General features: G+C 45.3%; 51 protein-coding genes and 5 tRNA genes (1 of these 56 running past the window's edge). 41 read left to right on the forward strand and 15 right to left on the reverse strand.

The features are described from left to right. Positions 1–234: 234 nt before the first annotated feature. The 8 genes from ACMN7X_RS03835 to ACMN7X_RS03870 form a co-directional block, all read right to left on the reverse strand. Positions 235–420, reverse strand: coding sequence for a hypothetical protein (locus tag ACMN7X_RS03835; protein ID WP_418746174.1), 186 nt, complete (start codon positions 418–420; stop codon positions 235–237). Positions 421–510: 90 nt separating this feature from the next. Further along, positions 511–948 (reverse strand): hypothetical protein, encoded by a 438-nt coding sequence (locus ACMN7X_RS03840; RefSeq protein ID WP_418746175.1) that lies wholly within the window; start codon positions 946–948, stop codon positions 511–513. Beyond that, the gene (locus ACMN7X_RS03845) at positions 945–1208 is read right to left on the reverse strand and encodes a phage holin (RefSeq protein WP_418746176.1); all 264 of its coding nucleotides are present in this window, start codon (positions 1206–1208) and stop codon (positions 945–947) included. Before ACMN7X_RS03845 ends, ACMN7X_RS03840 begins: the two co-directional genes overlap by 4 nt. 60 nt (positions 1209–1268) lie before the next feature. Next, complete coding sequence (locus ACMN7X_RS03850) at positions 1269–1994, reverse strand: hypothetical protein (RefSeq protein ID WP_418746177.1); 726 nt, start codon at positions 1992–1994, stop codon at positions 1269–1271. Between the two features lies 1 nt (position 1995). Beyond that, the gene (locus ACMN7X_RS03855) at positions 1996–2649 is read right to left on the reverse strand and encodes a hypothetical protein (protein WP_418746178.1); all 654 of its coding nucleotides are present in this window, start codon (positions 2647–2649) and stop codon (positions 1996–1998) included. Then, positions 2646–3149, reverse strand: coding sequence for a hypothetical protein (locus ACMN7X_RS03860; protein WP_418746179.1), 504 nt, complete (start codon positions 3147–3149; stop codon positions 2646–2648). Before ACMN7X_RS03860 ends, ACMN7X_RS03855 begins: the two co-directional genes overlap by 4 nt. A gap of 58 nt (positions 3150–3207) precedes the next feature. After that, positions 3208–3993 carry a hypothetical protein gene (locus ACMN7X_RS03865; RefSeq protein WP_418746180.1) on the reverse strand — a complete coding sequence of 262 codons (786 nt, stop codon included), beginning with the start codon at positions 3991–3993 and terminating at the stop codon, positions 3208–3210. After that, complete coding sequence (locus tag ACMN7X_RS03870) at positions 3947–6721, reverse strand: hypothetical protein (RefSeq protein WP_418746181.1); 2775 nt, start codon at positions 6719–6721, stop codon at positions 3947–3949. The genes ACMN7X_RS03865 and ACMN7X_RS03870 overlap by 47 nt, the downstream gene beginning before the upstream one ends. 209 nt (positions 6722–6930) lie before the next feature. On the opposite strand from ACMN7X_RS03870, the gene ACMN7X_RS03875 reads away from it, so the two are divergent. The 8 genes from ACMN7X_RS03875 (at position 6931) to ACMN7X_RS03910 (ending at position 14132) form a co-directional block, all read left to right on the forward strand. Continuing rightward, positions 6931–7015 (forward strand) — tRNA-Leu (locus ACMN7X_RS03875). A 155-nt stretch (positions 7016–7170) separates the two neighbouring features. Continuing rightward, positions 7171–7890 carry a hypothetical protein gene (locus ACMN7X_RS03880; protein WP_418746182.1) on the forward strand — a complete coding sequence of 240 codons (720 nt, stop codon included), beginning with the start codon at positions 7171–7173 and terminating at the stop codon, positions 7888–7890. A gap of 22 nt (positions 7891–7912) precedes the next feature. Beyond that, entirely contained in the window at positions 7913–9529 is a 1617-nt protein-coding gene (locus ACMN7X_RS03885; RefSeq protein WP_418746183.1) for a CvpA family protein, read from the forward strand. Positions 9530–9537: 8 nt separating this feature from the next. After that, complete coding sequence (locus tag ACMN7X_RS03890) at positions 9538–9897, forward strand: NusG domain II-containing protein (protein WP_418746184.1); 360 nt, start codon at positions 9538–9540, stop codon at positions 9895–9897. Positions 9898–9907: 10 nt separating this feature from the next. After that, the gene (locus ACMN7X_RS03895; RefSeq protein WP_418746185.1) at positions 9908–10399 is read left to right on the forward strand and encodes a Gx transporter family protein; all 492 of its coding nucleotides are present in this window, start codon (positions 9908–9910) and stop codon (positions 10397–10399) included. An 82-nt stretch (positions 10400–10481) separates the two neighbouring features. Then, positions 10482–11942: a glutamate--tRNA ligase gene (gene gltX / locus ACMN7X_RS03900; RefSeq protein ID WP_418746186.1), complete on the forward strand. Its 1461-nt coding sequence runs from the start codon at positions 10482–10484 to the stop codon at positions 11940–11942. Then, on the forward strand, positions 11933–13765 hold the full coding sequence (locus ACMN7X_RS03905) for an ATP-dependent helicase (RefSeq protein ID WP_418746187.1): 1833 nt from the start codon (positions 11933–11935) through the stop codon (positions 13763–13765). Before gltX ends, ACMN7X_RS03905 begins: the two co-directional genes overlap by 10 nt. A gap of 61 nt (positions 13766–13826) precedes the next feature. After that, positions 13827–14132, forward strand: coding sequence for a DUF1292 domain-containing protein (locus tag ACMN7X_RS03910; protein WP_178041869.1), 306 nt, complete (start codon positions 13827–13829; stop codon positions 14130–14132). A gap of 80 nt (positions 14133–14212) precedes the next feature. Here ACMN7X_RS03910 and ACMN7X_RS03915 read toward each other — a convergent pair whose 3' ends face one another. After that, complete coding sequence (locus tag ACMN7X_RS03915) at positions 14213–15091, reverse strand: LysR family transcriptional regulator (protein ID WP_418746188.1); 879 nt, start codon at positions 15089–15091, stop codon at positions 14213–14215. A 206-nt stretch (positions 15092–15297) separates the two neighbouring features. On the opposite strand from ACMN7X_RS03915, the gene ACMN7X_RS03920 reads away from it, so the two are divergent. From ACMN7X_RS03920 to ACMN7X_RS03940, 5 genes are read left to right on the forward strand one after another with little or no spacing between them, the layout of a single operon-like run. Further along, positions 15298–16611, forward strand: a complete 1314-nt coding sequence (locus ACMN7X_RS03920) for a circularly permuted type 2 ATP-grasp protein (protein ID WP_418746189.1) — start codon at positions 15298–15300, stop codon at positions 16609–16611. Further along, positions 16593–17273, forward strand: coding sequence for an alpha-E domain-containing protein (locus tag ACMN7X_RS03925; RefSeq protein ID WP_418746190.1), 681 nt, complete (start codon positions 16593–16595; stop codon positions 17271–17273). The genes ACMN7X_RS03920 and ACMN7X_RS03925 overlap by 19 nt, the downstream gene beginning before the upstream one ends. A gap of 7 nt (positions 17274–17280) precedes the next feature. After that, positions 17281–18069 (forward strand): transglutaminase family protein, encoded by a 789-nt coding sequence (locus ACMN7X_RS03930; RefSeq protein WP_418746191.1) that lies wholly within the window; start codon positions 17281–17283, stop codon positions 18067–18069. Further along, positions 18066–19001: a M14 family metallopeptidase gene (locus tag ACMN7X_RS03935; protein ID WP_418746192.1), complete on the forward strand. Its 936-nt coding sequence runs from the start codon at positions 18066–18068 to the stop codon at positions 18999–19001. Before ACMN7X_RS03930 ends, ACMN7X_RS03935 begins: the two co-directional genes overlap by 4 nt. Next, positions 19001–19936, forward strand: a complete 936-nt coding sequence (locus ACMN7X_RS03940) for a M14 family metallopeptidase (RefSeq protein WP_418746193.1) — start codon at positions 19001–19003, stop codon at positions 19934–19936. Before ACMN7X_RS03935 ends, ACMN7X_RS03940 begins: the two co-directional genes overlap by 1 nt. A gap of 81 nt (positions 19937–20017) precedes the next feature. Here ACMN7X_RS03940 and ACMN7X_RS03945 read toward each other — a convergent pair whose 3' ends face one another. Next, positions 20018–20539 carry an ECF transporter S component gene (locus tag ACMN7X_RS03945; RefSeq protein ID WP_418746194.1) on the reverse strand — a complete coding sequence of 174 codons (522 nt, stop codon included), beginning with the start codon at positions 20537–20539 and terminating at the stop codon, positions 20018–20020. 325 nt (positions 20540–20864) lie between these two features. Here ACMN7X_RS03945 and ACMN7X_RS03950 point away from each other — a divergent pair, with 325 nt between their 5' ends. The 3 genes from ACMN7X_RS03950 (at position 20865) to nifJ (ending at position 29634) form a co-directional block, all read left to right on the forward strand. Continuing rightward, a complete protein-coding gene (locus ACMN7X_RS03950) occupies positions 20865–24620 on the forward strand; it encodes a phosphoribosylformylglycinamidine synthase (protein WP_418746195.1) in 3756 nt (1251 codons plus the stop codon). A gap of 271 nt (positions 24621–24891) precedes the next feature. After that, positions 24892–25962: a hypothetical protein gene (locus tag ACMN7X_RS03955; protein WP_418746196.1), complete on the forward strand. Its 1071-nt coding sequence runs from the start codon at positions 24892–24894 to the stop codon at positions 25960–25962. 147 nt (positions 25963–26109) lie between these two features. After that, the gene (nifJ, locus tag ACMN7X_RS03960) at positions 26110–29634 is read left to right on the forward strand and encodes a pyruvate:ferredoxin (flavodoxin) oxidoreductase (RefSeq protein ID WP_418746197.1); all 3525 of its coding nucleotides are present in this window, start codon (positions 26110–26112) and stop codon (positions 29632–29634) included. Positions 29635–29724: 90 nt separating this feature from the next. Here the strand turns inward: nifJ and ACMN7X_RS03965 are convergent, their stop codons facing one another. Next, positions 29725–30231, reverse strand: coding sequence for a hypothetical protein (locus ACMN7X_RS03965; RefSeq protein WP_418746198.1), 507 nt, complete (start codon positions 30229–30231; stop codon positions 29725–29727). A gap of 114 nt (positions 30232–30345) precedes the next feature. Beyond that, positions 30346–31851, reverse strand: coding sequence for a DUF1846 domain-containing protein (locus ACMN7X_RS03970; RefSeq protein ID WP_418746199.1), 1506 nt, complete (start codon positions 31849–31851; stop codon positions 30346–30348). A 160-nt stretch (positions 31852–32011) separates the two neighbouring features. Between ACMN7X_RS03970 and ACMN7X_RS03975 the strand changes: the two genes are divergently transcribed. From ACMN7X_RS03975 to carB, 5 genes are all read left to right on the forward strand, one after another. Beyond that, positions 32012–33241 (forward strand): M16 family metallopeptidase, encoded by a 1230-nt coding sequence (locus tag ACMN7X_RS03975; RefSeq protein ID WP_418746200.1) that lies wholly within the window; start codon positions 32012–32014, stop codon positions 33239–33241. 9 nt (positions 33242–33250) lie between these two features. Further along, complete coding sequence (locus ACMN7X_RS03980; protein WP_418746201.1) at positions 33251–33685, forward strand: DUF1700 domain-containing protein; 435 nt, start codon at positions 33251–33253, stop codon at positions 33683–33685. A gap of 12 nt (positions 33686–33697) precedes the next feature. Then, on the forward strand, positions 33698–34177 hold the full coding sequence (rlmH, locus tag ACMN7X_RS03985) for a 23S rRNA (pseudouridine(1915)-N(3))-methyltransferase RlmH (protein WP_418746202.1): 480 nt from the start codon (positions 33698–33700) through the stop codon (positions 34175–34177). A gap of 24 nt (positions 34178–34201) precedes the next feature. Next, complete coding sequence (locus ACMN7X_RS03990) at positions 34202–34900, forward strand: GNAT family N-acetyltransferase (RefSeq protein ID WP_418746253.1); 699 nt, start codon at positions 34202–34204, stop codon at positions 34898–34900. A 102-nt stretch (positions 34901–35002) separates the two neighbouring features. After that, positions 35003–38227 carry a carbamoyl-phosphate synthase large subunit gene (gene carB / locus ACMN7X_RS03995; protein WP_418746203.1) on the forward strand — a complete coding sequence of 1075 codons (3225 nt, stop codon included), beginning with the start codon at positions 35003–35005 and terminating at the stop codon, positions 38225–38227. A gap of 58 nt (positions 38228–38285) precedes the next feature. Here the strand turns inward: carB and ACMN7X_RS04000 are convergent, their stop codons facing one another. Beyond that, complete coding sequence (locus ACMN7X_RS04000; protein ID WP_418746204.1) at positions 38286–39221, reverse strand: hypothetical protein; 936 nt, start codon at positions 39219–39221, stop codon at positions 38286–38288. Positions 39222–39372: 151 nt separating this feature from the next. On the opposite strand from ACMN7X_RS04000, the gene ACMN7X_RS04005 reads away from it, so the two are divergent. From ACMN7X_RS04005 to thiE, 3 genes are read left to right on the forward strand one after another with little or no spacing between them, the layout of a single operon-like run. Then, positions 39373–40029 carry an HAD family hydrolase gene (locus ACMN7X_RS04005; protein ID WP_418746205.1) on the forward strand — a complete coding sequence of 219 codons (657 nt, stop codon included), beginning with the start codon at positions 39373–39375 and terminating at the stop codon, positions 40027–40029. A gap of 20 nt (positions 40030–40049) precedes the next feature. After that, positions 40050–41894, forward strand: a complete 1845-nt coding sequence (gene asnB / locus ACMN7X_RS04010) for an asparagine synthase (glutamine-hydrolyzing) (RefSeq protein WP_418746206.1) — start codon at positions 40050–40052, stop codon at positions 41892–41894. A 23-nt stretch (positions 41895–41917) separates the two neighbouring features. After that, on the forward strand, positions 41918–42562 hold the full coding sequence (gene thiE, locus ACMN7X_RS04015) for a thiamine phosphate synthase (RefSeq protein WP_418746207.1): 645 nt from the start codon (positions 41918–41920) through the stop codon (positions 42560–42562). A 158-nt stretch (positions 42563–42720) separates the two neighbouring features. Here the strand turns inward: thiE and ACMN7X_RS04020 are convergent, their stop codons facing one another. Beyond that, positions 42721–43620, reverse strand: coding sequence for a LysR family transcriptional regulator (locus ACMN7X_RS04020; protein WP_418746208.1), 900 nt, complete (start codon positions 43618–43620; stop codon positions 42721–42723). A gap of 131 nt (positions 43621–43751) precedes the next feature. On the opposite strand from ACMN7X_RS04020, the gene ACMN7X_RS04025 reads away from it, so the two are divergent. Further along, positions 43752–44444: a flavodoxin family protein gene (locus ACMN7X_RS04025; RefSeq protein ID WP_418746209.1), complete on the forward strand. Its 693-nt coding sequence runs from the start codon at positions 43752–43754 to the stop codon at positions 44442–44444. A 69-nt stretch (positions 44445–44513) separates the two neighbouring features. On the opposite strand, the gene tyrS is transcribed toward ACMN7X_RS04025, so the two are convergent. Further along, positions 44514–45743 carry a tyrosine--tRNA ligase gene (tyrS, locus tag ACMN7X_RS04030; protein WP_418746210.1) on the reverse strand — a complete coding sequence of 410 codons (1230 nt, stop codon included), beginning with the start codon at positions 45741–45743 and terminating at the stop codon, positions 44514–44516. 161 nt (positions 45744–45904) lie between these two features. On the opposite strand from tyrS, the gene ACMN7X_RS04035 reads away from it, so the two are divergent. The 16 genes from ACMN7X_RS04035 to ACMN7X_RS04110 all read left to right on the forward strand — a co-directional run. Next, entirely contained in the window at positions 45905–46717 is an 813-nt protein-coding gene (locus ACMN7X_RS04035; RefSeq protein ID WP_418746211.1) for a Cof-type HAD-IIB family hydrolase, read from the forward strand. A gap of 100 nt (positions 46718–46817) precedes the next feature. Next, a tRNA-Asp gene (locus ACMN7X_RS04040) sits at positions 46818–46891 on the forward strand. Positions 46892–46928: 37 nt separating this feature from the next. Beyond that, positions 46929–47001, forward strand: a tRNA-Val gene (locus tag ACMN7X_RS04045). 30 nt (positions 47002–47031) lie between these two features. Beyond that, a tRNA-Met gene (locus ACMN7X_RS04050) sits at positions 47032–47105 on the forward strand. Positions 47106–47286: 181 nt separating this feature from the next. Further along, positions 47287–48480 carry an ATP-binding protein gene (locus tag ACMN7X_RS04055; RefSeq protein WP_418746212.1) on the forward strand — a complete coding sequence of 398 codons (1194 nt, stop codon included), beginning with the start codon at positions 47287–47289 and terminating at the stop codon, positions 48478–48480. A 1-nt stretch (position 48481) separates the two neighbouring features. After that, the gene (gene ispF / locus ACMN7X_RS04060) at positions 48482–48964 is read left to right on the forward strand and encodes a 2-C-methyl-D-erythritol 2,4-cyclodiphosphate synthase (RefSeq protein WP_418746213.1); all 483 of its coding nucleotides are present in this window, start codon (positions 48482–48484) and stop codon (positions 48962–48964) included. Continuing rightward, a complete protein-coding gene (locus ACMN7X_RS04065; RefSeq protein WP_418746214.1) occupies positions 48957–50183 on the forward strand; it encodes a glutamate-cysteine ligase family protein in 1227 nt (408 codons plus the stop codon). The genes ispF and ACMN7X_RS04065 overlap by 8 nt, the downstream gene beginning before the upstream one ends. Then, complete coding sequence (locus tag ACMN7X_RS04070; RefSeq protein ID WP_418746215.1) at positions 50180–51523, forward strand: hypothetical protein; 1344 nt, start codon at positions 50180–50182, stop codon at positions 51521–51523. The genes ACMN7X_RS04065 and ACMN7X_RS04070 overlap by 4 nt, the downstream gene beginning before the upstream one ends. A 2-nt stretch (positions 51524–51525) precedes the next feature. Continuing rightward, positions 51526–52917 carry a cysteine--tRNA ligase gene (cysS, locus tag ACMN7X_RS04075; RefSeq protein ID WP_418746216.1) on the forward strand — a complete coding sequence of 464 codons (1392 nt, stop codon included), beginning with the start codon at positions 51526–51528 and terminating at the stop codon, positions 52915–52917. Then, complete coding sequence (locus tag ACMN7X_RS04080; RefSeq protein ID WP_418746217.1) at positions 52902–53342, forward strand: Mini-ribonuclease 3; 441 nt, start codon at positions 52902–52904, stop codon at positions 53340–53342. The genes cysS and ACMN7X_RS04080 overlap by 16 nt, the downstream gene beginning before the upstream one ends. 3 nt (positions 53343–53345) lie before the next feature. Next, entirely contained in the window at positions 53346–54086 is a 741-nt protein-coding gene (gene rlmB / locus ACMN7X_RS04085) for a 23S rRNA (guanosine(2251)-2'-O)-methyltransferase RlmB (RefSeq protein ID WP_418746218.1), read from the forward strand. Next, complete coding sequence (locus ACMN7X_RS04090) at positions 54087–54695, forward strand: sigma-70 family RNA polymerase sigma factor (RefSeq protein WP_418746219.1); 609 nt, start codon at positions 54087–54089, stop codon at positions 54693–54695. Positions 54696–54786: 91 nt separating this feature from the next. Further along, positions 54787–54858: transfer RNA gene (locus ACMN7X_RS04095), tRNA-Thr, on the forward strand. 120 nt (positions 54859–54978) lie between these two features. Next, complete coding sequence (locus tag ACMN7X_RS04100) at positions 54979–55203, forward strand: hypothetical protein (protein WP_418746220.1); 225 nt, start codon at positions 54979–54981, stop codon at positions 55201–55203. After that, positions 55187–55615, forward strand: coding sequence for a type II toxin-antitoxin system VapC family toxin (locus ACMN7X_RS04105; RefSeq protein ID WP_418746221.1), 429 nt, complete (start codon positions 55187–55189; stop codon positions 55613–55615). Before ACMN7X_RS04100 ends, ACMN7X_RS04105 begins: the two co-directional genes overlap by 17 nt. 209 nt (positions 55616–55824) lie before the next feature. Next, on the forward strand, positions 55825–57671 hold the 5' portion of the coding sequence (locus tag ACMN7X_RS04110; RefSeq protein WP_418746222.1) for a prepilin-type N-terminal cleavage/methylation domain-containing protein. It continues 7972 nt past the right edge of the window; the window shows 1847 of its 9819 coding nt (coding positions 1–1847); the start codon lies at positions 55825–55827; its stop codon lies beyond the right edge, outside the window.

Here is a 57671-nt window from a genome sequence, read left to right on the forward strand (position 1 = left end):
CTACCATTGTTTGTTTACCCTGGAACATTCATTAAAAGTACATGCAATTATGGCCTGCATATACTCCGAGGAAGGGTGCTCTCTCTGCGCCTCCCGGGCATTAGTATCTTTATCCCGCCACTACATTTTAGTGTTGCTGTTTCAAGCGAAAGGAAGCGGAGAACATGAAACGACATAAAAGTAGGAAGGACATCCATTCTTGTTTTTAATAGGAAGATGGATGTCCTTTTGACTTTAGGCAGGAATTTCTATAATGACGACATTATTATATCCTGAGTATCGCTTTTCGAAAGCTTTTTTTCGAAATTCCTCATGTGGCGCACAATGAATTTCATCGATAATTTCCGCCTCAAAGGTGTTGATTTGAACGGCGAGAAGTATCATGTAGGGGATAAAATTGATTTCTGCCAAATTGTTCATGGATGATTCCTCCTTTGTAATCATTTGGATATCTTCCATTATACATGAAGAGGTGTCCCAAAAAAATGACACCTAAGGAAAAAAGAGAATTTATGCCAGCATTTTGATTAAGTTTTCTTTGTAGGAGTGAATCAGTTGTATGATTTCATTGGCGAGACTGGCTTTGTCGATTCCGGTCTGATAGGCCAGATCGTTGTCAAGATTTTCGAGCATCTCGCGGAACTGGGCGGCGTCAACATTTCCTGCGATAATGGCATAGACGTCCGTGTTGGCGAAAAAGATTTCAAGTTCATCCCAGTCAAGATCGCCGTGGGTATCGGTGATGGCTGTAGGATATTCGAAATCCGGCGCGTAGGCTTTCAGTATGTAGTATTTGGCTGCAACGTCTTTTAATAGTGAATAGTAATGGCCGTCCTGGAGCAGTATCTGTTCGATATTCATAATTGTCATTAACCGCTGCATGGCGGTCAGAACGGTTTTGTATTCAAATTCGTATTCGATTCCATTGTATGTATAAAATCCTTTCATGAAGCATCCTCCTTATGTGTATTTTGCAATCGATAGTTTTCTTTACAGGCATCTCCGGCGATGGCCGCCTTTGTAAAACTGTTATTTTTCCACCAGGCCCACAGGGCCGCGGCGGTGGTGAGGCACATGGTGATGCCGTTATATATGTCATCCTCGCTGAAAGGCAGAGGGTTTTTGCCGCTGATTGTCAGAAATTGGTTGAGCAGAGCTGCGAACAGGACAACTGTTCGGGAAATGGTTCCAACGGATATTTTGTTCATTATGTGTCCATCCTTTCAAAAAAAGCGGGAGGACGGTTTGAACGCCCTCCCGGAGGAAATTTATTCTTCTTCGAGAATAAGGTCTAACATTTCATTGTCGTCATTAACCATCAGGTCGCATGTGATCGTGATCGTTGCCGGGTCTCCGCTGTTGGACATGCTGATACTCATATTGGACTGTGGTGTGACTTTATAAGCGATGAACTTATATGGAAGGAGTTCGTCGTTTTCTGTTTTCATGACAGTATCGCCGTAGACAGTAAAAGCCTTCGGGAAGGAGCTGCCTTTGACGGAAATCTTCTGAACTTTCTCCGTAATATCTTTGATGTAGTAAACGATAACCTTTTCTCCGGCGGAAGCGCCTGTGATCGTTGCGGTTTTGCCGGAAACGGTTGCGGTTTTCGCTGTACCGCAGTCGTCATCGGCTGCAAATACGTTTACGGCTGCGCCGGAAGCCGGTGTCTCTGCCAATGTGACAACGCCGCCCTCGGCGGTAGTCAGTTCTTCTCTCACCATGAATTTTGCGGATTTGGACATATCGCCGCCAGTCAGAAGCTGATACAGCTTGAAGCTCTGCATCTGTGTTTCGATGGTAAGCGTACCGCCTCTTTCACCGGAAAATGCCACGCGTTTCGGATGGCCTTTTCCGCCGTAGGCAAATACGGTTTCGCCTGTGATTTCCGTTGTACTGACATTGGCGTAATCCATGTTCAGGAACGGTGTTTTTGTTGCGTAATCTTCAAAAATGAGGTCGCATACCTCTCTGTTTGTAAATGTGTTTCCCATTTTAAATTCCTCCTTTATGGGTTTCTGTTTTTTTGAACTGTTCATAGAATTGATATATGGTTAAATCCCATATATTTGTAAAGTTGATCGAGTTGCTTTGAACGGCCACTGCAGTGACCAGATTGGGAAGTTCCATACCTTTGTTGTGACTGGATTTCCCGGAAGCTGCCTGTCGGCCGCGGCGAATTTTGTTGAGTATTTCCATGGCTCGTTTATTTTTGATTTTAGACGCGTCCACATCATAATCTCTGCGCTCAACACCGCAGCGTTGTAAAATGATGTCACAAAGCCCGGAAAAATTTTCGCCGTCGATCATGCCGACAGGAATCATCGGATTGTTTTCTTCTGCCTTTGCATAGGTAAAGAATAAATGATTACTTTTGTCCCAGAGAACTGTTTCCTCCAGGAAAAAGTCAAACATTGCGGTATAGGATTTTTGAAGACGGAGATCGGAACAAATGAGGTCAAACATGGAAATGTTTTCCTCACATCCGTAATCCTGGGGCGTCAATAAAAGAAGCCCCAGATATATCTGATATCCCTGCCAGGTGGTTTTGGGATTCCAGATATCCTTCAGGGTCGGAGACTTAACATGTCCGATGTGTTCGGCATAGAAGGGAAAGGGTGAGATTAAATCCGAATAATCCGGTTTCATCCTTTTTTTCTCCTGAAATCGGGAACAAGATAAGTCATTTTCCGGCCGATCCATAAACCGCTGGTGAAGGTTTCCACGCTTTGAAGCTCAGGGAGACCGATACCAAATTCTTTCTGACGTTGCCTTGCCGGAAGCTTGTCTGCCGGGCAGAGCAGTTCGTCAATTCGTTCAGCTAACATATCATATCGTGTGCCGTAATAGACGGCAGGGCCATTCTGAACGGTGAGGATGTCTTTGTGGCAGACAGGCTGGATAACAATTTTTATTGTTTTTGTTGAGGGCGTTGTTTTTGCAACGTCAGTTTCCAAAAAAATATAGCAGTCCGGCTCCGATGCGGCCGGTTCCACATAGAGATGTGGACAGATATTTTTTCGGGCTTTTGCGGCGATCATATCATTCGATAACCCGGAAGCATCTTCCAGAAGGAGCCGGGGAATGTACTCATCGCCGATTAGAATTGAACTGAGTTTGTCTTTATATTTACCGAGTTCTTTAAGCATTGTGTTACCTCCTTACACAATAAGAAAAACGGGAGATATGGCGAAACCCCTTGAAAAATCAAGGGGTTCCGGCATTTTCTGAATTCGATTTTTTCCTTTTGGCGGCCATTCGGGCACGGTCGGCAGCCATTTTTTTCGCTTTGGCACAGACTTCACAGTATTTCTGATTATTTGTTTTTCGGATATAGAGTTTCTGACATTCCGAACATCGGGCAAAGCTCCCTTTTTTACAGTAGTTCAGATATTCGTAGCCCAGTTCTCTGAAATCATTAATTTTTAAAACGGGCAGTCCGTCCATATCAATGAAATTGACCCGGAGGTTGAGATTGTCATTCTGTGTGGAAAATGAGATAAGCCCGGTGGATTCCATATCATTTAAATATAGAAATTTATCTTTTCGGTATTTGACAGAGACACGGGCTGTCCGGTAAATTTCGGGAATGGAAGTATTCACCCATCCATTGTTGTCGGGAGAGAGCATATTGTGGAGTTTGGCATGACAGAGCATAACAAACGCCAGTTTTTCATATTTTACATAATTGAATGTTTTGATCTGTTCCAGTTCTTTTTCGGTAATGCCGACAGCATCGATTTCGCGGAGCGGATATTTGTTCCCTTTCCCGGCGATATTCTCAATGATATCTTCCCATAAAGCCGGATTGTAATGCGGATTGCAGGAAGTCATATAACCATTCAGTTTTTCTTCAGTTTCTTTTTTGCTTAAATTTTCATTCTGCCGGTAATATTTGGCTAAAAGAAAAAGGGCGGCAGTAGGTTTACTGCCGATATCCCTTGTTTCAAGAAGCCTTTTGGCTTCCTTCACTTCGTTTAATATCAGTGTCATGTTCTTCTTTCCTTTCCTGATTCATGTCCAGTGTGATTGTTTTCATTTTAAAACGTTCGCCGTTAAATAAAATGTCGCCGGATTCATCAGCCTCCGGATAGGAAATTTTATAACGGCTGCGTTTTAGGAGGTTGCGGATAAATTGATCGCCGCAGATATCCCAGGCAAACTGTTTGCTTGCCCTGGATTTGGAGTAGCATAAATCCAGCACAATATTGCAGAGGATATCTTCATTTGGACACTCGCTGAGGCATTGACGTTTAAAGTTTTCTTTAAATATGTATTTTTGCATCCGACATTCCTCCGGTTTCAGCCGTTCACTTTTGGCATATTGCATGAAACCGGCCGTTTCCCGCTGATACTGTTCATAAATCTTTTTGATTTTTTGGAATAACCGGGTGGAGTAGGCAGCTTCACTTTTTAATATGGAATAATCAAAATGCGGGGCTTTTGAAATTTGATAGTCATCAAAAAGGCTTTCAATTTTCCGGCAGATTTTATTCATGGTGCACGGCGCAGTACCCATAGGCATTTTATCATGGAAGTAACGGATAAAATTCTCCTCTTCCTCAGTTCGCTCGTCCTGGCTCATAAGCTCATCAATGTTTTTTCGAAAACGCATGATACATTTTTCTTCATTCTTTTTGATGTAGGCTTTTAGCCGGGCTTTTTCAGCCGGATATATATACTGCATAAAATAGGGCTTTTTATCGGCGGCAAGCTTCAAATTTTGAAAATCCTTCGCGGAAGCCATATGGCGGGGCGGATGATACCATGCTTCGGGCATGGGCCGGGCTTCAATGCCCTTTGTTTTATCAATGCTGTTTTGCTGATAGAGCTGGCCGCATTTGATACGGTATTCCAATATCCGATATTCCCGGGAATTTTCGGGAAACCGGGCCTGAACTTCAAACATGGCGGTAATTCGGTTGGTCACTTCTCCGACGGCGTTTCCAAAGCTGTTGATATTGGAAAGCATAAAGTCATCTTCGGCAGGCACGCATTTCGGGGCCTTGCGCTGGACGCACCGGACAGCGGGGAGCGGCCGGGCCTCTTTGATGAGGAGCGGAAAAGCGCTGTTAATGACGCAGTCCCCGTCCTTATCCATGCCGTTCATCGCATCGGCGCAGGTGTCCCAACTGTTGAAGATTGTCGGAGTGGTCATATATTGATAAAATTCGTCCATTTCTTCAGAGTGGACGACTTGAAGAACACGGATGTTATTGTGGGACGTCATCGGCGCCCGGAAGCTGACAATCTGATCCACGCCGTGCTCTGTCCAGTATCGGGAATAGACCTGTCCGGCTTTTAACAATCCGGTGATCTCCAGGCGGAACATGGACTGGCACAGAGAATAGGGGTCCCCGGAGACAAGAGAGTAGTTTGCCGGGACATTTAAAACGCCGACCTTTGCCTGATCGATTCGTTTATGGATCATCCGATAAAGCCGGTCCCGCACATAGCTGTCATTTATCATCTCCGGTTCGATCATCAGGGCGGTGGCAAAGGAGCCATCCGAATGGCGGACATTTTTTTCATTAAGCCCTGTTCCCTTTGTATAGAGAATCGTTTTGCGGTAATCCTCAGAGAGAATATCGTTGATCTCATCTACGGTGGGCTGGATCAATTCATCAATCTCATCATCCGTGAAATGATAAGACTGCAAAAACTGGTAATTCATTGTTCGGAGATTTTCAAGTTTTTTCCCCGAAGCTTTGGTGATGGCAAAACTGTAATGATTTTTCCGGCAGTTTTCCAAATAGTCTTCCATTGAATCGTAGGAATCCCAGAGCTTAAGCATGGATTCTGTCAGCACAAGTTCTATGTTTTGGATATTATGGGTGTTTCCCCACACGTCGATCACTTCAGACACCTGATGCTCCCGGGCAAATTTTCGGAAGTCCACAGGGAAGATGGCGCCCTTGCAAAAGGCGTTTCGCAGGACACAGCCGGGGAGAAGATAGTCTGCGCCGATATCCCGGCCCCAACGTTCCATCAGCTCAGGCATGGCGAGGCCGTAGCCATCACTGTCATTTAATTCGATATCTTTATCCTCGATATATTTCATGCAGGGCTGGCCGCCGTGACTGTCGTCCAATTCGATCACATCCGATTTGAAATGGGTGATGCAGTCATGGACGACCACAATGCCCTGCGGCATGGATACAGGTGTTGATGAACTGCAGACAAGAGAACGGTAGGCTTCCAGCTTGGCCGGCGTGAAAGTTTTGGAAAGATTACGGCCGTTATCGATTCTGCGGTTCAACTCCGGAAGAAGAAGTTCATTGACAAAAATGATCGTATTGCTCTTTACGCCGCCGGTGGTTCCGAGAAGACGGCGGTAGACCGTGTCGTTGATTCGAAAACCGTCCTTATACATTTTCCGATAGTCCTTTACCGAGTCGATAACGACGCAGATATAATCTTTTTGAAATAGATATTCATCCAGCTGTGCATAAAGCTTTTTAATGCGCGGCCTCGAGATCGACAGATTTTCTTCCGCTTTTAACTGTCTGATCTGGGCCTTCAGATTGGAAATTCGAAGCCCGGGCCGGATATCCCCGTTCAGCTCGTCAATAAAACGGAGTAATTGGCTGTCGTTTAATCCGATGAGCTCTTTATTTTCTCGGGCCTGATCTATTGTAAGGCGTAGATTCCATTTGGCTCTGCGCAGACGTGCAGAGTGAATTTTATATATATATCTTTGAGATGTCAGCTGTTTTGACATGTGATATCCCTCCATTCATCATAAAGCAAACATATGTTCGAGTATCTGTAATTATCATACAGCGGTTTGGAGAGAATGTCAACAATGATATTATTATTACTAAAAAATGTTTATTCAAATTTTTTTAAATTTTTTCAAAAAAAAACTTGCTTTTTTTAAACCTCTATGGTATCATTCATATTGTTGTTGAACGACATACAAAATATTGCGCAGTTGTGGCGGAATTGGCATACGCGCTAGACTAAGGATCTAGTCCGGGTTAACTGGGTACGGGTTCAAGTCCCGTCAACTGCATGAAGCGTATTTATCAGATTTTGCAATGAATCTTGTAGATACGCTTTTTTATTTTTGTTTTGAAACATTATCGGGATTAAAAGAATCCCCGCTCTTTTAATCCGGGCAAAAATAGTGTATAATATGAATTCAAATAAAGATGGGAGGTAAATACCATGAAGAAATTCGTAAAAATGATAAGTACAGTGACTGTGATGTGTCTGCTTATGGCATCTTTGGCTGCCTGTGGAAAAAAGGACAGCGGAAAAGATACCAGTGGGAATATTGTGATTGATGAAACTCAGGATAAGGAAGCAAAGGAAAGTACGTCGGAATCGGAGACTTCGGAGAAAGTCGATGAAACAAAACCGCCCTTTGAAGAGACGAAGGCGGAGGTGACGATTTCCGTGCCGGCCGAGGTGGATACGATGCGGCCGATTCTTTTGGGAATCTGTAAAACGATGAGCGGCGGCAGAGCCTATGACGGCTCGGACAGCACATTTTTCTGGGACGGCATTTATGCGGCGATCAACGGCGGAAGCTGGATCCATCCGGACATCAGTATGTCGGATGACGGCAGCGGTTATATGGTGCCGCGGGAGACTCTGGCTGAGTATGCGGAGGCCATGTTCGCCGGGAACAGTGCGATCCCGGAGATTCCTTCGACGATGGGTGGTATTGAATTTGATGTGGATTCGGATTGTTATATTCTTTACAGCTCGGAGGGATATCTCGGATCTATGGAATTTACGGAGATTGAGGAAACGGATAACGGCTATGAGGCAACGGTTGCTTTTACAACAAAAAGCGGTAATGTGGAAACCCATACATTCATTATGACCAGCGGCGGCTACGGAACATTCCCGTGTGCGGTCAATGCAGTGATTGATGAATAGTCAAATTTAATGGAGGAAGCTTATGAAAAAAATAGTGCGCACGGTAGGGATCACTCTGATTTTTGCGCTTGTGTCTTTTTACTTTACTCTTCCGGCGCTGAATCTGCACTCACCGGCTTTTTACAGCTGGCTGCTTGAGGTGGCAGTGGTTTATATGGTGGCATCCCTGATAGGAACTTTTTCTATTTCGGATCTGAGGAACCGGACAGTAGATTTTAAATTTTTAAAAAATAATGCGAAAGCCGGATTGATCGTTGTTATTTTATCCCTGGCTGTATTGGGAATCGGACAGGTCATATCCCATCAGTTTTTTCATGCCGGCGCTTATCAGAAGCTGATGGATGTGGAAAATCGGGAGTTTTCCGAGGATATTACCCAGGTTTCCATGAATGATGTGCCGATTGTAGACAGAGATTCGGCTGTCCGGCTCGGAAACCGGAAGATTGGTGAACTGGTCAACCTGATCTCCCAGTTTGAAGTGGATGAATACAGCTATTCCTACACTCAGATAAATTATCGGGATGTTCCGACAAGGGTAGCGCCTCTGCGCTATGGCAATATTATTAAGTGGTTCAATAACCGCTCGGCGGGAATTCCGGGCTATATTTCTGTGAATATGGCAACCCAGGATGTGGAGCTTGTTCAGCTTGAACAGGGCATTAAATACTCGCCGGGGGAATATTTTTTCAGAGATCTGGACAGACACTTGCGCTTCAAATATCCAACAAAGATTTTTGAGGATTATTCCTTTGAGGTGGATGATGACGGACATCCGTATTGGATATGCCCGGTTATTAAATATACGATCGGACTTTTTGGCGGCCGGGATGTGACCGGTGTTGTCATTGTGGATGCGTGCAACGGTGATTCGACCTATTATGATATTAAAGACTGTCCGGAATGGGTGGACAGGGCTTATTCGGCAGATATCATTGTGGAGCAGATCAATTATTGGGGACAGTATAAAAACGGTTATATTAATACATTGATCGGACAGAAGGATGTCTGTATGACTTCCGGCGGTTACAATTATCTGGCCTTAAATGACGATGTATGGCTTTATACGGGCCTGACTTCGGTGGGCAATGATGCGTCGAATATCGGCCTTGTGCTGGTGAATATGCGGACAAAGGAATCCCATTATTATATCGTGTCCGGGGCTACCGAATATTCCGCAATGGAATCGGCGGAAGGCCAGGTTCAGAATCTTGCCTATAACGCTACATTCCCGGTACTTTTGAATATCGGAAGTCAGCCGACCTATCTTGTATCCCTGAAGGATAACGCCGGATTGGTGAAAAAGTTTGCCTTTGTCAACGTGGAAAAATATCAGCAGGTGGCGATCGGCGACACATTAAATGACGCTTACTCGGCTTATGTGAAGCAGCTGGCTTCGGGGCAGATCATTGATACGGGAGATTTATCGGAGGTTACGGGCCGCATCCTTCAGGTGGATTCGGCGGTAAAAGACGGGAATACCTATTTTTATATTCAGATTTCCGGTTCGGATAAAGTCTTTATGGCCTCCATACAGTTGGATGATGTGCTGGCTGTGCTTAAACCGGAGGACCGGGTAACTATAAACTATGTGGATTCGGATGACACCTTTGTGATGATGAATCAGATTGAGAAGAAGTAGGAGCTGTTATGAAGAAGGGAGATATCCTGTTAATTTGCGCCGCTCTTATTCTGGCGGCGGCAGGGCTGATCTATATGAATCTGGGCGGTAAGAAATCCGGCGGGACTCTGACGGTGACAGTCGGAGGTGAAATTTATGAGACCTATGATCTGGCGGAAGATCAGGAGGTTTCATTGGATATTGACGGCTGGCATAACCGGTTTCAGATAAAAGGCGGCGTTGTTTCCATGATGGAAGCGGACTGCCCGGATCAGTACTGCGTTGAACATGCTCCGATTGATAAAGTTAATGAAACGATTGTCTGTCTGCCTCATAAGGTGGTTTTGGAGATCACTGAAGGGGAAAAAGAAAAAGATATTGATGCGTAAGGGATAAATGATGTCAAAAAAAGTTGCGATGGCCGGAATGTTTACAGCTCTGGCAATGATATTCAGTTATGTGGAGGTTCTTATACCGATTAATCTGGGCATTCCGGGAATGAAACTGGGGCTTGCCAATCTGGTGGTTGTGACGGCTCTTTATACAATGGGAGCGCCGATGGCATTTGCGGTGTCCATGATCCGTATTATGCTTGTCTCAGTGACTTTCGGAAGCCTGGCTGCCATGCTCTACAGTCTGGCAGGGGGCATATTGAGCTTTTGCGGCATGATGCTGCTGAAAAAAATACCGAATTTTTCTATGATTGGAGTGAGTGTGGCCGGAGGTATTCTTCACAATATCGGTCAGCTGGCTGTGGCCATGGCGGTGGTGGAGAATATTCATCTGATTTCTTATCTGCCGCCCCTGCTCATTGCCGGAACGATCACAGGAATGTTGATCGGCATTGTGTCAGCTCAGGTTGTCCCGAGGATCAAATATGTGTTAAAATAAAAAAAGCTTTCACCCTGTGTCAGAATATGGTATGATACAGGGTGAATGTTTTGAAAGATATAAAATGAGGAGTCGATTGAAGATGGATAAGAAAGTCAGAACACGATTTGCTCCGAGCCCAACGGGGCGGATGCACGTAGGAAATTTAAGAACGGCGTTGTATGCCTATCTGATCGCCAAACATGAAGGCGGCGATTTCCTTTTGCGGATCGAGGACACGGATCAGGAAAGGTTTGTGGAGGGCGCCGTGGATATTATTAACCGCACCCTTGAAAAAACCGGTTTGATCCATGATGAAGGCCCGGATAAGGACGGCGGCTGTGGCCCTTATGTTCAGAGTGAACGTCAGGCGGCCGGAATATATTTGGAATATGCAAAGAAATTAATCGATAAAGGTGAGGCCTACTATTGTTTCTGTGATAAAGAACGGCTGGAAAGCCTGAAACAGGAAGTGGCGGGCAAGGAGATTATGATGTATGACAAGCATTGTCTGCATTTATCCAAAGAAGAGGTTGAGGCGAAGCTGGCGTCGGGCATCCCGTATGTTATCCGCCAGAATAATCCTACCGAGGGAACAACAACTTTTCATGATGATATTTATGGCGATATTACGGTGGATAACGCAGAGCTGGATGATATGGTCCTCATTAAATCCGATGGGTATCCGACCTACAACTTTGCCAATGTGGTGGATGACCATTTGATGGGAATCACCCATGTTGTCCGCGGAAATGAATATTTATCTTCTTCGCCGAAATATAACCGTTTATATGAAGCCTTTGGATGGGAAGTGCCGACCTATGTCCATTGTCCGCTGATCACGGATGAAGAGCATAAAAAACTGAGTAAACGAAGCGGCCATTCTTCCTTTGAGGATTTGCTGGAACAGGGCTTTGTGACGGAGGCTATTGTCAATTATGTGGCCCTTCTCGGATGGAGCCCGGAGGATAACCGGGAGATCTACAGCCTGGAGGAACTGGTGAAAGCCTTTGATTACCGTCATATGAGCAAGTCTCCGGCCGTATTTGATATGACAAAATTGAAATGGATGAACGGCGAATATATTAAAGCGATGGATTTTGACACTTTTTATGAAAAGGCCCTTCCGTTTATTAAAGAGACGATTCACAGAGATGTGGATTATAAAAAGATTGCCGCGATGGTAAAGACACGAATTGAGATTTTCCCGGATATTCCGGCATTGATCGATTTCTTTGAGGCCGTTCCGGAATATGATACGGCGATGTACACTCATAAAAAGATGAAAACAAATGCCGAAACATCCCTTGTCGTTTTGAAGGAGGTTCTTCCGGTGCTGGAGGCCCAGGAGGATTACAGCAATGATGCGCTTTTTGGACGGCTTATGGAACTTGTAAAGGAAAAAGGCTATAAAAACGGGTACGTGATGTGGCCGATCCGTACCGCGGTTTCCGGCAAGCAGATGACTCCGGCCGGAGCAACAGAAATTATGGAAGTCATCGGCAAAGAGGAATCTCTGGCAAGGATCCGCAGCGCCATTGAAAAGCTGGAAGCATGCAAGTAGACAGCGCCCAGAAAAAAGCAATTGAACATAACCGGGGACCGATGCTTGTTCTGGCGGGCCCCGGTTCGGGCAAAACCCTTGTGATTACCCGGAGGACACAGTGGCTTATTGAGAAGGCCGGCGTGTCTCCGGGTAATATTCTTGTGGTGACCTTTACCCGGGCGGCGGCAGGAGAAATGCGGAGCCGGTTTGACCGGTTGATGGGCGGCCGCCATCTTCCGGTGAGTTTCGGAACTTTCCATGCGGTTTTTTTTACAATTTTAAAATATGCCTATAACTATCGGGTAGAAAATATTTTATCTGAGGATGAAAAGTACGGTATTCTCAGGGAGATCGTTCATCAGATTGATGTGGAAATGGACGATGAAAAAGATTTTCTGATGAATATCGCCGGAGAGATCAGCCGGGTTAAGGGGGATATGATGCCGTTGGAGCATTATTATTCCGCCAACTGTTCAAAGGATGTCTTTGAAGAGATTTATACGGGCTACGAGCAAAAACTTCGCCGGATGCGCCGTTTGGATTATGATGACATGCTTGTGCAGACCTGGCGGCTTTTTAAGGAGCGGCCGGACATATTGCTGGCATGGCAGAAAAAATATAAATATATATTAATCGATGAATTTCAGGATATTAATCGAATCCAGTATGAAATAATCCGGATGATGGCCAAACCGGAGGATAATCTCTTTGTCGTGGGGGATGACGACCAGTCTATTTACCGTTTCCGCGGCGCCAAACCGGAGATCCTTCTCGGTTTTACGAAGGATTATCCGGGGGCGGATATGGCGGTGCTGAACATAAATTACCGCTCGACAGGGGCTGTCGTGGCCCGGGCGGAGCGGGTCATCTGCCATAACGAACACCGTTATGCCAAACATATGACAGCTTTCAGGGAACAGGGAAATGAGATATTGGTGAAGGCCTTTCAGAAGCCGGCGGACCAGTATGTGAAAATGATCCGTGAGATCGTGGACATGCACGAGCAGCAGGCTGTCCCGTGGGAGCAGATCGCGGTGATCTTCCGCACGAATATTCAGATGAGCGGCCTTGTGGAGCAGCTGATGGTTTACAATGTGCCCTTTGTGATGAAGGATTCGGTGCCAAATATCTATGAACACTGGATTGCCAAAGACATTTTTGCTTATATGAACATTGCTTTCGGCAGCAATGCCCGGGCGGATTATCTGCGGATCATCAATCGGCCGAACAGGTATATCTCGAGGTCTTATCTGGATGAAGAGACTGTGGATCTCTCCCATGTGAAAGACTATCTGGAAAACCGGGAATGGATGCTGGAGCGCATTGAGCAGCTGGAATATGATCTGTATATGCTGGCGTCCATGGCGCCTTATCCGGCGATTCAGTATATCCGCCATTCCGTCGGCTATGACGATTATCTGAAAGAGTATGCCATGGGCCGGGGCATCAAAGGGGAGGATCTGCTGGAAACTCTTGATGAACTGATGGATAAAAGTCACGCCTATAAAACCTGGGAGGAATGGTTTCAGGCCATAGAGCAATATTCGGAAACCTTAAAAATCCGTTCCAGACAGCGGTCCCCGGCGGCGGAGGGAATACGTCTCCTCACCATGCACGGGGCCAAAGGGCTGGAATACGATGTGGTCTACATTCCCGATGCCAATGCGGGGTTGATTCCCCATAAAAAAGCGGCGACCGAATCGGATAAGGAGGAAGAGCGGCGCATGTTTTATGTGGCAATGACCCGGGCAAAAAATGATCTGAGAATTTATTTTACCAGGGAAAGGTACGGAAAGACTTCGGAAATGTCGCCTTTTGTTGGAGAATTCCTTGCTTTTTAGAGAATAATCTGTTAGAGTGAAAGTGAGCGAAAATACTCGAAAAGAAAGTTGAGGTAGAAGAATGGGAACATTTATTCCAGAGGATGACGACACGATGACATTAAGCTTTGATGACGGCGCTGAGATCGAATGTGCGGTGATCGCCGTATTTCCGGTGGGCGAAAGAAATTACATTGCCTTACTTCCTTTTGAAGACCAGGGCGTGGATGAGGATGAGGTTTATATTTACCGTTTTATTGCTGCCGAGAATGCAGAAGATGTTCAGCTTGAAGATATCGAAACCGATGAAGAATGGGAAATGGTATCGGATGCTTTTGACGAATTGTTGGACAGTGAAGAATTCGATGAATTATTTGACGGTGAATAGGGAAGAATGAGCGATATTTAAAAAGATGATTCCGTGAGGCAAAGGCGCTGCGGAACCATCTTTTTTTGTTGAAGCTCTGTTTATGCAAGTATATCAATAAAATATTGGGCGGCTTCGGAGATCGGCGCCTTGTCATTATAGCCGACTACGATCTGGCGGGACGGAAGTATCTCACGGGTACGGATAATAAACAGATCCGTTTCATTTTCCGGCAGACAAAAGTCGGGGATGAAGGCGATGCCGAGGCCGATGCGGGCCAGATCAATGAGCAGATCATTGCTGCTCAGCTCAATTTCAGGCACTAGATCCAGTTGATGCTGCTGGAACAGGCTGTGAAGAAATTCACTGGTCAGGCTGGCCTTATCCAGCATAAGGATCGGATAACTGAGAAGCTCTTCCAGCTCCAGCCGCTTGTTTTTCAGATGGTTAAAATTTTTGTTGGCGATAAATACATCGTGAAATTCCCGGACTTTGCGGACGTTGTGAATAGCGTTCATTCGGGGATTTGGCGAATTGGTCACAATTAGATCGACCAGTTCATTTTCAAGAAGGTCGACGCAGCGGGCCGAAGTGGCATTGGTTACTTTAATATGTACATTCGGAAAATGCTCATGGAATTCTTTCAGATAAGGGACAAGATAATAGCGGCAGATCGTATCGCTGGCGCCGATGCGCAGTTGGCCGCCGTTTAAGGCCTTGGCATCCATAATCTGATTTTCACCGCGGATGATCAGGTTGATGGCCGGTTCGATATGCTTAAAAAGAATTTCACCTTCCGGGGTTAGTTTCACCCGCTTGGTGCTCCGGATAAAGAGGGTTTGATCCAGCTTTTTTTCCAGCGCTTTGATCGACTGGCTGACGGCGGATTGGGAAATAAACAGTTTTTTGGATGCTTCCGAAAAACTCAGCGTTTTTGCAACATAATAAAATACCTTGTATAATTCATAATTAATGTCCATGGGCCACCTCAATTATTAACGACTTTAATAAAAAACAGAAGTTATATTAATATAAATAATAGCATATCTGAATAAAATAGTAAATGTAAAATTATGGCAGCCATTGACAAAAAGGATTGAAAGGCGTATCCTTAAATCAAGCGAAGGCGCTCTTAGATTTAGGAGCGCCCTTTTTTTATGCTGTGATGTACGAGGAGATGGGAGTTATGAAAGAATTAAGAGAGCACATTGAATGTGTGAATGATTTGCTGGCCCGATACGGTGTCCGGTTTGGACTGTATAAAAATGGTGAGTTTAAAGAACAGTTATTTCCCTTTGACCCGATTCCAAGAATTATCCAAAAGGCCGAATTTGACCGGCTGGAGAGGGGATTGATTCAGAGAGTGAAGGCGCTGAATTGTTTTTTGGAGGATGTTTATTCAGAAAAAAGGATCATCGCAGACGGCGTGATCCCCGAATCCTTTGTTTTTTCTTCCAGCGGTTTTCTGCCGGAATGTGACGGCGTTCATCCGGTTCACGGCATCCACTGCCATATCGCCGGCATTGACCTGGTGGAAGGAAAGGATGGAGAATGGTATATTCTGGAAGATAATCTCCGAATTCCTTCCGGCGCGTCCTATCCGCTGATCGCGAGAAATATATGCCGGCGAGCCAGTCCGTCAACTTTTTCCAATAATGCGATTGAGGATAATCGGGATTACGCAAAAATGCTGAAAGAGATGATGGATTATGTGAATACGGGCGGTATTAATGTGATATTAACTCCGGGGCGTTATAATGCGGCATTTTTTGAACATTCGTATCTCGCCGAAAAAACCTATTCCATATTGGCGATGCCGAGCGACCTCTATGTGGAAAATGATGTTTTATATTATAAAGATTATTCGGAACGGCCGAAACGGGTCGGAGCGGTATATCACCGTATATCCGATGAATACATGGATCCGCTGACCTTTAATCCGGAATCCGTCATTGGCGTGCCGGGAATTATGTCCGTTTATAAAGCCGGAAATGTTGCCCTGGTCAATGCGCCGGGAAATGGTATCGGCGATGATAAAGGTATTTATTATTTTGTTCCGAAGATGATTGAATATTATCTTCATGAGACGCCTTTATTGAAAAATGCGCCGACTTATCTGCCATATTTTGAGGAGGACCGGAAATATGTTCTGGAAAATCTGGAAAGGCTTGTCGTTAAAGATGTGGCGGAAGCGGGCGGTTACGGCGTTATTTTCGGAAAAGATTTAAACGGAGAAAAGCTTGAGGAAATGCGGCGGCTGATATCGCGGGAGTCCCGCCGTTTTATCGCCCAGGAGGTGATTGATTTTAAAGATCTGGAGATCGTCGAGGGCGGAGGTACCGTGGAGAGAAAAGCGGATCTGAGAGCCTTTGTTCTCTATGGTAAAGAAGTTAAGGTTTGGAAGAGCGGCCTGACCCGTTTTTCCAGAAATCCGGATTCCTTTGTTGTGAATTCGTCTCAGGGAGGAGGTTTTAAAGACACATGGGTATTATCTCGGTAGTTAAAGCAAGTAATCTTTTGTGGCTTGGACGTTACAGCGAGAGGGTTTATACAACGCTGCAGGTGTTCAGCCGGTATTATGATGATATGATCGACCACAATATGACCGGGTATGAGGAATATTGTGAAAAACTGTCCATTCCGTCCATTTACACCAGTGTGGAGGACTTTTTTGACCGCTACCTTTTCGATGAAAAAGATTCGAATTCCATCGTTTCCAATCTGACCCGGGCGGTGGACAATGCGATCATGCTCAGAAATGAGATCAGTTCCACGACTTTATCTTATCTGGAACTGGCGTTGAATAAGCTGAAGCGGATTCGAAACAGCAATACGGCCCTTTTTGAGATTCAGAAGGTGACGGATTATATGCTGGCCTTTTGGGGCTGCCTGGATGATTATGTTCTGGATGATGAGTGCCGGAATCTGATCAAGGCGGGCCGTTATATCGAACGTCTGGATTTATATCTGCGTTTGGATTTTCCTTATGATGCCATTGAACGGGAATTTGACAAACTGATGGGGCGTCTCAGCCGGGTTCACATCAGTTATGATCATCACAGCTCGGGCCGTCTTCATTCGATCATCATGGCCGGAGACCCGGAGCGGGCAAGTCGGGGGCAGGCTCTGGAGTGCGTCAATAAATTTTTTGAAGGATTTTGAGCCGGCGGTGAAGCGATTAAAATTTGAATATCGGACAGAGGTGACATTTGACGGCAGCGTGATCGACCATGCTTTTTTGCTGCGCTGTATTCCGAGAGAAGAGGCGCGTCAGCATCTGGAAGCTTATGAGCTGGCTGTGAATCCGGAAACGGATATCCGAATAGAGAGAGATTACTGGGGAAATACAACCCTTCGGGGAGTTATCCTGCCTCCCCATAACTGTTTCGGATTTAAGGTCAGCGGCGAGATAACGGTGGATCTGAGCAGGCCGAGAAAGCTGTGGCATCCGATATTTTCATACCCGACAGAATATACTCAAACCAGTCCGGCCATGGAGGCTTTCACGGAAAAGCTGCTCGCCGGGGATGAAAGTAAAAACGGAAAAAACGCGCTTTCAAAGGCGCTTTGCCTGATGAATGGATTGTATGCCGTGTTTGAATATCGGCAAAATGTGACCCGGGCAACGACTAAGGCTGCCGAAGCCTTTGCTCTGGGGCAGGGCGTTTGTCAGGATTACGCCCATATGCTGACGGCAATGTGCATTTATGCCGGAATTCCGGCCCGCTATGTCGCCGGTTTTATGCTGGGGGAAGGTCATACCCACGCCTGGGTGGAAATATTTTCGGAAGGCAGCTTTTATGGCCTGGACCCGACAAACAACCTGATGGCCGATGAGACTTATATTAAACTGGCCCACGGGCGAAATGCGATGGACTGCAGCGTTCTCCGGGGCGGATTTAAGGGAAATGTCAGCCAGAGTCAGGATATTTTTGTACATGTGGAGGAAATAAAATGATAGAAACAGTGGTTGCGTCCGCATTGCCTGTCGATGAAATGATGCGGATTGAAAAAAACCGGCTGGAGCCGGATCACCCGGTGGAACATCCAAAGCGGATCGTTATTGTGACCGGGACTCACGGCGATGAGCTGGAAGGGCAGTTTTGCTGCTATGAGGTTATCCGGCGGATCAATGAGCATAAAGAATATTTAAACGGTATCGTGGACGTGTTTCCGGCCTTAAATCCGCTGGGGATCGATACCATTACCCGCGGTATTCCTAAGTTTGATCTGGATATGAACCGGATTTTCCCCGGGAATCTGGACGGAAGTCTGGCCGAATACACGGCTCATCAGGTGATCGAGGATATCAAAGGAGCGGATTTGTGTGTGGATATTCATTCCAGCAACATTTTTCTAAGAGAGATTCCTCAGATCCGCATTAATGAAGAGACGGCAGAACGGCTTGTTCCCCTTGCCCTGAAAATGAATGTGGATTATATATGGATTCATGCCGCCGCGACGGTACTGGAATCCACCCTGGCCTACAGCCTGAATACGGCCGGCGTTCCGACCCTGGTTGCCGAGATGGGCGTGGGAATGCGGATCACAAAGGAGTATGGATATCAATTGACGGATGGCATTTTCAGTGTCATGAAACATCTTGGAGTGTGGACGGGGCCGGTGGGCGAGGTGCGTCAGCCGATCATTTCCACCGATGGAAAAGTTTCTTTTTTAAATGCGGAGGCTTCGGGCGTGTTTGTTCCATGCGTCAATCATTCAAATAAAGTCAAAGCCGGGGAGCATATCGGAGATATTATCAGCCCGGTGACCGGTGAGATTATTCACAGCGTTGATTCCCCGGTGGATGGGCTGGTATTTACCTTGCGGGAATATCCGATCGTCTATGAGGGCTCCTTATTGGCACGAATTCTCGGAGGTGTGGACTGATGCGGAAAGAGACATTATTTCATTTAAAATCCCCTTACAGAGATGATCTGCGGATTCAGGGGTATCGCTTTGGAAAAGGAGAAAAAGCCGCCTGCATCGTGGGATCTCTTCGGGGAAATGAGGTGCAGCAGCTTTATGTCTGCTCTCAGATCGTAAAAACTTTAGCCGAATTAGAAAGACGGGGGAATATTGTCCGGAATAAGGAGATTCTCGTAGTTCCATCGGTCAACAGTGCGTCTTTAAATATCGGCAGCCGTTTCTGGGCGCTGGATAAAACAGATATTAACCGGATGTTTCCGGGATACAGTCTGGGCGAGACGACGCAGCGCATTGCCGCCGGACTTTTTGAAAACATTAAAGGATATGCTTATGGTATTCAGTTTGCCAGCTTTTATATGCAGGGCGATTTTATCCCCCATGTCCGAATGATGGATACAGGTTATCAGAATCCGAGTCTGGCAAATCTTTTCGGGCTGCCCTATGTGGTGATCCGGACGCCGAAACCCTATGATACGACCACATTAAACTATAACTGGCAGATTTGGGAGACAAGCGCCTTTTCCGTGTATACCTCGGCGACAGACAGAATTGATGAAACGTCAGCCGGACAGGCGGTGGTCTCGGTCATGCGTTTCTTAAGCCGAATGGGTATTATCAAATATCACGGGCACAGCGGATACATTGCAAGCGTTATTTATGAAAAAGATTTAATGCCGGTGAAGACAAAGGAAGCAGGAATATTCCGCCGGCTGAAACATGAAGGCGACGACGTGCAGTTTGGTGAAGTTGTTGCGGAGATCATTGATCCTTATGAGGGCTATGTAAAAATGCAGATCATCTCGCCGACGGACGGCGTGATCTTCTTTGCCCATAACGAACCGCTGGTGATGGAAAACACCGTGGTATTCAAAATCATCAAGAAGATGTATAATTAGAGAAAATCCCTGTTTCTGAAAAGCTTGAAACGCTTTTTATGAAACAGGGATTTTCCGTAATTATTCGATGTTGAAAGGTATTTAAATAATGGAACGGAAGTCCGGCACCTGTTTGAGCAGGGGCAGAAGGATGGTCGAAATGATCAGGCCGGAAAGTCCCTGGATGAGATTGGCCGGAACGCTGGCAAAGGCGCCGCTGCCGTACATAAAGTATTCAAAAAAGCAATATCCGCCGGCCACAATGACTGTCGAAAAACAGCCGGTGATGATGCCTTTGAGGATCACCTGATTCAGCTTGCCGAGAAGTTTATGATAAACAAAATAACATACAACAGCGATCACAGCCTTGACCACAAAGGTGATCGGCACATAGATCATATATCCGCCTAAAAGGTCAGCCAGAGCGGAGCCGAGGCCCGCGGCCAGACCGCCGTAAACAGGGCCGAGAAGGATGCCGGATAAAACGACGATGGCGTCTCCCGGATGGATATAACCGCCGGTCCCCGGTGTCGGGATATGAAGACTCATGGTAGCAACGCAGGCCAGTGCGGCGAAAAGGGCGGCAAAGACCATGGATTTTGTTTTCGAGATAGTTTTTTCCATAATGTACACTCCTATGTCTTTGATTTTTTGGTTTGAACGTATTATACAGTAGATGTGGCTATGTGAAAACGGTCAGTTTGAAAAAAAATAATAATACCAGATGGCGAAGAACTGGTGATAAGATAATCTAATAAATCTAATTAATTTTATTAACTTTAATTATGGGTGCGGACATGATATACTGTGAACAGTTAGCGAGGTGTTTTCGAGCTTACTGAGAACGCATACCTGGCACCTTGGCGAGGTGTTTCACGAGCTTAGTTGCCAGGCATACTGTGAACAGTTAGCGAGTGTAAAATGAAGTGATTAAAAATGGAGGTACATGATGACCCAGGTAAAACGTATTTATGTTGAAAAGAAACCGGAATATGCTGTAGCTGCCCAGGAGCTGCTGGATAATATTCACAGTTATCTGAATATCCAGTCGGTTACCGGCGCCCGGGTGTTGATTCGTTATGACATTGAAAATATTACAGATAAAACCTATGACAGCGCAAAAGTTATTGTCTTTTCGGAGCCGCCGGTAGATGTATTATATGAGGAAGAGTTTCCAAAGGCGGAGGATGAAAGTGTTTTTTCAGTGGAATATCTTCCGGGCCAGTTTGACCAGCGGGCAGATTCCGCGGAACAATGTGTAAAGCTTTTGAATGAAACTGAAGAGCCGGTCATCCGTTCCGCAACCACCTATTTGTTAAAGGGTGCGGTGACGGAGGATGAGATGGAGCGTATTAAAGCTTTCTGTATTAACCCGGTGGATTCCAGGGAAACCGGGGAAGAGAAACCGGACACTCTGATAACGAAGTTTGAGGAGCCGGCGGATGTGGCGGTGTTTGATCATTTTATGACCATGCCGGAAGCAGAGCTTCGCAGTTTGTATGATTCTCTCGGCCTGGCGATGACGTTTAATGATTTTAAATTTATTCAGGAATATTATTCCGCTGAGGAAAAACGTAATCCGACAGTGACAGAGATTCGTGTGCTGGATACTTATTGGTCTGACCATTGCCGTCACACAACATTCCAGACAGAGTTGAAAAATATTGATTTTGAAGAAGGCTATTATCAGAAGCCGATGAAAGATACCTATGACATGTATATGGAACATCGGGCGGAGGTATTTGCCGGGCGCAAAGATAAATTCGTATGTCTGATGGATGTGGCGCTGATGGCGATGCGCAAGCTTAAAAAAGACGGCAAGCTGAATGATCAGGAGGATACGGATGAGATTAATGCCTGCAGTATTATTGTGCCGGTGGAGATTGACGGTGAAACGGAAGAGTGGCTCGTCAACTTTAAAAATGAGACCCACAATCATCCGACAGAGATTGAACCGTTTGGTGGTGCGGCGACCTGTCTCGGAGGTGCGATCCGCGATCCGCTGTCCGGCCGTACTTATGTCTATCAGGCCATGCGTGTGACCGGCGCCGCGGATCCGAGAATTTCGGTGAAAGAGACGATGAAGGGGAAACTCCCTCAGAGAAAGCTTGTCACAGAGGCGGCTCACGGCTACAGCTCCTATGGCAACCAGATTGGCCTGGCGACCGGCCTTGTCAATGAAATTTATCATCCGAATTATGCGGCAAAACGTATGGAGATCGGTGCGGTGATGGCAGCAGCTCCGAGAAGCAATGTCACTCGTGCCGCGTCGGATCCGGGAGATATTATCATTCTTCTCGGCGGACGTACCGGCCGTGACGGCTGCGGCGGCGCCACAGGTTCTTCCAAAGCCCATACGGTGGAATCCATTGATACCTGCGGCGCGGAAGTGCAGAAGGGAAATGCGCCGACGGAGAGAAAGCTGCAGCGCCTTTTCCGCAATCCGGAAGTCAGCCGCCTGATTAAAAAATGCAATGATTTCGGCGCCGGCGGCGTGTCCGTTGCCATCGGCGAACTGGCGGTCGGTCTTCATATCCAACTGGATAAAGTGCCTAAGAAATATGCCGGCCTGGATGGAACCGAACTGGCAATCTCAGAGTCCCAGGAACGTATGGCTGTTGTTATCGATCCGAAGGATGTGGATACATTTATGAAATATGCGGCGGAAGAAAACCTGGAAGCTACCTGTGTGGCTGAGGTTACTGAGGAACCGCGCCTTGTAATGTACTGGCGGGATAAGGTGATCGTGGATATTTCCCGTGCCTTCCTTGATACAAACGGCGCTCATCAGGAAAATGACGCCTGTGTTTCTGTTCCGGATCCGGAAGAGAATTATTTTAAGAAAGAAAAAGATGTTTCCGATATGAAGCAGGCATGGCTTTCAAATCTGTCCGATCTGAATGTATGCTCACAGAAGGGACTTGTGGAAATGTTCGACAGTTCCATCGGCGCATCTTCCGTATATATGCCTTACGGCGGAAAATATCAGCTGACGCCGGCCCAGTCCATGATCGCGAAGCTGCCTGTCTTAAAGGGAAAGACCGATGTGGTCACTATGATGAGTTATGGCTTTGACCCTTATCTGTCGGCATGGAGCCCATATCACGGCGCGGTTTACGCAGTTGTCCATTCGGTGGCAAAGATTGTTGCGGCCGGCGGTGATCTGACAAAAATTCATTTCACCTTCCAGGAGTATTTCCGCAGAATGACTGAGGATCCGAAAACCTGGGGCGAGCCTTTATCCGCACTTCTCGGTGCCTATGAGGCCCAGATTGGATTTGAACTTCCTGCCATCGGAGGAAAGGATTCCATGTCCGGTTCCTTTAATGAACTGAATGTACCGCCGACACTGGTTTCCTTTGCGGTGGATGTGGCAAAACAGCAGGATATCGTTACCTCCGAGTTGAAGAATCCGGGAGATAAACTGGTCGTATTTAAGATTGAGAGAAATGAATATGACCTGCCGGTTTATGAACAGCTCAAAGATATTTATGGGAAGATTACGAAAATGGTAAATGACGGCCCCTTAAAGGCGACCTATACGGTTGGCTTTGGTGGCCTTGCCGAGGCTGTGAGCAAGATGGCTTTCGGCAATAAACTGGGTGTGAAACTTGAGGACGGCCTGTCCGCAGCCGAAATCTTCAAGCCGTACTACGGTGATATTGTTGCGGAGGTTGCAGCAGAAGATATGGACAAGCTGACGGCGGAATATACGGTATGCGGTACAGTTACCGAAGCACCGGAATTTGTTTATAAAGATATGAAGGTAACGATGGGCGAAGCCATCGATGCCTGGACAAAACCGCTGGAATCGGTATTTCCGACAAAATCCGGTGTGGAAGAAAAGAAAATCGATACCGGTTTATATGTCGCGAAGGATATCCATATCTGCAAACATAAAGTGGCAAGACCGAAGGTATTTATCCCGGTATTCCCGGGTACAAACTGTGAATATGATACAATGAAAGCCTTTGAGAAAGCCGGAGCCGATGTGAAGACGGGCGTATTCCGCAATCTGAATGAATCTATGATCCGGGAATCGGTGGAGGAATATGTCAAAGCCATCAATGAATCTCAGATTCTGATGTTCCCGGGCGGTTTCAGCGCCGGTGATGAACCGGATGGCTCCGCCAAATTCATTGCTTCCGTATTCCGCAATGAGCGGATCAAAGAAGCGGTCGATCAGCTTTTGAATCAGAGAGACGGTCTGGCCCTTGGAATTTGCAACGGTTTCCAGGCTCTCATCAAACTCGGACTTGTCCCTTACGGTGAAATAACTCCGCAGAAGGATGACTCGCCGACATTGACAACCAATCATATTGGCCGTCATATTTCAAAAATGGTTTATACAAAGGTTGTGACGAATAAATCCCCATGGCTTCAGAAGGTGACGCCGGGCGACATCTTTGCTATTCCGGCTTCCCACGGCGAAGGACGTTTTGTTGCCGGTGAAGCATGGATCAAGAAACTTTTTGAGACCGGCTGTGTGGCAACCCAGTATGTGGATGTCAATGGTGATCCGACAATGGATGAAGACTTTAATCCGAATGGTTCCTATTATGCGATTGAAGGCATCACCAGCCCGGATGGCCGTGTCCTTGGCAAAATGGCCCATTCCGAGCGTATCGGAGACCATGTGGCCATGAACATCACCGGAAATCAGGATCAGCATATCTTCGAATCCGGTGTGGAATACTTTAAATAAATCCTAAACAGCGCAGGTCTTCGGCTGTCAGATAAAATGACGTGTCCGGAGGCCTGTTTTTTAAAAGAAATTGTCAGAAACTTATCAAAAATATATATGCAATTTGCAATGTATATGGTATAATGAGAGAAAATAGAGACATAAGGAAATTAAAAAATTTAATATACCAAAATAGGTGGAAATGTCGAAAATATCCAGAGAAATCCTCTTGTTTCTTAGACATATTTACTGTAAAATATAAGTATCTGGAAGAGAAAGAGAGAACAATGAAATGAAAGTACGTATATGCCCTTTATGTGACCAGCCGATGAAGAAGGCCCATCGGTGTGATTCCTGCAATTCTTTTATATGGAAACCGGAGTATGTGGATATCCATTATAATACGGACACGGTGCATGGAGATGACTGTTCCTATGATTCGCAGGCGCATGACTATAAATATCGTGATGACGGCTCAGTGACTATGATGCCTTCCCGAAAGAAGAGGAAAGCACGGGCAGCTGAAAGCAGTGAATGGACGGCAGATAATTCAACAACCGCAGATACATATAAAAAATATAAGAAGACTTATAAAATATCCGGGAAGACCTATTCGGATGGAACGGTCCCGGAACGGAGGGGCGCTTCGGGAAAAGCAAAGCTGATCATTATCATTGTGGTGGTGTTTTCGATTATCTCTGCGGCGGCAGAAGTTATCAGCACTCTTGAAAAAAAGATGACGGCGGATATTTCAGGGATATTCTCGGATGATCCCATCCGTGCAACGGAGGATTATTTCGCGGAGGATGAAGGCGACGACTGGGCGGCTTCCGATGAGGACGCCGGCCGTGTTGAGTATTCGGATGAAGAGGTGGCCGCTCTCGGCAGCGAATGTACAGGGTTTGAACATATGGATATAACGGTGGAAGAGTTCATGGCTGTTTTGGAGCCTGAGTTATCGAAGCTGGGAATGGATACGAAATCTTTTTCAGATTCGTCCAATAATTATTCCTATGATTATGGTGACGATGATTTTTATTCCTATTTTGTCCAGGAACGCATGTATGATATGGACACGGATATCGGTTATTATTACAGTGTGGCCTGGGATACTTTCAGCAAAAGACTTCATGAAGTCAGTTATAATGTTTATGACAGCGAGAGGGCGGATGAATTTTTTGTATCCACCATGAAGGCTCTGACCGGAGATGGGGAGTCTTTCAGAGAAGAATTTCAGAAACAGCGGGGCATCGCGGAAAAGGATGAATATGTCTTTTTTGATACAGACGGCTATGAGGTATATATTAACTATTATGAAGGCTATGACAATTCATATTATATCTCAATTACCAAAACAATGTAGGCGAAGGATTCCGTTGTTTTGAAATATGAACAATTTTTATACGTTTATTCCTTGACGTAATTGTTCAATATGTATTAAAATAATCATTGGAGTATAATGCGTTTTGCATTATGATATGCTACACAAATGAAAGGAGATTTTTTCAAAATGGCAAAAGTTATGAAAACCATGGATGGTAATACCGCTGCTGCATGGACTTCCTATGCGTTTACAGAAGTAGCTGGTATTTTCCCAATCACACCATCCTCACCAATGGCCGAAGTCACAGATGAATGGGCTGCAAACGGCAGAAAAAATATTTTCGGACAGACTGTAGAAGTTGTTGAGATGCAGTCCGAGGCAGGTGCCGCCGGTACTGTACACGGTTCCCTTTCCACAGGCGCTTTAACAACAACATATACAGCATCTCAGGGTCTTCTTCTGATGATTCCGAATATGTACAAAATTGCCGGTGAGCAGTTGCCGTCAGTATTCCATGTAAGTGCCAGAGCTATCGCAACACATGCCCTGAACATCTTTGGTGACCATACAGATGTTATGGCTTGCCGTCAGACCGGTTTCGCTATGCTGTGTTCCGGTTCTGTTCAGGAAGTTATGGATTTAGCTGCTGTAGCTCATTTGTCAGCGATCAAAGGACGTGTTCCATTCCTTCACTTCTTTGATGGTTTCCGTACATCTCACGAAATTCAGAAAGTTGAATGTACAGATTATGATGAATTAGCTAAGTTAGTTGATTATGATGCACTGGCAGAATTCAGAAAGAACGCATTGAACCCGGAACATCCGGTTGTTCGTGGTACAGCTCAGAACCCGGATATCTTCATGCAGGGCTGTGAAGCTCGTAACCGTTTCTATGACGCTCTTCCGGAAGTTGTTGAAGAATACATGGAAAAAGTCAGCGCTATGACCGGCCGTGATTACAAATTGTTCAACTACTATGGTGATCCGCAGGCTGAACGCGTAATTATCGCTATGGGTTCTGTTTGTGACGCCGCTAAAGAAACTATCGATTACATGATGGCTAAAGGCGAAAAAGTCGGTTTAGTTCAGATTCACCTTTATAGACCATTCAAAGAGGAAGCTTTCCTTGCAGCTATTCCTGAAACAGCTACAAAGATTGCAGTTCTTGACAGAGATAAAGAGAACGGCGCTATCGGCGAACCGGTATACCTGGATGTTCTTGCTGCATACTACAGAGCAGGAAAACAGGCTACAATCGTAGGCGGACGTTACGGCCTTGGTTCTAAAGACGTTACTCCAAGCCAGATCATTTCTGTATTTGAAAACCTGAAACTTGATGCTCCGAAGAACAACTTCACAATCGGTATCGTGGATGATGTTACAAATCTTTCCCTTCCGGTTCTTCCACAGGTTGACGTTGCCGGCGAAGGCACAACAAGCTGTAAGTTCTGGGGTCTTGGTGCTGACGGTACTGTTGGTGCTAATAAGAACTCCATCAAGATCATTGGTGACCACACAGATATGTACGCTCAGGCATACTTCCACTATGATTCCAAGAAATCCGGTGGCGTTACCCAGTCCCACTTACGTTTTGGTAAAAAACCGATCCGTTCTACATATCTTGTTACAACAGCTGACTTTGTTGCATGTCATAACGAAGCATACATTAACCTGTATGATATGTTAGGCGATGTGAAAGACGGCGGTACATTCCTGTTCAATACAGAATGGACACCGGAAGAATTAGAAGAAAAGCTTCCGGCAAATGTTAAGAGAGCACTTGCTCAGAAACACGTTAAATTCTATACGATCAATGCTACTAAGATTGCAAGAGAGATCGGTCTTGGCAACCGTACAAACTCTGTACTCCAGGCTGCATTCTTCAAACTGGCAAACATTATTCCGATTGAAGACGCAGTGAAATACATGAAAGAAGCTATTCAGAAATCCTACGGCAAGAAGGGTGAAGCAATCGTTAACATGAACTACGCAGCAGTAGATGCCGGTGTTGACGGCGCTGTTGAAGTTGCTGTACCGGCTGAATGGGCGAACGCTGTTGATCCGGAAGTTACAAATGTTAAAGAAGTACCTGAATTCGTTAAGAATATCGTACAGCCGATGAACGCTTGTAAAGGTGATGACCTTCCGGTCAGCATGTATCTTGGCAGAGAAGACGGCCACTTTGAATTAGGTACAGCCGCATATGAAAAACGTGGTGTTGCTACAATGGTTCCGGCTTGGGATGCTTCCAAGTGTATCCAGTGTAACCAGTGTTCTTATGTATGTCCTCATGCAACGATCCGTCCGGTTCTCTTAACTGCTGAAGAAAATGCAGCAGCTCCTGCCGGCTTCGGTGCAGTAGCAGGCAAGGGCAAAGGCGTTGACCAGTATATGTTCAAGATGCAGGTATCTCCGCTTGACTGTCTTGGATGCGGAAGCTGTGCTAATGTTTGTCCTGCTAAGGAAAAAGCTCTTACTATGGTTCCTGCTCATACTCAGGAAGCAGAAGCTGAGAATTGGGAATATGCAATGAGCGTTTCCAAGAAAGTGAATCCATTGGATAAATACACAGTTAAGGGCAGCCAGTTTGAACAGCCATTATTCGAGTTCTCCGGCGCTTGTGCTGGTTGTGGTGAAACACCTTATGCTAAATTGATCACACAGTTATTTGGTGACCGTATGCAGATCGCAAACGCAACAGGATGCTCCTCTATCTGGGGTGCTTCCACACCATCTATGCCATATACAACAAATGAAAAAGGACAGGGTCCTGCTTGGTGTAACTCCCTGTTCGAAGATAACGCAGAATTTGGTTTAGGTATGTACTTAGGCCAGAAACAGCGCAGACTCGGCCTTCGTGATACAGTGAAAGCTGCAGCTGAAAAAGCTACAGGCACTGTAAAAGAAGCTATGGAAAACTGGATCGCAACAATGGATTTAGGTGAAGAATCCAAGGCTTCCGCAGCAGCATTGTTGGCAGCTGTAAAAGATTGCCAGTGTGACGGCGAAGTGAAAGCAGCTTGTGAAGCTATCGAAAAGAACGCTGACTTACTCGTTAAGAAATCTCAGTGGATCTTCGGTGGTGATGGATGGGCATACGATATCGGTTACGGCGGCTTAGACCATGTATTAGCTTCCGGTGAAGATATCAACGTATTCGTTTATGATACAGAAGTTTACTCCAACACAGGCGGACAGGCTTCCAAGTCCACACCGACAGGTGCCGTTGCTAAATTCGCTGCTTCCGGTAAGAAACAGAAGAAGAAAGACCTTGGTATGATGGCTGTTTCCTATGGTTATGTATACGTAGCAGAAGTTGCTATGGGCGCAAATCAGGGTCAGTTGGTTAAAGCTTTGAAAGAAGCTGAAAGCTATCCGGGTCCATCTCTGATCATCGGTTATGCTCCATGTATCAACCATGGTATCAAGGGTGGTATGAGCGGTGCTCAGACAAGAATTAAAGAAGCTGTTAACTGTGGATACTGGCATATGTGGAGATACAATCCACTGCTCAAAGCAGAAGGAAAGAATCCATTTATCCTTGATTCCACTAAAGAGCCGAAGGGCAGCTTCAGAGACTTCATCATGAATGAAGTTCGTTATTCTTCCTTACAGAGAACATTCCCAGAAATTGCTGAGCAGATGTTCGTTAAGAATGAAGAAGACGCTAAAGAAAGACTTGCTGGCTATATCAAATTAGCAGAACAGTAATCTGAAGAAGTATTCCGTGTTTAACGGATAAATAAAGAGACGCCGTCTGGTTTTCCAGGCGGCGTTTTCGATATTTAAGGATTGGAAAAATTATTTCCCGCTTTCGGATTCAATTCCTGTACCGGTTCCGATTCCCGAGTCACCTCCGGAAGTCATTCCGTTTTCGGTTCCGGCTTCGGTGGCAGAATCTGCCGCATTGTTTAAATCTGAGTTTTCCAGTGAACTGCCGGTGTCGGTGACACCGTTGGTGCCGCTTGTATTTGTCGTATCCTGGCCAAAGATAGATGTTTCAATATTATCCTTATCGCGAAGATAAGCGCCTAATAAGGTGTCGTCACGATATCGGAGGACGGCGGTGCTGCCGTCAGAAAGACTGTAAACATCAATTTTTTCATGGTCAGCCAGACTTTTATCCCCTGTTCCGAGTAAGTCTTCCACATCTTTTCGGGCCATACCGGAATAGAGTCCGCGGACATGATCTGCGGTCAGATCTGTTCGGGCCTGGGTGCCGGCTTTGTCGGCGCTGGAACAGCCGGTCATTAAAAAGGCTGCCAGAAGTGAGAGAATACATAATAAATATGTTCGGCGTGTTTTCATAGTAACTACCTCCTGAATGATTAAAAGATAATTTTAGTATGAACTTTTGAACAAAAAAATATGAGCATCATTTTTCTTTCAATGAAAAATAATACTCATATTCATAATATTTGTTTAATTGTAGGACAGACTGTCGGACGGATAGAAAGGATCGCTGGTGACGTCTATTCCCAGTTTTCGCAAAGTCTGCTCATCATTTCGGGTCAGCATGATCGTCGAATGAGCCTGGAGGCCATGAAGCTTGACCAAATTATCCATAGCAACCTGGGCCACAGGATTTGTGACAGCGCTGATGCTCAGGGCAATTAAAATTTCTTCGGTGTTAAGGGCTGTATATTTATTGTGAAGATGGTCCTTCTTCAAGCGAATCATAGGTTCCAGAATATTATGGGATATGAGAGGAATCTCATCCGCAATGCCGGCCAGATATTTGATGGCATTTAAAACCATGGCGCCGCAGGCACTCATCAGTTCGGATTTTTTGCCGGTGATGATCTGTCCGTCCTCCATCTGTATGGCGGTGACGGAACAGATATCATTATTGATCAAAACACCTTTATATTTGTCAGCCAGTTCACGGGCCGGAAGAACAACACTGCGTTCCTCCGGTTTTAATCCCATATTTTCCATAATGAGATACATGCGCTGCATGGCGTCTTCATTGATCAATCCCTTTTTATATTCACAGCTCGTTTTAAAATAGCGCCGGATAATTTCCTGCCGGGAGGCTTCCTGAACAACATCATCATCGATAATGCCGAAACCGATCCGATTTACGCCCATATCTGTCGGAGATTTATAGACAGAAGGTTCATTGGTGATCCGTTCAATAATCCTGCGGATGACAGGAAACATCTCAAGATCTCTGTTATAGTTGACGGCCATTTCGCCGTAGGCATCAAGATGGAAGGAGTCGATCATATTGACGTCCTTCAGATCCACCGTCGCGGCTTCATAGGCAACGTTTAGCGGGTGCTTCAGCGGAATATTCCACACAGGGAAGGTTTCGAATTTGGAATATCCTGCAGATTTTCCAAGGCGGTGTTCATGATAAAGCTGATTCAGGCAAGTAGCCAGTTTGCCGCTTCCCGGTCCCGGCGCGGTAACAACAACGATCGGTTTTGTTGTGGTAATATATGGATTGCGGCCGTAGCCTTCGCTGCTGACGATCATATCCACATCCGTCGGATAGCCGTGGATGGCTTCGTGGGTATAGACTTTAATGTTCCGCCGTTCCAGCTTATTGATAAATACGGTAGTTGCCGGCTGGCCGCTGTAGCGGGTGATAACGACGCTGTTGACTTCAAGTCCGTATTCACGCAGGTCGTCAATCAGGCGGAGAACATCCATATCATAGGTAATACCGAAATCGCCGCGGATTTTATTACGTTCGATATCTCCCGCGTAGACACAAATGATAATTTCCGATTTGTCTTTTAACTGCTGAAGAAGCTTGATTTTTGCATTTTCATCAAACCCCGGAAGCACTCGCTTGGCGTGCAGATCCGAAATTAATTTACCCCCGAATTCCAGGTAAAGCTTATCGTAATTATTGACACGTTCTAAAATATATTTTGATTGTTCGGCAATATATTTATCCGGGTCAAATCCGATTTTCATAACATTTCCCCCTTGTATAAATAACTTTTACAATATTTTACAACAGTATAACACAATATGCGACAAGGTTACAGTTCAGAGTTAAAAAATTGTGCTGTTATTTTTGAAAAAACTATAGTATACTCATTATTGTTAAAATTTATTTATAAGAGGGATGAGAATGACGCATCAGCGGAAATTAAATAATGGTATTCGCATTGTGATGGAGGAGATGCCGTCCTACCGGTCTGTGTCGATCGGGGTTTGGATCCGGGTCGGATCGATGTATGAGAACCGGCAGAATAACGGAATGGCCCATGTCATTGAGCATATGATGTTTAAAGGAACATCCCATCGGACAGCAGCGGATATCGCTAATGAAATGACGGCCATCGGCGGTAATATGGATGCTTTTACCTGTAAAGACTGCACCTGCTATTATGCCAAAACGCTGGATATTTATGCGGAACAGGCTTTGGATATATTGGGGGATATGATTTGTAATTCCCTGTTTGACGAAAAGGAATTGAAGAAAGAACTCGGCGTGATCCTTGAGGAGATTGATATGTATGAGGATTCACCGGAGGATTTGGTGCATGAGCATCTTCAGATGGCCGTTTGGGATGAACATCCCCTGGGCTATCTTATCTCCGGGGAAAAGGATGTGGTTTCCGGGTTTACACGGGAAAAGCTGATGAAGTTTTTTGAACAGTATTATGTGGGAGAAAATATTGTCATATCCGTGGCCGGACATTTTGATGAGGAAGCCATCATGTCCTGGATCTGCCGCTGTTTTGGGGAGATACCGCAGGGCAGCCGTTCAGATTCGGGCTTTGCGCCGGAATTCAAACCGGTCCTATGGACCCGGGAAAAGGATATTGAGCAAAATCATTTGTGCCTGGCCTTTGACTGTTGTACCGTATTGAGCGACGAGCGCTATGTGATGACTGTCGCCAATAATCTCCTCGGCGGAAATATGAATTCCCGGCTGTTTATGAAGATTCGGGATGAATTGGGGTTGACCTATGCCATCTATTCCTATGGCAGTTCCTATGAGCAGGCCGGACTGTTCCAAATATATGCGGCCATGCAGCCGGCTCAGACAAAACAGGTGATGGATGCAATTTTTGATGAGATATCCCGTGTGATTCGTGAAGGTGTTTCGGAAAATGAATTGAAAATAGCCATTCAGCAGATTGAGGGTGAATTGATCTTAGGATATGAGAGTAGCTACAATCGGATGAGCGGATTGGGAAAATCCCTTTTGATTCGGGACAGAGCCGTATCTCTGGAGGAGGATTTGAGCCGGATTCAGCAAGTGACATCGGAGGATGTCTGCCGGTTTTTTGAAAAATATTTACGCAGAGAGCAGTGCGGCGCCGCTATTGTGGGAAATATACATTTGGATTAAGGAGGCAGTATGACGAAACAGGAATTTTTATATGCGTTGGAGACGGCGCTTTCAGAGGAATTAAATGACATTCAGGTTAATGAACAGATAAATTATTACAGACAGTATATTGAGGAGCAGATAGCTTCAGGCCGTTCGGAATCGGAGGTTTTGGAGGAGCTTGGAGACGCCCGGATCATCGCCCATAATATTATCGATGGAATCGAAGAAGAAGGTAACGCATACCGTCGGACAACGGTGACTTATACCACCGGCGATGAGGGGAATGAGGCCGATCTGACATGGAAAGCAAAGGTGAAAATGTATGGAACGATCGCGATCATTATTGCAGTGGTGGTTTTGGTCCTTGCTTTAGTGACACGATTGATCATCTGGATGCTGCCGGCGATTATTGTCATCGCGGTCGTTTTATGGATTTTCTCCCAAAGGCGGGATGGACGGTAGGATGAGCGAAATATGAAGATTACGGTGATTTGTGTCGGAAAAGTCAAAGAGAAATTTTATCGGATGGCGATTGACGAATATATTAAACGATTGGGAAGATACTGTAAACCGGAGATTATTGAAGTGGCCGATGAAAAAACGCCGGATAATGCCAGCGCCCATGAAGCGGAGCTGATCAAAGATAAAGAAGGCGAGAGGATTTTGAAAAACATCCGAAAGGACGGCACCGTCATTGCATTGGCGATTGAAGGAAAAATGCTCTCCTCGGAACAATTGGCGGACAAAATCAGTCAATTGGGGGTCAAAGGGGAGAGCCATATCCAGTTTATCATCGGCGGTTCCCTCGGACTTTCGGAAAAGGTTTTAAAAGAAGCGGATATGCTTTTGAGCTTCTCAAAAATGACATTTCCCCATCAACTGATGCGGGTGATCCTTCTGGAACAGGTTTATCGGAGCTATCGAATCATACAGGGTGAGCCTTATCATAAATAAATGAGGTTGGGGACAGTGGCAGATATGCATAAAGGCGCTGAAAGCTATTTGAACAAAAATTCAATATTGTATGCGGGACTTTTACAGGTTATTCAGCGGGAAACAGCAGAAATATTGGAAGCGAGTGAAGATGGGGTATTCCTGAGAGATACAGTCAGCGATTGTTTTATGCTGGCGGCGGATAATATCCGGCTCGGAGAACAATGGTTAAAGGCCCATGGAAACCGGAGGTATCCATTGCTTCTTCTGTTTCAGAAGGAACTTGTTCGTTTTGCAGGGGCGTATTGCCGGTTGTCGCCGATGATGGAATGTTTTCAGGCGGTATATATAAAAGAGAAATTGCCTGCGCGCCGGGGAAATTTAACCATCCGGCCTGCTGATATTGGGGATTTTTCTTTTGTTTCATCCCATTATGGGATGGTGAGCGCGGAGGAATTAACAAAAATCATCCGCCGGGGCCAGCTTTTTATCGGATCCCATGATGGGAAACCGGTTGGCTTTATCGGAGAACATCTGGAAGGAAGTATGGGCCTGTTGGAAATCCTGCCGGGATATCGGGGAAAAGGCTATGGGATGGAACTGGAAAGTTTTATGATCTGCCATATGCTGGAGAAGGGACAGCGTCCTTTTTGCCAGATTGAAACGGATAACAGTAATTCCATGCGTCTTCAGCGGAAATTGGGGCTTACGATTTCGGAGGAACGTATGTATTGGATGGAATAAATTTTTTGAAGAAAAATGAATTCGGCATTGATACTCAAAACGTTTTCATGTATAATATTTGTTGGTAAAATTTAGAAGATTAAACAAACGGGAGGAATAACGATGTCTCAGAGAAAAGATATCCATAAAGTGCTGATTATCGGTTCTGGTCCTATTATTATCGGACAGGCATGTGAATTCGACTATTCAGGAACACAGGCATGTAAAGCCCTTAAAAACCTGGGTTATGAAATCGTATTGGTAAACTCCAATCCGGCGACGATTATGACGGATCCGGAGATTGCTGACGTTACTTATATCGAACCGTTAAATGTTGAGAGAATTGAGCAGATTATTGCAAAAGAAAGACCGGATGCTTTATTACCAAATCTTGGTGGACAGTCGGGTCTTAATTTATGCTCAGAACTTTCTAAAGCAGGAATCCTTGATAAGTATCATGTGGAAGTTATCGGTGTTCAGGTGGATGCGATTGAGCGCGGTGAGGACCGTATTGAATTCAAGAAAACAATGGAGAGCCTCGGAATTGAGATGGCCCGCAGTGAAGTCGCCTATTCTGTGGAGGAAGCGCTTGAGATCGCGGACAGACTCGGCTATCCGGTCGTTTTGCGTCCGGCTTATACGATGGGCGGCGCCGGCGGCGGACTTGTCTATAATGTGGATGAGCTGAAAACGGTTTGTGCCCGCGGACTTCAGGCCAGCCTTGTCGGCGAGGTGCTTGTTGAGGAATCCATTCTCGGATGGGAAGAGCTGGAACTTGAGGTTGTCCGGGATGCGAAAAACAATATGATCACCGTTTGTTTTATTGAAAATATTGACCCTCTGGGCGTTCACACGGGAGATTCCTTCTGTTCTGCGCCGATGCTGACGATTTCGGAGGAAGTGCAGCAGCGCCTTCAGGAAAAATCCTATAAGATTGTTGAAGCGATTCAGGTCATCGGCGGAACAAATGTGCAGTGGGCCCATGACCCGGTGACTGACAGAGATATTATTATCGAAATTAATCCGAGAACATCCCGTTCTTCCGCTCTGGCTTCCAAGGCCACCGGTTTTCCTATTGCTCTTGTTTCCGCAAAGCTGGCGGCAGGACTGACTTTGGAAGATATTCCGTGCGGCAAGTACGGTACATTGGATAAATATAAACCGGATGGCGATTATGTCGTTATCAAATTTGCCCGCTGGGCCTTTGAAAAGTTCAAAGGCGTGGAGGATAAACTGGGTACTCAGATGCGCGCCGTCGGCGAGGTTATGAGTATCGGAAAAACCTATAAAGAAGCATTCCAGAAGGCGATCCGAAGCCTTGAGACAGGCCGCTATGGCCTCGGACATGCCAAAGATTTTGATACAAAGTCCAAAGAAGAACTCTTGCATATGCTCATTACGCCGTCCAGCGAGCGCCATTTTATTATGTATGAAGCGCTCAGAAAAGGGGCGACGGTTGAAGAGATTTTTGATATCACCAAAGTGAAACATTACTTTATTGAACAGATGAAGGAGCTGGTGGAAGAGGAAGAAGCTCTGGCGGCATGCAAGGGGCATCTGCCGTCGGATGAAGCGCTTATTGCGGCAAAGAAGGATGGCTTTTCCGATAAATATCTGAGTCAGATACTTGATATTTCAGAAGATGAGGTGCGTGAACGCCGTATCGCCCTCGGTGTCGAGGAGGCATGGGAAGGCGTGCATGTCAGCGGTACGCCGGACAGCGCTTACTATTATTCCACATACAATGCGGAGGATAAGAATCCGGTAAATAATGATAAACCTAAGATCATGATTCTCGGCGGCGGGCCGAACCGAATCGGACAGGGTATTGAGTTTGACTATTGTTGTGTTCATGCATCCCTCGCATTGAAGAAGCTCGGATTTGAGACGATCATTGTCAACTGCAATCCGGAGACCGTTTCAACGGATTATGATACATCCGATAAGCTTTATTTTGAGCCGCTGACCTTGGAAGATGTTCTCAGCATTTATAAGAAAGAAAAACCGGTCGGCGTTATCGCCCAGTTTGGCGGACAGACACCGTTGAATCTGGCCAACGCCCTGGAAAAGAACGGCGTAAAGATTCTCGGAACAGCGCCGTCAGTCATTGATCTGGCTGAGGACAGAGATTTGTTCCGTGCGATGATGGATAAACTGGAAATCCCGATGCCGGAATCCGGCATGGCTGTCACCGTGGAAGATGCGTTGGAAATTGCGGATAAGATCGGTTATCCGGTAATGGTGCGTCCATCCTATGTTCTCGGCGGCCGTGGAATGGAAGTCGTTTATGATGCGGACAGCATGGTCGGCTATATGAAGGCGGCAGTCGGTGTGACGCCGGATCGTCCAATCCTGATCGACCGTTTCCTTAATCATGCAACGGAATGTGAGGCCGATGCGATCAGCGACGGCACTCATGCTTTTGTACCGGCGGTGATGGAACATATCGAGCTGGCCGGCGTTCATTCCGGAGATTCGGCATGTATTATTCCGTCGAAACATCTTTCCGAGGAAAATGTAAAGACGATCAAAGAATATACACGGAAAATTGCCGAGGAGATGCATGTTAAAGGGCTTATGAATATGCAGTATGCGATTGAAAACGGCAAGGTATATGTTTTGGAGGCCAATCCGAGAGCATCCAGGACTGTGCCGCTTGTTTCAAAGGTGTGCAACATTCGCATGGTGCCTTTGGCCATTGATATTGTGACATCCGAATTAACCGGAAGACCGTCGCCGGTTCCGGGATTAAAGGAACAGCATATTCCTTACTATGGTGTCAAAGAGGCGGTATTCCCGTTCAATATGTTCCAGGAAGTAGACCCGGTACTCGGGCCGGAAATGCGTTCCACAGGTGAGGTCCTCGGGCTTTCCACATCCTGGGGCGAGGCTTTTTATAAGGCTCAGGAGGCAACTCAGACACGGATCCCGCTGGAAGGAACTGTACTGATCTCGGTCAGCGATAAGGATAAGCCGGAGGTGGTTGACCTCGCCAGAGAGTTTGCGGAGGTCGGTTTTAAGATCATTGCTTCCAAGAATACGTGCAAGCTGATCCGGGAAGCGGGAATCGAGGCGGAAGTTGTCAATAAGCGGAGCGAAGGTCGTCCGAATATGCTGGATCTGATCACCAACGGCAAAGTGGATCTGATCATCAACACGCCGGTGGGCCAGGAGAGAAAGATCGATGACAGCTATCTGCGGAAAGCGGCTATCAAGAAAAAGGTTGCATATTTTACAACAATGGCAGCGGGCCGGGCGACAGTCAATGGTATTAAATCCATTAAGAAGTTCGGACACAGCGAAGTGAAATCTCTTCAGGCGCTGCATGCGGAGATCAAGGATAAATAAAATAAAAGAAAAATAAGCGCCGGAGCTTAACCAAGGCTTCGGCGCGCTTTTTTTAGAATTAATTCACTTTTTTGATGCTGTAGCTGCCCGTGCTTTCGCGGAAGGCATTGATGATGGACCTTGCGCTGCAGACAAGGGTTAAAATGTAGCCGATGGCTAATTCGCCATAATAGCTGGCAACAAGATCCGTTTCTTCGAGAATATATCCCAGATCCTGATAAACTTCAGTGAAGGTCCAGCCGTATTCCTCCAGGGCGCTGTAGGCATCCCACGACCAGGAGATTTTATTGGCAAAGAAAATCATGATCAGCATAATGATGACGGATCCGATGACACCCTTTTTATCCAAATGACCGCCGAGGATCGCATATCCCTTCATCGCGCAGATGGCGGTAACAGCGCCGGCGATACCGGCGATATAGCCGAGATGGTAAATGAGGACCCAGAGGATACATCCGATCAGGGAACCGAGAAAGGCGCCGACCAGTCCGGCAACCAGGCTGCTCTTTTTTGATTGAATTTCCTGCTGATTGGCCTGCAAAGAGGATTGAATTTTATTTTTACAGCCATCGCAGAGAAAGTAGTGACTGCCGTTGATCTCATAGCAGTTGATCTGCTCCATATCCGTGCCGCATTCGGAACAGCCGGATGAGAAGGTGTGGCTGATCAGATAATCGATGATCGGCTCCACGATGCTGTTTACAGTGTTGGGAATATTTTTTGCCAGAGAAGGCACTTTAATAGTGAGTATAATGCTGTGGGATCCGGTGACTGCGGTTAAAAGCTTTTTCTCATTTAATTGGTGATTGCTCAGGAAACTGTTGAGAGCAGCCATATCGGCGGCATCGGCTGGATTGACGCTGATCTTTATGATATATTGGGCCTGGGCAGCATCCATTGTGATATAAAAGCCTTTGTACAGGCCGGATAGATGGGTTTTGAAATCCTGAAGGCTGCCGCCGAGGATTTGCGAGCGTAATTTTTCTTTTAACATAACATTTTTCCTCCGTTAATAAGTGATAAAAATACATTTTTATCCTATCACTTTTTGATGAATCCGACAAGATAATCCTTGCCCTTTTGCAGGGGGCAGCGTTATAATGCTAGGAGTAAACGAAAGAGATTAAAATTAGGAGACAGATAAAATGAAAGCTTGTATTTTTGATTTGGATGGAACGCTGGCAAATACGCTGGAATCCATGGCAGCCTGTGCCAATCGGATCATTGAACCTATGGGATATGTGCCGCTTCCGACAGAAAATTTCAGATATTATGCCGGAGACGGGGCGAAAACTTTGGTTGAGAGAGTGCTCCGGGATGCGGGAGATAAAGATTTGCTGCACCTTGAGGAGGCTTATCAGGCTTACAGGGAGATTTTTGATAAAGATTGTACTTATAAAGTGGTCGTATATGACGGGATGACGGAAACGCTGAGAAAATTTAAAGCCATGGGCGTTAAATTGGCGGTTCTTTCAAATAAACCTCATGTTCAGACAAAAAAGGTGATTTACAGTCTCTTTGGCGATGATTTATTTGACTGGGTGCAGGGGCAGCAGGACGGCATTGAAAAGAAGCCGGATCCGTCAGGGGCTTTGAAGATTGCGGAAACTTTTGGCGTCAAACCGGAAGAATGTATGTATGTCGGCGATACAAATGTCGATATGATGACGGGAAACCGGGCGGGAATGTTTACCGTCGGAGTTCTTTGGGGCTTTCGGGATGAAAAGGAATTGTTGGCGAATCATGCCCATGCGCTGGCAGAAAAACCGGAAGATTTAATTCAACTTTACATTAGAAAATAAAAAAATTGGAGGCGATACACATGTGTGGTATATGCGGTTTTACAGGGAAATTACCGGATAGCAAAGAAGTATTGACGCGGATGATGGACCGTATTAAACATAGAGGGCCGGACAGTGCGGGGCAATTTATCACGGATAAGGCTGCCTGGGGATTTCGGCGTTTGAGCATTATCGATCTGGATAATGGTTCCCAGCCGATGTTCAATGAAGACAACAGCATTGTTATTGTTTTTAACGGAGAAATTTATAACTATAAAATTCTCAGAGAGGATTTGATCGCGAAGGGCCATGTTTTTCGAAACAATTCGGATACGGAGGTGCTTGTTCACGGCTATGAAGAATATGGAACGGATCTGCCGAAACACTGCCGGGGAATGTTCGCATTTATGATTTATGATATGAATAAGGATATTGCCTTTGGCGCCCGGGATTATTTTGGAATTAAGCCTTTCTACTACAGTGTGGTCAACGGCAATTTGGTTTTCGGTTCAGAGATCAAATCTATTCTCGAATATCCGGGATACGAGAAAAAGGTAAATACCGAGGCGCTGGAAGAGTATCTGACTTTCCAGTATTCCGTTCTCCCTGAGACATTTTTTAAGGGCATTTTCAAGCTGCCTCCGGCCCACAGCATTTTGTTTAAGGACGGAAAGGTTGATATTCAGCGGTATTGGGAGCCGGATTATGATATTGATGAAAATGCGGATTTTGATGAGCTGGTCGATAAGATTGATGAGCGGATGGCGGAGTCTGTTGAAACCCATATGATCAGTGATGTGGAGGTCGGTTCCCTGCTTTCCAGTGGAATCGATTCCAGCTATATTGCGACGATCTCCAAAGCGGACAAGACATTTACGGTAGGTTTTGATTATGATAAATTTAATGAAATATCCTATGCAAAGGATCTGTCCGAGAAGATAGGCACACAGAATTTCAGCAAGCTTATTTCCGAGGAGGAATATTGGAGCGTGCTGCCGGAAATTCAGTATTATATGGATGAACCGTTGGCGGATGCTTCCTGCGTGGCTCTCTATTTTGTAGATCAGACGGCGGCGGAGCATGTAAAGGTTGTTCTTTCCGGCGAGGGGGCGGACGAATTTTTCGGCGGATATAATATTTATCATGAACCGGTATCCTTAAGAGGATATCAGCGGCTGCCGAAATTTCTTCGCCGTCTGGCGGGCAAATTTGCCGAAACCGTATTGCCGGAGGGGATGCGGGGAAGAAGCTTTCTGATGCGTGGAGCCCTCGATGTGGAGCACCGTTTTATCGGAAATGCAAAACGCTTTTCTGTGAAGGAGCGGAAACGTATTCTTAAAAATGCAACGCCGGCCAGATCGCCGTGGAAACTGACAAAGCCTTTCTACGATAAGGTGAAGCATGTGGATGATACGACGAAAATGCAGTATATTGATATGAACTTCTGGCTTGTGGGCGATATCCTTTTGAAGGCGGATAAAATGAGCATGCGTCATTCGCTGGAAACCCGTGTGCCTTTCCTGGATAAAGAGGTTTATAAGCTGTCCAAAACAATTCCGACAAAGCATAAGCTGGCCGGAGGAACGACCAAATATGCTCTTCGGAAGGCAGCAGAACGGCACATCCCGGAAGCGACGGCGATGAAGAAAAAACTTGGTTTTCCGGTTCCGATCACACTGTGGCTGAGAGAGGATAAATATTATGATCGGGTGAAAGAGGCTTTTACAAGCCCCGCGGCGAAGACATTTTTCAATACGGATGAACTTGTAAAGCTGCTCGATCAGCATAAGAGCGGCAAGCTGGATAACAGCAAGAAAATATGGGTCGTTTATATGTTCCTGATGTGGTATGACGTTTACTTTGTGCGCGAAAACGTAGCATTTTAAATAAATCAGCGAGAGGAAAAACAATGGATAAAAATTTATTACAATTATATGCAGTCACCGACAGGCAGTGGCTGAAAGAAGGAGAGCGCCTTGCGGATGTTGTGGAAGCGGCTGTTCGCGGCGGCGCAACCCTTATACAGCTTCGTGAAAAATCCATGGATGATGAGGAATTTATTCGCGAGGCAATAGAGATAAAAAAGGTAACGGATGCTTATGGTATTCCGCTTATTATTAATGATAATCTGAAGGTGTGTCAGGCCTGCGGTGCGGCGGGCGTGCATGTCGGACAGGAAGACTTGTGCGCTGAGAAGGCCCGCGCCCTGCTGGGGCCGGATAAGATCATCGGCGTGACGGCCAAAACCGTGGCTCAGGCCAGGGAGGCCGTACGGCAGGGAGCAGATTATCTTGGCAGTGGGGCTATGTTCGGATCAACCACAAAGACTGAGGCCCGGCCGATGACATTGGAACAATTTAAAGAGATCCGCCAGGCCGTCTCTATCCCAATCGTGCTGATCGGGGGCATTGACGCGGAAAATATAGGCGAGCTGAAGGGCTCCGGCGCCCAGGGGGCCGCCGTGGTGTCCGGCATATTTGCTCAGCCGGATGTGGAAGAAGCGGCCCGAAGGCTTAAAAAACTTTCATTGGAAATATTTCCGGAAGGGTATTGATGGGAACCCCTGAAGAAAATTTTGTCGATAAAAAAACCGTTTTCTACATCACGCTTCGACAGGTTTTTCGAGCGAGTTATGTTAATCTTTCATTGTAAGATAAAAGAAATCAAGCAGGAGAGGTTGTGATTGATACGGTTCACAACCTCTCCTGAATTTTAAGCCGATAGCCACGGCCTTAGATTTTCGTGTAAAAGATTTTTAAACAGTTCCATGGCAGGGCTGATCCATTTATTTTTATGATATGTGCAAACCACAGGGACAGGAATATTATCAAGTTCGGTTTCAATTTGGATGAGGGCGCCTTCGGAGAGCTCTTTTTCCACTGTGAAGTCCGGGAGATAGGCAATTCCCAGATTATTCATAACGCTGATTTTTGTTGCTTCAATGTTGAGCATTTTTATGTTTTTATTTAATAGAATATCCCTTTCATCTAAATATTGGTTTAAACGTTTTTGGTGAAGGCTGTGAGGGTCGCTGCTGATTAAGTTGAGATTTTTTCGTTGATGCGGTGTGATAAAGTCCAATGTTTGCCTGTCGATAGACGGGGATGCGACAAGGATGGAATTATAGAAAGACAAGGGCTCTTCAATGAATGCATGCGGATATCCGCCGATATCACAGTGAATTCCCAGATCGATTCCACCGTTAATGACACTGTCCCGAATGGAATGACAGTCAAGAGAATTAATGATAAGCTGTGTGTTCGGAGCTTTTTTTTGAAAAATAGCTATCAGAGGTGTCATTGCGTAACAAAGCAGAAAGTCAGGCATTCCAATTTTTAATGTGCCGTTAAATTCTGAAATATCATTTCCATAATTTTGAATCCACTCTGTTTCCTGTAAAATTAAATTAATGTGAGGGAGTATTTCACGTCCGGCTTCTGTCAGACACATTTTTCGGCCAATTTTTTCAAAGAGTTTGACAGAAAATTCCAGTTCCAGTTGTTGAATATGAAATGTTACGGTGGATTGGGTGTAATTCAGCTTTTTTGCAGCTTTTTGAAAGCTGCCGGTTTCCAATATAGTTTTCAGTGTGAGAAGATATTTTGTATCCATGAAAGCCTCCTGATAAATATATTAATAATATCGAATTCTGTTATTTAATATTTCAACTTTTTTGATATAAATTTGAATGATATTATTATAGTACAAAATGTTTCATGAAACAAGAAAAACAGGAGGATTGGATGATGAAAGTATTAGTTTTAAATGGAAGCCCGAAAAAGGTTAGCGATACAATGACAATGACAAATGCTTTTTTGAAAGGGCTTACAGAAAAAGGTTCGTATGAGGTTAAGACCATATCTGTTATTGATAAAAATATCAGATTTTGCCAGGGCGACCTTTCCTGCTGGTTCCGACAGGATGGACATTGCATAATGCAGGATGATATGAATGAGATTCTGGATGAAATGGCAGCCAGTGATATCCTTATCTGGAGTTTTCCGTTATATTATTATGGAATGCCGGCTGTTCTTAAAACCCTGTTGGAGCGGACAATGCCTTTTATGAAATATAATATGTATACGAGCGGAAACATTGTGGAGCATGAAACACTGGTAGATCTGAAGGCAAAAAAGAACATTATTCTTACTGGCTGTGGTTTCCCTTATTTTGAGGATAACTATGCGCCTTTGAAATTACATATGAAAAATGTTTTTGGTGAGCCGACCATGGTTTGCGTTTATGAATCTTCATTGATGAATATTCCTGCGCCGGAACTGGCGCCTCTCAGAGAGCAGTTGCTCAACCGGTTTATAGCAGCAGGAAGAGAGTATGTTGAAACCGGAAAAATTTCGGATGTGACACGGGCTGTTCTGGAAAAACCATTGCTTCCGAATGAAGTTTATATTGATATTATCAATCACAGCGCAAATTAATCTGCTGTATTTTTTGTATCCTATATAATAGAAAAACCGACGTGACTCATTGCCACGCCGGTTTGTTATTTATTCAGCCTTAATCTGATAGAATCCCTTTTTGCCTTTTTTAACCATGAAGGCTTCGGAATCATTAAAATCTTTGGAGCCGTAAACCGAGTCGAAGGAAGGAACCTTCACATCGTTTACTGTAACCCCGCCCTGTTTTACAAGTCTACGGGCTTCGGAACGGGTTGGCGCAAGCTTTGTATCCACAAGAATGGAGACAATATCCACACCGGCGTCCAATGTTTCCTTCAGATAAGTGTAAGTCGGCACGGAACCGGCCACACCGCCGGAAACGAAGAGGGCTTTAGCGGCAGCCTGAGCTTTTTTCGCTTCTTCCTCGCCGTGAACAATTTTCGTAATCTCATAGGCGAGAACTTCTTTCGCCTTATTGATCTCAGCGCCCTCCAGAGAACCGAGACGGTGAACCTCTTCCATAGGAAGGAAGGTTAAAAGACCGAGACATTCTTCAACCTTGACATCCTCAATATTTCGCCAGTACTGGTAAAATTCATAAGGGGATGTCCGATTCGGATCCAGCCACACGGCGCCCTTCTGAGTTTTTCCCATCTTCTTGCCATCACTGGTGGTGAGCAGCTTGAAAGTCAGGCCGTAAGCCGGTTTCTGCTCTTTGCGGCGAATCAGATCCACGCCGCCGAGGATATTGCTCCACTGGTCGTTACCGCCCATCTGGAGGCAGCAGCCGTAACGGCGGTTTAATTCCAGAAAGTCATAGGACTGCATGAGCATATAATTAAATTCAAAGAATGTTAATCCCTGTTCCATACGGGATTTATAACATTCAGCCGTAAGCATTTTATTTACAGAAAAATGAACGCCCACATCTCTTAAAAATGAAACATAATTTAAGTTAAGCAGCCAGTCCGCATTGTTGGCAAGAATTGCTTTGTCCTCATCAAAAGAAATAAAATGGGAGAGCTGTTCTTTGAAACATTCTGCATTGTGCTGAATCTGTTCAATCGTCATCATCTGCCGCATATCGGAACGCATGGAAGGGTCGCCGATCATCGTCGTACCGCCGCCGAGGAGGGCGATCGGACGGTGTCCGGCTCTCTGCATGTGCATCATAGCCATAATTGTAAGAAAATGTCCGGCAGTTAAGCTGTCGGCTGTTGCATCGAAGCCAATATAAAAAGTTACTTTTTCCTTTTCAAGTAATTCGCGTAATTCCTTTTCGTGGGTACATTGTTCGATAAAACCACGTTCCACGAGTGTATCATATACACTTGACATCTTCATTCCTCCTAAATATCACTTCTCATAGACTAGCATATTTTTGGAAGCATTGCAAGCAAAAACCCGGTTTTACGGGCTATTTTAGGCATTTTACCGGTTGTTAAAATCGTTGAAATCCTATATAATAAGGAAAAACGAAAACGTTTACGGGGGATAATATGAAATATAAAATGATCGCGCTGGATTTGGACGGCACATTAACAAATTCCAAAAAAGAGATTTCGGCCCATACGAGGGATGTATTGATCGATATACAGCGAAAGGGCGCTGTCGTTGTTCTGGCCACCGGGCGTCCGATCAACGGCGCATTGGCTATCAGCCGGGAGTTAGAACTGGATGTTTACGGGGGATATATTCTTTCCTTTAACGGCGGTATTATTCAGAATTGCAGAACAAACGAAATTATTTATCAGCAGAAAATCCCAGCCGAATATATTCCGAGACTTGGTGCGGCCAGCAGGCGTTTTCAGGTTCCGATCGTCACTTATCAGGGGGATTATATTTTGACGGAGGATACAACGGATAAGTACGTCCGGCTGGAAGCGGGAATTAACAAAATGGAGATCCGGGAATTAAATGATTTCTCGGAAGAGGTTCATTTTCCGGTAACCAAATGCCTGATGGTGGGCGATGGCTGGTATCTGGAACAGATACTTCCTGAGATGCGCAAAGAGTTTGGAAAGATTTTAAATATATTCCGTTCAGAGCCTTATTTTATGGAAATTACACCGTTAGGCGTTGACAAGGCCTTTGGACTGGCGAGGCTTCTGGAGCATACAGGGATTCAGAGAGAAGAACTGATCTGCTGCGGTGACGGATTTAACGATATTTCCATGATTCAATTTGCCGGTTTAGGCGTCGCCATGGAAAACGCGCAGAACGATGTCAAGGCCGTGGCGGACATCATCACGGACACCAATGATGATGATGGAGTTGCACATGTTGTAGAAAAATACATGAAAAACAGATAAAAGAAAAAATAAGAAAAATATGTAAAAAAGGGTTGACAAATAGCTGTTACTACGATAGAATCATTTATGCAGTCGAACAACGGAAGCTGTTCACTCAAATGGCCTAGTGGCTCAGTTGGTTAGAGCGCCGCCCTGTCACGGCGGAGGTCGAGGGTTCGAGTCCCTTCTGGGTCGTTGCTATGAGTTTTAATAAGTCATAGTTGTTTTATCTGGGATCTTAGCTCAGCTGGGAGAGCATCTGCCTTACAAGCAGAGGGTCACAGGTTCGAGCCCTGTAGGTCCCACGAAGTCGAAAGACTTAATTAATTTCATATGGCGAGGTAGCTCAGTTGGCTAGAGCATGCGGTTCATACCCGCAGTGTCGGGGGTTCAAATCCCTTCCTCGCTACACATTAAAGTCCAGAAATCCTTGTAAAATCAATGGTTTCCGGGCTTTTGTTTTTTTTGCGTGATCAAAAGGCTATCAAATCAACGGTAAACTTATAGGCTTTTTTTTGCGGAAAGGAGCGGCGAAGCGTTGACGATTACGGATACATATGAGATAATATGTGCGGATGGAGGTGAGCAAAGTGTTTAAGATAAACCCGTATAGACCAGGAGCAGGATTGATGCCGACCTATTTGGCTGGCCGGGATGAAGATATACAAAATGTTGAGCAGATGTTTGACGCGCTGACAATGAATATTCCAACACAGTCTATTATTTTCAGTGGGCTGAGAGGTGTAGGGAAAACAGTTCTTATAAATAAACTTCAAAAAATAGCAGAAGATAAAGATATATTCTGCAAACATATCGAAGTGGAAGAACGTAATGATTTTATTTCCCAGATTGCTTCCTGTTCACAGGCATTTTTAAGAAAAGTGAGCACAAAGGAGAAATTTAAAAATTTGATTCAGAAACCCCTGGATGCAATAAAAGCGTTGGTTGTTTCATTTGACCCAAATGATCATACATTTTCCCTGTCTTTACAGGAAAGGGAGTTGTATAAATCCACCAATCTCACGCAGAGTTTAACCGAAGTGTTTACAACTATTGGGGAAACCGCCAGTAAATCAGAAACGCCTATATGCTTTTTTATTGATGAAATTCAATATATGAAGGCAAAAGAGTTGGGGGCTTTGATTGCTGCTTTGCATCGCACGAATCAATTGGGGTATCCCGTAATGGTTATCGGTGCGGGACTTCCTAAAATTTATAAAATGTTATCTGATGAAAAATCGTACTCCGAAAGATTATTTTTATATAAGGAAGTTGATTCATTGACAGAGGAACAGTCCAGAAAAGCTGTGGAAGAGCCGGTAAAAAGATTTGGCGTATCTTATACGGAGGAGGCAATCTGTAAAATTATAAATATTACCAAAGGATATCCTTTTTTTATTCAGCAGCTATGTCAAATTATATATCAGAGAACGGATGGAAAAGTAGTACAGCGTTCTGATGTGGAAAAAGTCATTCCTGCCTTTTTTGAGACGCTTGACAACGGATTTTTTAAAGTACGGTATGAGCGCTGCGCGGAAAGTGATAAGAAATTCATTTTTGCTATGGTCCGATGTGGAGAATTGCCGTGTACGATTTCCAATGTTGCGAAAAATCTTCATAAGAGTGTAAATTCAATTTCAACAACACGGGCGCAATTAATTAGTAAAGGGATTATTTATCCGATCCGATATAAGGAATTGGATTTTACTGTGCCGGAATTCAGCGGCTTTATTCAGAGACTGGATGAATATAAACAATGGTGTGACGAGGTCAGGAGTGAATAATATGAGAATAGGTATGGGCTATGATGTTCATCGCTTAACGGAAAACAGAAAATTGATTCTTGGGGGTGTGGAAATCCCCTATGAAAAAGGGCTGTTGGGACATTCGGATGCGGATGTACTGCTTCACGCCATTATGGACGCCCTTCTCGGCGCCGCGGCCCTGGGAGATATCGGAAAACATTTCCCGGATAGCGACCCGGCTTATAAGGGCATTTCGAGCATTTTGCTGCTGGAGCATGTGGGGCGGCTTCTTGAAAAAGAGGGGATGGAGATTGGAAATATTGACGCCACGGTGATCGCGCAGCGGCCCAAATTAGCCCCTTATATTATGAATATGAGAGAGAATATTGCAAAGGCTTTAAATATAGATATTCAACAGATTAATGTAAAGGCGACGACAGAGGAAGGACTTGGATTTACCGGGGAAGGACTTGGAATTGCGTCCAATGCCATCTGTCTGGTTGAAAAAAGGAATTATGAGTAAAGGGATTGAACAATTAACAGAGTATTTTGAAAAGGGAAGTAAGGAAAACCAGGAATTTAATATCGGCCTGGAAGTGGAACATTTTATTTTAAACCGGAAAACCCATGAGACGATGGTGTTCGACGGCGAGCAGGGTGTCGGGGCGCTGATGGAGCAGCTTTCCGCCGGATATCCTGAAAAACATATGGAAGACGGTGCGGTAATCTCCCTGGAAAGCGATGATATTTTGATCACGCTGGAGCCGGGATGCCAGCTTGAGATCAGTACGGCGCCTTTTGCTTCGGTGGGAAAGGTGATGAAAGCCTATCATCAGGCCCGCAGAGAGGTGGAAACGGTGCTGGATGCCTGGGGATACGATTTGGTGACCGAGGGTTATCTGCCCTGCGGAAAAGCGGCGGAGATTCCGTTGATCGGCAAAGAGCGCTATCGATGTATGGACAGATATTTTGCCGGAACAGGGAAATATGGGAAAAATATGATGCGGGCCACAGCCGCCTGTCATATATCCATTGACTATTTTGATGAAGAGGATTTTGTGAATAAATACCGGCTGGCCTGGCTTTTGAATCCGGTGTTTGCGCTGCTTACGGAAAATGTATCCCGTTTTGAAAACGAGCCTTTTTCGGGACATCTTCTGCGGGATAAGATCTGGCAGGGAGTCGATCTGAAGAGAGTTGAAGTGTGTCCGGATATTTTTGAGGAAGATTTCGGTTTTGAATCCTATGCCCGGTGGCTGATGAATATTCCGGTGATCGTTGTTAATGATGGCGATACCTATCGCTATGAGCCGGAGAAAACGATCGGACAGTGTTTTGAAGCCTATGGCGGGGATGAAGCTCTGATCAAGCATTATCTGTCCATGGCTTTTCCGGATATCCGGCTGAAACAGTTTATAGAGATCCGCTCTGCCGACAGTATGCCGGAAAATTATGTGAAGGCCTACTGCGCTCTTATAAAGGGCCTGTTTGGCAGCGGAGAAACCGTTGTTAATATGCTTTCCCTGCTGCCGCAGGAGGCAGAGGCGATTAAAGCGGCAAAGGAAAGCCTGAGAGCGGACGGGTATCGGGGAACCGTCTATGGCCAGGACGTGCGTCTTATGCTATACTGGCTTTTAAATGAAGCGACGGCGAATCTGGAGGGCGAAGAACGGGAAGCGCTGAAACTTTGGGATTCGTTGATTGAAAACGAAACAAACATGCAGGGAGTGACAGAAAAATGAAGGCGGAAGAGCTGAGTGAGAGTATCGGCATTTATATCCGGGAGCATATGCCGGAAAGTGAAAAATCAGCGATGCGGATGGAGGAATACATTAAACATTCGGATTTGAATGCGGGCGGCAATAATTATACCCGCACACTGCAGATTCCCAAAATATATGACAGGAAAACGATAGAAACATTTTCGGAGATTGTTGATGTCACCTATGGTATTTTTGAAAAAGTGATTCAAAAATATCTGGATGATCCCGAATATCGAAAGCTGTTTCCTTTTTCGAAAGCATTGGAGGAACTCATACTTCTTCCGGTGGATTATCCGACGGCTGTTCCCGTCTGCCGTATCGATATTTTTTATAATGAAGAAAACGGACAGTTTAAGTTTTGCGAATTTAACACGGATGGCACCAGCGCTATGAATGAAAATAAGGTGCTGGATGATATTTTATATATGAATAATGCCTGGATGCACTTTGAAAAGAAAGTTCCGGCCAAACGATTCGAACTTGTGGATTCATGGGTTGATGCCTTTATGGAGACCTATCATTCCGGCAAAAATGCCAAAGAAAATCCTTATGTAGCGATCGTGGATTTTCTGGATAAAGCCTATCTCAGAGAATTTTACGTGTTTGAGCGGCATTTTCGGAGTAAGGGAATTGAGGCGGAAGTCTGCGATATCCGTCATATGACTTATTGGGACGGAAAACTTTATACGCCGACGGGGCATGCGGCAGATGTGATCTACCGGCGGGCTGTGACGGCGGATGTGATGAACTATTATGATGAAATTCAGGATTTTATTCAGGCGGTAAAAGACGGATGTGTATGCCTGATCGGCGCTTTTAAGACTCAGATCGTTCATCATAAAGCCATCTGTCAGGTGCTTGTTCATCCGATGACACAGGCTGTTTTGACGGCGGAAGAAAATCGTTTTATCGCAGAGCATTTGCCAAAAACCATGGAGCTGGATAAGTTGAATGAAAATGATCTGGAAGAGATCTGGAAAGATAAGGATGCCTGGATCATCAAGCCGGTGGATTCCTATGCGGCGAAGGGCGTTTATGCCGGAATTGATTACAGCCATAAAGAATGGCGCAGAATCGGGGAGAGTTGTCTGGGGCAGAAATACATTGTACAGGAATACTGTCGGCCTTATAAAACCGAAAATATTAATTTTGGTAAAAAACCTTATGAATTTCAGCTTTACAGCAACTTAACCGGATTATATACTTATAATGGAAAGTTTCAGGGAGTCTATTCCCGGATGTCGGACGGCGGCATCATTTCCACCCAATATAATGAAAAAACAGTAGCGACCCGCTATATTGATGAGGAGGTACAGTGATTATGAAGCTTTATAATACATTATCACGAAAAAAAGAAGAATTTGTCCCGGTTGAGGAGGGAAAAGTCCGCATGTATGTGTGCGGCCCGACCGTATATAACTATATTCATATCGGCAATGCCCGTCCGATGATTGTTTTTGACACGGTGCGCCGCTATTTTGAGTATAAGGGCTATGATGTGAATTATGTGTCCAATTTTACCGATGTGGATGATAAGATCATTAAGAAGGCCAATGAGGAGGGCGTTCCGGCTTCCGTGATCTCTGAGCGTTATATTAAAGAAGCACAGACAGATATGGCGGGGCTGAATGTCAAAGAGGCAACGACCCATCCGAAGGCGACGGAAGAGATCGACGGCATGATCGAGATGATTCAGACATTGATCGACAAGGGCTATGCCTATGAGGTGAATGGCACGGTCTATTATCGGACACGGAAGTTTAAGGACTACGGCAAGCTGTCCAAAAAGAATCTGGATGATTTGTCCGCGGGTATTCGGATTGCCGTCAGCGATGAAAAGGAGGACCCGATGGATTTCGTACTCTGGAAACCGAAAAAAGAGGGCGAACCATCCTGGCCGTCGCCTTGGGGAGACGGTCGTCCGGGCTGGCATATCGAGTGCTCCGTAATGTCCAAAAAATATCTCGGCGAAGAGATTGATATTCATGCCGGCGGCGAGGATCTGATCTTCCCGCATCATGAAAATGAAATCGCCCAGAGTGAGGCGGCCAACGGCAAACCTTTTGCAAAATACTGGCTGCACAATGGCTTTTTAAATATTGACAATGTAAAGATGTCCAAATCCCTCGGAAATTTCTTTACGGTGCGGGAGATAAGTGAAAAATATGACCTTCAGGTGCTTCGCTTCTTTATGCTGAGCGCCCATTACCGCAGCCCGCTGAATTTCAGCGCGGATTTAATGGCGGCTTCAAAAAATGGGTTGGAGCGTATTCTGACAGCGGTAGAGCGGCTGGAAGGTATCCGGGGCACGGATGGAGCCATGAGTGATGAAGAAAAGGCCGTAATGAGCCAGGTGGAAGCCCTTGTTAAAAAGTTTGAAGATTCCATGGAGGATGATTTTAATACGGCGGACGCCATTTCCGCCATTTTTGAGCTGGTGAAACTGGCCAATGTCCATGTGACTGCGGAATCTTCGGCAGAACTGGCAGAGGCTGTCCGCTCCACCATCAAAAAGCTTTGCGATGTGCTCGGTATTATCACCGAGAGGGAAGAAGAGCTTCTGGATGCGGATATCGAAAAATTGATTGAGGAGCGTCAGGCGGCCCGGAAGGCAAAGAATTTCGCCCGGGCAGATGAGATCCGCGACCAGTTGGCTTCTCAGGGGATTTTATTAGAGGATACAAGGGAAGGTGTAAAATGGAAGAGAGCGTAAGTGTCCTTCAGCAGAGGTTTCGGGAAACCTTTGGCATCGGCTCTTTGGATCTGCGCAACTATTCTCCGTTGACGCTGGCTTATATCGGGGATGCCGCCTATGAACTGGTGATCCGTTCGATTATTGTGGAACAGGGAAATGCCCCGGTAAATAAACTGCATAAACGTTCCAGCCGGCTTGTCAGGGCGAAAGCTCAGGCTGAAGCGGCGGTAAAACTCATGGATGTTTTTACGGAAGAAGAGCTGGCGGTTTATAAACGGGGAAGAAATGCCCGTTCCCACACGATGGCGAAAAATGCGGAGATGACCGATTATCGGATGGCCACAGGCTTCGAGGCGGTCATGGGGTATCTGCATCTGAAGCAGGATTATGAGCGGATGGTGACCCTTGTGTCTCTGGGAATCGGCGATAAATTAGGAGAATAAATTATGGGATATGAAGAGTTTAAAATAGAGGGAAGGCATCCGGTGATGGAGGCTTTCCGGGCCGGAAGGACGATCGATAAATTGTTTGTGCTGGACGGCTGTGAAGACGGGCCGGTGAAATCTATCATCCGTGCCGCGAAAAAACAGGATACATATATCCGGTTTGTAAAAAAAGAACGTTTAGATCAGTTGTCTGAAACCCATCAGCATCAGGGCGTCATTGCCGTGGCTGCCGCCTACAGTTACAGCACGGTGGAAGATATTCTGGCGATTGCCCGGAAAAAAAATGAGGAGCCTTTTATCTTTCTCCTGGATGGTATTGAGGATCCGCATAATCTCGGGGCGATCATCCGAACGGCCAACCTGGCCGGAGCCCATGGCGTTATTATACCGAAACACCGGGCGGTGGGTCTGACCGGCGTCGTGGCAAAAACATCGGCCGGGGCATTGAATTATACGCCGGTGGCGAAGGTCGCCAATCTGGGGCAGACCATTGATCAGCTGAAAAAGGAAGGACTGTGGTTTGTCTGCGGACATATGGGCGGCGATGTGATGTACCGCCTGAATTTAAAGGGGCCGATCGGCCTTGTTGTCGGAAATGAAGGGGAAGGCGTGAGCCGGCTTGTTCGGGAAAAATGCGACTATATCGCCTCTATACCAATGAAAGGCGACATCGATTCTTTAAATGCATCGGTGGCCGCCGGTATCCTGGCTTATGAGATCGTTCGGCAGAGGATGAATTAAATGTCAGATGACCGTGAAAAGGATGAAATATTGATCTGCCGGTGCCGCCGGGGAGACCGGGCGGCGCTGGAGCATATCATGGAAAAATACAAACCGCTGGTAATAAAAAAAGCCCGTTCCATGTTTCTGATCGGCGGGGAGACCGAAGATTTGATTCAGGAGGGGATGATCGGACTTTTTAAGGCGGTGCAGGATTTTGAACCGGGCAGAGAAACTTCCTTTTATCGATTTTCTAAACTGTGTATCGATCGCCAGATATATTCGGCGGTGACCAGCGCGGGAAGAAAAAAGCACAGCCCGTTAAACGGTTATGTTTCATTGAGTGATTCCGGGGAAACCGATTGGGAAGAGCAGTGGAGTCCTTCATCGGCTTGCGCTGTCAGCCCGGAGGAAACATTGATCAACCGGGAGAGGATGGAAATCATTCGTGAGAAACTCGGTGCAAGTCTCAGCCCGTTGGAGTTGTCCGTTTTAAAATTATTCCTGGAAGGGTACAGCTATGCCCAGATGGCGGAACGGCTGAAAAAAAAGGAAAAATCCATCGATAATGCCTTGCGCCGGATTAAAGGAAAACTTCAGGAGATTCTGGAAGGAATGAATCAGGCTTAGGCCCATTGATCGGTGGGGAAAATAGAAAAAACAGTTGACAAGAAAGCGTTTATATATTATATTAATTAAGCGGTTCAAAGATTTGATATCAGCTGATGTGGCTCAGAGGTAGAGCACTTCCTTGGTAAGGAAGGGGTCACGGGTTCAATTCCCGTCATCAGCTTTTCAAAAGCGTCTTTGAACCGCTTTTTTGTTAGATACTTCAAGGCTTAAAATTTGTTTTAAAATGAAGAAACTTCTGCTATAATAAAAAAGAGAATAAAATAAATAGGAGGGAAGCATTATGTTGGCATTAAAAGGAGTTATACAGGGAAATACGGTTGTAATAGAAGATGAAGATATAAGAAGTTACGAAGGAAAAGATGTTATTGTTACTATTCTCGACTATCCATATAAAAAAGTGAAGAAAAAAGTCGATTTGAAAAAATATGTTGGGAGAGGGGAAAAACTGTTTCAATCTGATGCACAGGAATATATAAGGGAGATGCGGGATGATGAACGGATATAACAAGGTGTTTTTAGATACAACTCCTATTATTTATTTCTTGGACTTTGATGTGAATTTTGGGAATAAGACTAGATATATTTTTGAGGAAATTTTGGAAAATGAGAAACAAATGGTAACGTCAACCATTACTTGTACAGAATACTTAACTTTTCCATATAAAACCAATAATTCAGAGAAGATTAATGCCTTTTTTGAGTTTGTGTTTGATTGTACTATTCCATTATATCCGGTTAATATAGAGGTTGCAAAAAAAGCGGCCAAAATCAGAGCGGAATATAAAGATTTTAAGACAATGGATGCATTACAATTGGCAAGTGCATGTGTACAAAATTGTGATTTGTTTTTGACAAATGATAAGCAGTTAAAACGCTTTAAGGAAATTAACTGTATTACTGTGGAAGAATGGAATTAGTAATATTTAATCAATTGTATAAAAGTATGAATTAGGAACAAGGGGCTGTCAGCAATTGTGTTGGCGGCCTTTAAAGCGTATAAAACAGGGAATTGTTGTAATTTGGTGTGAAAAAAATCTTGTGCAAACAGAAGGATATGTTATACTAAAATAGACAGATAAGTTATATGAATTATATAATCTTACATTATATGAGGGTAAATATACATATGAAGGTAAAAAACAATAAAAAAGGATTTACGCTGCCGGAATTGGTTGTGACATTGATTGTGCTGGCCATTATTCTGGCAATTGGGATTCCGACAGCAATTAATTATATTCGGCGTGCAGAATTTCGTAAAAATGAAGAAAATGCAAAGACAATCTATCTGGCATCGGAATCTGTTCTTACGTGGTATCGCTCTTCGGGCCAGTGGGAGGAATTTCGGGAAGAGGTTCTTGGTCAGGGAATCAAGAATACCAAATTTACCGGGGAAATGAAGGATCGGATTTATGCGGTAACTCTGGCTCCGGGAGACTATGGAACGGCGAAGGGCGATAAAAGCCCTGTGCTTGACCTGATGGATGATCTGATCTATTCTAAGGATATGCTTTCTCAGGGCGCTGTGGCTATTGAGATTGATGTGGAGTCGGGCCATGTCTATTCCGCTTTTTATGGAACTCATTGCGTTGGACTGGGTTATGGTAGAGGAGATGCCGGCGGTATTCTGGATATGGATGATCGAAGCTATGAAAGTCGAAGAGACAGATTCCTCGGCTATTATTCTGCCGATGATATTACCAATGTGGTTGATCTGTCACCGGTAAGATTGAAGATATCCAGTATCAGTTTAGTAAACAGTGAAACTCTGTATTTGAAATGGTCAAGCAACTCTCGCCATGACAACATGGATCTGGAGTTTCATATTACATTTCATGAGAAGAACAGCAAAAAAGAGCTTTTCCAGCTGACTGTGGATATGGCAAAGGCGAAAGAAATGGGTTGGAGCGGGTCTGCTTCGGATGCGAGTTCAATGACGCAGCTGCCTGTGATTGTGGACGGGCAAGAGATTGATGGCTGGAGTTTTCCGTTGCTTTATCAGGATGGTTCTTTCTCTCTTGTGCTGGATGGAATGATGTCAGCGGATGCCCTGGCAGCGCTGGAGCAGACGGGATTGTCAGCGGCTAAGCAGACAAAGCTTCATCAGAGTTCGGATGTGAGCATCACCCGGCTGGCACAGATTTCGAAGATTGCGGAAAAGAGCGGCGTTGACTTTAGAAGCCCGCAGAATATTTATGCCACCGTAAAGGCTGTATCGACATATAAAAATACCGATGGGGATATGAGTGAATACAGGCAGAGTTCTGAGGTCAACTCCAATTCGGCTAATACAATGTATGCAGATGGAACGAATGAAAGCAATCATATGCTTGATGCCGGAATTTCGACTTTCCGTCATCTCTCGAATATTCGTTATTATGATGCGTCAAAAAGTGCGAAATTCACATTAAAGAACAATGAAATGGACTGGAATTCAGTGGGAACCGGTCTTTACGGTTATGCGGCCAGCGGGAATTTCAATAAACTGAAATGGACGGAAAATGACGGCAAGCTGGAATTTCCGGCCATTCCGCGGCTTTCGTCGAATCATTCTCTGAACGGCGGTTCTTCCAATAGAAAGATCAGTAACCTTCGGTTGGGAAAGACTTCCGCGGCGGATGATACAACAACAACTCAGTATGGAATTGATAAAACCGAGTATGTCGGATTATTCTGCGAGGCGGATGGTGACATTTCAAATATCATTTTCCATAATCCTTCGATGGTGATGGCGGATGTTTCGGGCAGTACAGTTGCGGATGTTTCAGACTTTGGAAATATTAAAGGCGCAGGCATTGTGGCCGGCAAAGGCGCCGGGAATTTTGAGAATATTGCAATTACAACAAATTCTTCCGACAGACAGGTGCTGGCGGTTTCTCTGCCGAATCGGAATGACAGCGATAAAACAGCAGGCATCGGAGGCATTGCCGGTGTACTTGTGTGTTCAGATGCGAATGTGCAGATCAACAATTTATC

Origin of the sequence: Frisingicoccus sp. (assembly GCF_048388605.1) — a bacterium.
Classification (GTDB): domain Bacteria; phylum Bacillota; class Clostridia; order Lachnospirales; family Lachnospiraceae; genus Frisingicoccus.

Excerpts from the sequence above, each read along its gene's own strand:
- ACMN7X_RS03835 (WP_418746174.1), bottom strand. The coding sequence starts at position 420 with ATGAACAATTTGGCAGAAATCAATTTTATCCCCTACATGATACTTCTC.
- ACMN7X_RS03840 (WP_418746175.1), bottom strand. The coding sequence starts at position 948 with ATGAAAGGATTTTATACATACAATGGAATCGAATACGAATTTGAATAC.
- ACMN7X_RS03845 (WP_418746176.1), bottom strand. The coding sequence starts at position 1,208 with ATGAACAAAATATCCGTTGGAACCATTTCCCGAACAGTTGTCCTGTTC.
- ACMN7X_RS03850 (WP_418746177.1), bottom strand. The coding sequence starts at position 1,994 with ATGGGAAACACATTTACAAACAGAGAGGTATGCGACCTCATTTTTGAA.
- ACMN7X_RS03855 (WP_418746178.1), bottom strand. The coding sequence starts at position 2,649 with ATGAAACCGGATTATTCGGATTTAATCTCACCCTTTCCCTTCTATGCC.
- ACMN7X_RS03860 (WP_418746179.1), bottom strand. The coding sequence starts at position 3,149 with ATGCTTAAAGAACTCGGTAAATATAAAGACAAACTCAGTTCAATTCTA.
- ACMN7X_RS03865 (WP_418746180.1), bottom strand. The coding sequence starts at position 3,993 with ATGACACTGATATTAAACGAAGTGAAGGAAGCCAAAAGGCTTCTTGAA.
- ACMN7X_RS03870 (WP_418746181.1), bottom strand. The coding sequence starts at position 6,721 with ATGTCAAAACAGCTGACATCTCAAAGATATATATATAAAATTCACTCT.
- ACMN7X_RS03880 (WP_418746182.1), top strand. The coding sequence starts at position 7,171 with ATGAAGAAATTCGTAAAAATGATAAGTACAGTGACTGTGATGTGTCTG.
- ACMN7X_RS03885 (WP_418746183.1), top strand. The coding sequence starts at position 7,913 with ATGAAAAAAATAGTGCGCACGGTAGGGATCACTCTGATTTTTGCGCTT.
- ACMN7X_RS03890 (WP_418746184.1), top strand. The coding sequence starts at position 9,538 with ATGAAGAAGGGAGATATCCTGTTAATTTGCGCCGCTCTTATTCTGGCG.
- ACMN7X_RS03895 (WP_418746185.1), top strand. The coding sequence starts at position 9,908 with ATGTCAAAAAAAGTTGCGATGGCCGGAATGTTTACAGCTCTGGCAATG.
- gltX (WP_418746186.1), top strand. The coding sequence starts at position 10,482 with ATGGATAAGAAAGTCAGAACACGATTTGCTCCGAGCCCAACGGGGCGG.
- ACMN7X_RS03905 (WP_418746187.1), top strand. The coding sequence starts at position 11,933 with ATGCAAGTAGACAGCGCCCAGAAAAAAGCAATTGAACATAACCGGGGA.
- ACMN7X_RS03910 (WP_178041869.1), top strand. The coding sequence starts at position 13,827 with ATGGGAACATTTATTCCAGAGGATGACGACACGATGACATTAAGCTTT.
- ACMN7X_RS03915 (WP_418746188.1), bottom strand. The coding sequence starts at position 15,091 with ATGGACATTAATTATGAATTATACAAGGTATTTTATTATGTTGCAAAA.
- ACMN7X_RS03920 (WP_418746189.1), top strand. The coding sequence starts at position 15,298 with ATGAAAGAATTAAGAGAGCACATTGAATGTGTGAATGATTTGCTGGCC.
- ACMN7X_RS03925 (WP_418746190.1), top strand. The coding sequence starts at position 16,593 with ATGGGTATTATCTCGGTAGTTAAAGCAAGTAATCTTTTGTGGCTTGGA.
- ACMN7X_RS03935 (WP_418746192.1), top strand. The coding sequence starts at position 18,066 with ATGATAGAAACAGTGGTTGCGTCCGCATTGCCTGTCGATGAAATGATG.
- ACMN7X_RS03940 (WP_418746193.1), top strand. The coding sequence starts at position 19,001 with ATGCGGAAAGAGACATTATTTCATTTAAAATCCCCTTACAGAGATGAT.
- ACMN7X_RS03945 (WP_418746194.1), bottom strand. The coding sequence starts at position 20,539 with ATGGAAAAAACTATCTCGAAAACAAAATCCATGGTCTTTGCCGCCCTT.
- ACMN7X_RS03950 (WP_418746195.1), top strand. The coding sequence starts at position 20,865 with ATGACCCAGGTAAAACGTATTTATGTTGAAAAGAAACCGGAATATGCT.
- ACMN7X_RS03955 (WP_418746196.1), top strand. The coding sequence starts at position 24,892 with ATGAAAGTACGTATATGCCCTTTATGTGACCAGCCGATGAAGAAGGCC.
- nifJ (WP_418746197.1), top strand. The coding sequence starts at position 26,110 with ATGGCAAAAGTTATGAAAACCATGGATGGTAATACCGCTGCTGCATGG.
- ACMN7X_RS03965 (WP_418746198.1), bottom strand. The coding sequence starts at position 30,231 with ATGAAAACACGCCGAACATATTTATTATGTATTCTCTCACTTCTGGCA.
- ACMN7X_RS03970 (WP_418746199.1), bottom strand. The coding sequence starts at position 31,851 with ATGAAAATCGGATTTGACCCGGATAAATATATTGCCGAACAATCAAAA.
- ACMN7X_RS03975 (WP_418746200.1), top strand. The coding sequence starts at position 32,012 with ATGACGCATCAGCGGAAATTAAATAATGGTATTCGCATTGTGATGGAG.
- ACMN7X_RS03980 (WP_418746201.1), top strand. The coding sequence starts at position 33,251 with ATGACGAAACAGGAATTTTTATATGCGTTGGAGACGGCGCTTTCAGAG.
- rlmH (WP_418746202.1), top strand. The coding sequence starts at position 33,698 with ATGAAGATTACGGTGATTTGTGTCGGAAAAGTCAAAGAGAAATTTTAT.
- ACMN7X_RS03990 (WP_418746253.1), top strand. The coding sequence starts at position 34,202 with ATGCATAAAGGCGCTGAAAGCTATTTGAACAAAAATTCAATATTGTAT.
- carB (WP_418746203.1), top strand. The coding sequence starts at position 35,003 with ATGTCTCAGAGAAAAGATATCCATAAAGTGCTGATTATCGGTTCTGGT.
- ACMN7X_RS04000 (WP_418746204.1), bottom strand. The coding sequence starts at position 39,221 with ATGTTAAAAGAAAAATTACGCTCGCAAATCCTCGGCGGCAGCCTTCAG.
- ACMN7X_RS04005 (WP_418746205.1), top strand. The coding sequence starts at position 39,373 with ATGAAAGCTTGTATTTTTGATTTGGATGGAACGCTGGCAAATACGCTG.
- asnB (WP_418746206.1), top strand. The coding sequence starts at position 40,050 with ATGTGTGGTATATGCGGTTTTACAGGGAAATTACCGGATAGCAAAGAA.
- thiE (WP_418746207.1), top strand. The coding sequence starts at position 41,918 with ATGGATAAAAATTTATTACAATTATATGCAGTCACCGACAGGCAGTGG.
- ACMN7X_RS04020 (WP_418746208.1), bottom strand. The coding sequence starts at position 43,620 with ATGGATACAAAATATCTTCTCACACTGAAAACTATATTGGAAACCGGC.
- ACMN7X_RS04025 (WP_418746209.1), top strand. The coding sequence starts at position 43,752 with ATGATGAAAGTATTAGTTTTAAATGGAAGCCCGAAAAAGGTTAGCGAT.
- tyrS (WP_418746210.1), bottom strand. The coding sequence starts at position 45,743 with ATGTCAAGTGTATATGATACACTCGTGGAACGTGGTTTTATCGAACAA.
- ACMN7X_RS04035 (WP_418746211.1), top strand. The coding sequence starts at position 45,905 with ATGAAATATAAAATGATCGCGCTGGATTTGGACGGCACATTAACAAAT.
- ispF (WP_418746213.1), top strand. The coding sequence starts at position 48,482 with ATGAGAATAGGTATGGGCTATGATGTTCATCGCTTAACGGAAAACAGA.
- ACMN7X_RS04065 (WP_418746214.1), top strand. The coding sequence starts at position 48,957 with ATGAGTAAAGGGATTGAACAATTAACAGAGTATTTTGAAAAGGGAAGT.
- ACMN7X_RS04070 (WP_418746215.1), top strand. The coding sequence starts at position 50,180 with ATGAAGGCGGAAGAGCTGAGTGAGAGTATCGGCATTTATATCCGGGAG.
- cysS (WP_418746216.1), top strand. The coding sequence starts at position 51,526 with ATGAAGCTTTATAATACATTATCACGAAAAAAAGAAGAATTTGTCCCG.
- ACMN7X_RS04080 (WP_418746217.1), top strand. The coding sequence starts at position 52,902 with ATGGAAGAGAGCGTAAGTGTCCTTCAGCAGAGGTTTCGGGAAACCTTT.
- rlmB (WP_418746218.1), top strand. The coding sequence starts at position 53,346 with ATGGGATATGAAGAGTTTAAAATAGAGGGAAGGCATCCGGTGATGGAG.
- ACMN7X_RS04090 (WP_418746219.1), top strand. The coding sequence starts at position 54,087 with ATGTCAGATGACCGTGAAAAGGATGAAATATTGATCTGCCGGTGCCGC.
- ACMN7X_RS04100 (WP_418746220.1), top strand. The coding sequence starts at position 54,979 with ATGTTGGCATTAAAAGGAGTTATACAGGGAAATACGGTTGTAATAGAA.
- ACMN7X_RS04105 (WP_418746221.1), top strand. The coding sequence starts at position 55,187 with ATGATGAACGGATATAACAAGGTGTTTTTAGATACAACTCCTATTATT.